General features: G+C 44.6%; 61 protein-coding genes and 4 pseudogenes (2 of these 65 running past the window's edge). 50 read left to right on the top strand and 15 right to left on the bottom strand.

Annotation, left to right across the window (positions count from 1 at the left end; genetic code table 11):
* A protein-coding gene (locus G9F50_RS07125; protein WP_165417700.1) for a hypothetical protein crosses the window boundary here: on the bottom strand, positions 1-133 show its 5' end (the start). It extends 527 nt beyond the left edge of the window; the window shows 133 of its 660 coding nt (coding positions 1-133); it begins with the start codon at positions 131-133; the stop codon falls past the left edge of the window.
* Between the two features lie 613 nt (positions 134-746).
* Between G9F50_RS07125 and greA the strand changes: the two genes are divergently transcribed.
* The 3 genes from greA to G9F50_RS07110 all read left to right on the top strand — a co-directional run bounded on the left by greA (position 747) and on the right by G9F50_RS07110 (position 3807).
* Positions 747-1220 (top strand): transcription elongation factor GreA, encoded by a 474-nt coding sequence (gene greA / locus G9F50_RS07120; protein ID WP_003152766.1) that lies wholly within the window; start codon positions 747-749, stop codon positions 1218-1220.
* 52 nt (positions 1221-1272) lie between these two features.
* Positions 1273-3027, top strand: a complete 1755-nt coding sequence (locus G9F50_RS07115) for a peptidoglycan D,D-transpeptidase FtsI family protein (RefSeq protein WP_015417895.1) — start codon at positions 1273-1275, stop codon at positions 3025-3027.
* Positions 3028-3090: 63 nt separating this feature from the next.
* Positions 3091-3807, top strand: coding sequence for a YrrS family protein (locus G9F50_RS07110; protein WP_007408217.1), 717 nt, complete (start codon positions 3091-3093; stop codon positions 3805-3807).
* A gap of 39 nt (positions 3808-3846) precedes the next feature.
* On the opposite strand, the gene G9F50_RS07105 is transcribed toward G9F50_RS07110, so the two are convergent.
* Positions 3847-4050, bottom strand: a complete 204-nt coding sequence (locus G9F50_RS07105; protein ID WP_003152771.1) for a YrzA family protein — start codon at positions 4048-4050, stop codon at positions 3847-3849.
* 183 nt (positions 4051-4233) lie between these two features.
* On the opposite strand from G9F50_RS07105, the gene G9F50_RS07100 reads away from it, so the two are divergent.
* From G9F50_RS07100 to G9F50_RS07080, 5 genes are all read left to right on the top strand, one after another.
* Positions 4234-4875 (top strand): class I SAM-dependent methyltransferase, encoded by a 642-nt coding sequence (locus G9F50_RS07100; RefSeq protein ID WP_012118064.1) that lies wholly within the window; start codon positions 4234-4236, stop codon positions 4873-4875.
* A gap of 20 nt (positions 4876-4895) precedes the next feature.
* Positions 4896-5591: a 5'-methylthioadenosine/S-adenosylhomocysteine nucleosidase gene (mtnN, locus tag G9F50_RS07095; RefSeq protein WP_060562662.1), complete on the top strand. Its 696-nt coding sequence runs from the start codon at positions 4896-4898 to the stop codon at positions 5589-5591.
* 47 nt (positions 5592-5638) lie between these two features.
* Positions 5639-6562 (top strand): O-acetylserine dependent cystathionine beta-synthase, encoded by a 924-nt coding sequence (locus tag G9F50_RS07090; RefSeq protein ID WP_060562661.1) that lies wholly within the window; start codon positions 5639-5641, stop codon positions 6560-6562.
* Position 6563: 1 nt separating this feature from the next.
* Complete coding sequence (locus G9F50_RS07085; protein ID WP_015417894.1) at positions 6564-7706, top strand: bifunctional cystathionine gamma-lyase/homocysteine desulfhydrase; 1143 nt, start codon at positions 6564-6566, stop codon at positions 7704-7706.
* Between the two features lie 83 nt (positions 7707-7789).
* The gene (locus G9F50_RS07080) at positions 7790-8020 is read left to right on the top strand and encodes a YrhC family protein (protein WP_012118061.1); all 231 of its coding nucleotides are present in this window, start codon (positions 7790-7792) and stop codon (positions 8018-8020) included.
* 38 nt (positions 8021-8058) lie between these two features.
* Here G9F50_RS07080 and G9F50_RS07075 read toward each other — a convergent pair whose 3' ends face one another.
* Together G9F50_RS07075 and fdhF are read right to left on the bottom strand one after the other, a co-directional pair.
* On the bottom strand, positions 8059-8550 hold the full coding sequence (locus G9F50_RS07075; protein WP_003152780.1) for a helical membrane plugin domain-containing protein: 492 nt from the start codon (positions 8548-8550) through the stop codon (positions 8059-8061).
* Between the two features lie 17 nt (positions 8551-8567).
* A complete protein-coding gene (gene fdhF, locus G9F50_RS07070; RefSeq protein WP_101536301.1) occupies positions 8568-11510 on the bottom strand; it encodes a formate dehydrogenase subunit alpha in 2943 nt (980 codons plus the stop codon).
* Positions 11511-11816: 306 nt separating this feature from the next.
* Here fdhF and G9F50_RS07065 point away from each other — a divergent pair, with 306 nt between their 5' ends.
* From G9F50_RS07065 to G9F50_RS07035, 7 genes are all read left to right on the top strand, one after another.
* Complete coding sequence (locus G9F50_RS07065; protein WP_007408224.1) at positions 11817-12185, top strand: Na-translocating system protein MpsC family protein; 369 nt, start codon at positions 11817-11819, stop codon at positions 12183-12185.
* A 266-nt stretch (positions 12186-12451) separates the two neighbouring features.
* Positions 12452-13252: a formate/nitrite transporter family protein gene (locus G9F50_RS07060; RefSeq protein ID WP_007408225.1), complete on the top strand. Its 801-nt coding sequence runs from the start codon at positions 12452-12454 to the stop codon at positions 13250-13252.
* A gap of 390 nt (positions 13253-13642) precedes the next feature.
* Positions 13643-13783, top strand: a complete 141-nt coding sequence (locus G9F50_RS07055) for a YrzI family small protein (protein ID WP_003152787.1) — start codon at positions 13643-13645, stop codon at positions 13781-13783.
* Between the two features lie 172 nt (positions 13784-13955).
* Positions 13956-14111, top strand: a complete 156-nt coding sequence (locus G9F50_RS07050; protein ID WP_007408227.1) for a hypothetical protein — start codon at positions 13956-13958, stop codon at positions 14109-14111.
* Between the two features lie 172 nt (positions 14112-14283).
* Positions 14284-14823, top strand: a complete 540-nt coding sequence (locus G9F50_RS07045) for a class I SAM-dependent methyltransferase (protein ID WP_007408228.1) — start codon at positions 14284-14286, stop codon at positions 14821-14823.
* Between the two features lie 209 nt (positions 14824-15032).
* A complete protein-coding gene (locus G9F50_RS07040) occupies positions 15033-15599 on the top strand; it encodes a TetR/AcrR family transcriptional regulator (protein WP_060562659.1) in 567 nt (188 codons plus the stop codon).
* 27 nt (positions 15600-15626) lie between these two features.
* Positions 15627-18788, top strand: coding sequence for a bifunctional cytochrome P450/NADPH--P450 reductase (locus G9F50_RS07035; protein ID WP_060562658.1), 3162 nt, complete (start codon positions 15627-15629; stop codon positions 18786-18788).
* A gap of 149 nt (positions 18789-18937) precedes the next feature.
* Here G9F50_RS07035 and G9F50_RS07030 read toward each other — a convergent pair whose 3' ends face one another.
* Positions 18938-20146 (bottom strand): MFS transporter, encoded by a 1209-nt coding sequence (locus tag G9F50_RS07030; RefSeq protein ID WP_060562657.1) that lies wholly within the window; start codon positions 20144-20146, stop codon positions 18938-18940.
* Positions 20147-20270: 124 nt separating this feature from the next.
* On the opposite strand from G9F50_RS07030, the gene G9F50_RS07025 reads away from it, so the two are divergent.
* The 6 genes from G9F50_RS07025 to manA all read left to right on the top strand — a co-directional run bounded on the left by G9F50_RS07025 (position 20271) and on the right by manA (position 27948).
* A complete protein-coding gene (locus tag G9F50_RS07025; RefSeq protein WP_015240269.1) occupies positions 20271-21155 on the top strand; it encodes a LysR family transcriptional regulator in 885 nt (294 codons plus the stop codon).
* A gap of 66 nt (positions 21156-21221) precedes the next feature.
* Complete coding sequence (gene ybaK / locus G9F50_RS07020) at positions 21222-21704, top strand: Cys-tRNA(Pro) deacylase (RefSeq protein WP_012118054.1); 483 nt, start codon at positions 21222-21224, stop codon at positions 21702-21704.
* Between the two features lie 44 nt (positions 21705-21748).
* Positions 21749-22666 (top strand): MBL fold metallo-hydrolase, encoded by a 918-nt coding sequence (locus G9F50_RS07015; protein WP_060562656.1) that lies wholly within the window; start codon positions 21749-21751, stop codon positions 22664-22666.
* A gap of 229 nt (positions 22667-22895) precedes the next feature.
* Positions 22896-24848 carry a mannose transport/utilization transcriptional regulator ManR gene (manR, locus tag G9F50_RS07010; protein WP_165417699.1) on the top strand — a complete coding sequence of 651 codons (1953 nt, stop codon included), beginning with the start codon at positions 22896-22898 and terminating at the stop codon, positions 24846-24848.
* A 152-nt stretch (positions 24849-25000) separates the two neighbouring features.
* Positions 25001-26959, top strand: a complete 1959-nt coding sequence (locus G9F50_RS07005) for a fructose-specific PTS transporter subunit EIIC (protein ID WP_060562654.1) — start codon at positions 25001-25003, stop codon at positions 26957-26959.
* Between the two features lie 14 nt (positions 26960-26973).
* The gene (manA, locus tag G9F50_RS07000) at positions 26974-27948 is read left to right on the top strand and encodes a mannose-6-phosphate isomerase, class I (protein ID WP_060562653.1); all 975 of its coding nucleotides are present in this window, start codon (positions 26974-26976) and stop codon (positions 27946-27948) included.
* Between the two features lie 94 nt (positions 27949-28042).
* Here manA and G9F50_RS06995 read toward each other — a convergent pair whose 3' ends face one another.
* Positions 28043-28768 (bottom strand): MurR/RpiR family transcriptional regulator, encoded by a 726-nt coding sequence (locus G9F50_RS06995; RefSeq protein ID WP_015417885.1) that lies wholly within the window; start codon positions 28766-28768, stop codon positions 28043-28045.
* 236 nt (positions 28769-29004) lie between these two features.
* Between G9F50_RS06995 and G9F50_RS06990 the strand changes: the two genes are divergently transcribed.
* From G9F50_RS06990 to G9F50_RS06950, 9 genes and pseudogenes are all read left to right on the top strand, one after another.
* Positions 29005-29817: a Cof-type HAD-IIB family hydrolase gene (locus G9F50_RS06990; RefSeq protein ID WP_060562652.1), complete on the top strand. Its 813-nt coding sequence runs from the start codon at positions 29005-29007 to the stop codon at positions 29815-29817.
* A 32-nt stretch (positions 29818-29849) separates the two neighbouring features.
* Entirely contained in the window at positions 29850-30653 is an 804-nt protein-coding gene (locus G9F50_RS06985; RefSeq protein WP_060562651.1) for an HAD-IIB family hydrolase, read from the top strand.
* Between the two features lie 152 nt (positions 30654-30805).
* Positions 30806-31159 carry a DUF2651 family protein gene (locus tag G9F50_RS06980; RefSeq protein ID WP_309251735.1) on the top strand — a complete coding sequence of 118 codons (354 nt, stop codon included), beginning with the start codon at positions 30806-30808 and terminating at the stop codon, positions 31157-31159.
* 216 nt (positions 31160-31375) lie between these two features.
* Positions 31376-31876, top strand: coding sequence for a DinB family protein (locus G9F50_RS06975; RefSeq protein WP_025285028.1), 501 nt, complete (start codon positions 31376-31378; stop codon positions 31874-31876).
* Positions 31877-32033: 157 nt separating this feature from the next.
* A complete protein-coding gene (gene satA, locus G9F50_RS06970) occupies positions 32034-32555 on the top strand; it encodes a streptothricin N-acetyltransferase SatA (RefSeq protein ID WP_060562650.1) in 522 nt (173 codons plus the stop codon).
* Positions 32556-32684: 129 nt separating this feature from the next.
* Positions 32685-33080, top strand: a pseudogene (locus tag G9F50_RS06965) (tetracycline resistance MFS efflux pump); the annotation flags it as partial.
* 163 nt (positions 33081-33243) lie between these two features.
* Entirely contained in the window at positions 33244-33462 is a 219-nt protein-coding gene (locus G9F50_RS06960) for a hypothetical protein (RefSeq protein WP_060562648.1), read from the top strand.
* Positions 33463-33626: 164 nt separating this feature from the next.
* Positions 33627-34163 carry an ATP-binding protein gene (locus G9F50_RS06955; RefSeq protein ID WP_060562647.1) on the top strand — a complete coding sequence of 179 codons (537 nt, stop codon included), beginning with the start codon at positions 33627-33629 and terminating at the stop codon, positions 34161-34163.
* Between the two features lie 264 nt (positions 34164-34427).
* Positions 34428-35047, top strand: a pseudogene (locus tag G9F50_RS06950) (isocitrate/isopropylmalate family dehydrogenase); the annotation flags it as partial.
* A 211-nt stretch (positions 35048-35258) separates the two neighbouring features.
* On the opposite strand, the gene G9F50_RS06945 reads toward G9F50_RS06950, so the two are convergent.
* The 4 genes from G9F50_RS06945 to sigK form a co-directional block, all read right to left on the bottom strand.
* Complete coding sequence (locus tag G9F50_RS06945) at positions 35259-36131, bottom strand: AraC family transcriptional regulator (protein ID WP_060562645.1); 873 nt, start codon at positions 36129-36131, stop codon at positions 35259-35261.
* Positions 36132-36785: 654 nt separating this feature from the next.
* A complete protein-coding gene (locus G9F50_RS06940) occupies positions 36786-37313 on the bottom strand; it encodes a PadR family transcriptional regulator (protein WP_060562644.1) in 528 nt (175 codons plus the stop codon).
* Positions 37310-38152: a sialate O-acetylesterase gene (locus G9F50_RS06935; RefSeq protein ID WP_165406539.1), complete on the bottom strand. Its 843-nt coding sequence runs from the start codon at positions 38150-38152 to the stop codon at positions 37310-37312. Before G9F50_RS06935 ends, G9F50_RS06940 begins: the two co-directional genes overlap by 4 nt.
* A gap of 451 nt (positions 38153-38603) precedes the next feature.
* Positions 38604-39329 carry an RNA polymerase sporulation sigma factor SigK gene (gene sigK / locus G9F50_RS06930; protein ID WP_020956104.1) on the bottom strand — a complete coding sequence of 242 codons (726 nt, stop codon included), beginning with the start codon at positions 39327-39329 and terminating at the stop codon, positions 38604-38606.
* 456 nt (positions 39330-39785) lie between these two features.
* Between sigK and G9F50_RS06925 the strand changes: the two genes are divergently transcribed.
* Both G9F50_RS06925 and G9F50_RS06920 read left to right on the top strand, forming a co-directional pair.
* Positions 39786-41042, top strand: coding sequence for an MFS transporter (locus G9F50_RS06925; protein ID WP_069007155.1), 1257 nt, complete (start codon positions 39786-39788; stop codon positions 41040-41042).
* Positions 41008-41430, top strand: coding sequence for a GNAT family N-acetyltransferase (locus G9F50_RS06920; protein ID WP_165406527.1), 423 nt, complete (start codon positions 41008-41010; stop codon positions 41428-41430). Before G9F50_RS06925 ends, G9F50_RS06920 begins: the two co-directional genes overlap by 35 nt.
* 15 nt (positions 41431-41445) lie before the next feature.
* On the opposite strand, the gene G9F50_RS06915 is transcribed toward G9F50_RS06920, so the two are convergent.
* On the bottom strand, positions 41446-42072 hold the full coding sequence (locus G9F50_RS06915) for a TVP38/TMEM64 family protein (RefSeq protein WP_012118035.1): 627 nt from the start codon (positions 42070-42072) through the stop codon (positions 41446-41448).
* Positions 42073-42308: 236 nt separating this feature from the next.
* Here G9F50_RS06915 and G9F50_RS06910 point away from each other — a divergent pair, with 236 nt between their 5' ends.
* From G9F50_RS06910 to G9F50_RS20545, 3 genes are all read left to right on the top strand, one after another.
* Complete coding sequence (locus G9F50_RS06910; protein WP_007612700.1) at positions 42309-43043, top strand: polysaccharide deacetylase family protein; 735 nt, start codon at positions 42309-42311, stop codon at positions 43041-43043.
* 69 nt (positions 43044-43112) lie between these two features.
* On the top strand, positions 43113-43844 hold the full coding sequence (locus G9F50_RS06905; RefSeq protein ID WP_063094710.1) for an SGNH/GDSL hydrolase family protein: 732 nt from the start codon (positions 43113-43115) through the stop codon (positions 43842-43844).
* A gap of 75 nt (positions 43845-43919) precedes the next feature.
* Positions 43920-44054: a hypothetical protein gene (locus G9F50_RS20545; protein ID WP_003152848.1), complete on the top strand. Its 135-nt coding sequence runs from the start codon at positions 43920-43922 to the stop codon at positions 44052-44054.
* Between the two features lie 132 nt (positions 44055-44186).
* On the opposite strand, the gene sda is transcribed toward G9F50_RS20545, so the two are convergent.
* Positions 44187-44327: a sporulation histidine kinase inhibitor Sda gene (sda, locus tag G9F50_RS06900; RefSeq protein ID WP_003152850.1), complete on the bottom strand. Its 141-nt coding sequence runs from the start codon at positions 44325-44327 to the stop codon at positions 44187-44189.
* Between the two features lie 357 nt (positions 44328-44684).
* Here sda and G9F50_RS06895 point away from each other — a divergent pair, with 357 nt between their 5' ends.
* The 8 genes from G9F50_RS06895 to G9F50_RS06860 are packed head-to-tail and all read left to right on the top strand — an operon-like array spanning position 44685 to position 49690.
* Positions 44685-45203 carry a YqeG family HAD IIIA-type phosphatase gene (locus tag G9F50_RS06895; protein WP_007408254.1) on the top strand — a complete coding sequence of 173 codons (519 nt, stop codon included), beginning with the start codon at positions 44685-44687 and terminating at the stop codon, positions 45201-45203.
* Positions 45204-45205: 2 nt separating this feature from the next.
* Positions 45206-46306 (top strand): ribosome biogenesis GTPase YqeH, encoded by a 1101-nt coding sequence (gene yqeH / locus G9F50_RS06890; protein ID WP_033574151.1) that lies wholly within the window; start codon positions 45206-45208, stop codon positions 46304-46306.
* 19 nt (positions 46307-46325) lie between these two features.
* Positions 46326-47168, top strand: a complete 843-nt coding sequence (aroE, locus tag G9F50_RS06885) for a shikimate dehydrogenase (RefSeq protein WP_003152856.1) — start codon at positions 46326-46328, stop codon at positions 47166-47168.
* Complete coding sequence (gene yhbY, locus G9F50_RS06880; RefSeq protein ID WP_098081594.1) at positions 47162-47452, top strand: ribosome assembly RNA-binding protein YhbY; 291 nt, start codon at positions 47162-47164, stop codon at positions 47450-47452. Before aroE ends, yhbY begins: the two co-directional genes overlap by 7 nt.
* 10 nt (positions 47453-47462) lie before the next feature.
* A complete protein-coding gene (locus tag G9F50_RS06875) occupies positions 47463-48032 on the top strand; it encodes a nicotinate-nucleotide adenylyltransferase (protein WP_098081593.1) in 570 nt (189 codons plus the stop codon).
* A complete protein-coding gene (yqeK, locus tag G9F50_RS06870; RefSeq protein ID WP_061860724.1) occupies positions 48022-48576 on the top strand; it encodes a bis(5'-nucleosyl)-tetraphosphatase (symmetrical) YqeK in 555 nt (184 codons plus the stop codon). Before G9F50_RS06875 ends, yqeK begins: the two co-directional genes overlap by 11 nt.
* A 23-nt stretch (positions 48577-48599) precedes the next feature.
* A complete protein-coding gene (gene rsfS / locus G9F50_RS06865) occupies positions 48600-48956 on the top strand; it encodes a ribosome silencing factor (RefSeq protein ID WP_007408260.1) in 357 nt (118 codons plus the stop codon).
* Positions 48953-49690, top strand: coding sequence for a class I SAM-dependent DNA methyltransferase (locus G9F50_RS06860; protein ID WP_015240247.1), 738 nt, complete (start codon positions 48953-48955; stop codon positions 49688-49690). The genes rsfS and G9F50_RS06860 overlap by 4 nt, the downstream gene beginning before the upstream one ends.
* Positions 49691-49758: 68 nt before the next feature.
* On the opposite strand, the gene comER is transcribed toward G9F50_RS06860, so the two are convergent.
* The gene (gene comER / locus G9F50_RS06855) at positions 49759-50580 is read right to left on the bottom strand and encodes a late competence protein ComER (RefSeq protein WP_015240246.1); all 822 of its coding nucleotides are present in this window, start codon (positions 50578-50580) and stop codon (positions 49759-49761) included.
* Between the two features lie 58 nt (positions 50581-50638).
* Here comER and G9F50_RS06850 point away from each other — a divergent pair, with 58 nt between their 5' ends.
* The 3 genes from G9F50_RS06850 (at position 50639) to G9F50_RS06840 (ending at position 54241) form a co-directional block, all read left to right on the top strand.
* Positions 50639-51253, top strand: coding sequence for a helix-hairpin-helix domain-containing protein (locus tag G9F50_RS06850; RefSeq protein WP_165406526.1), 615 nt, complete (start codon positions 50639-50641; stop codon positions 51251-51253).
* Between the two features lie 66 nt (positions 51254-51319).
* Positions 51320-51889 carry a ComE operon protein 2 gene (locus G9F50_RS06845; protein WP_003152868.1) on the top strand — a complete coding sequence of 190 codons (570 nt, stop codon included), beginning with the start codon at positions 51320-51322 and terminating at the stop codon, positions 51887-51889.
* Positions 51890-54241, top strand: coding sequence for a DNA internalization-related competence protein ComEC/Rec2 (locus G9F50_RS06840; protein ID WP_165406525.1), 2352 nt, complete (start codon positions 51890-51892; stop codon positions 54239-54241).
* Positions 54242-54259: 18 nt separating this feature from the next.
* On the opposite strand, the gene G9F50_RS06835 is transcribed toward G9F50_RS06840, so the two are convergent.
* Positions 54260-54394 carry a YqzM family protein gene (locus G9F50_RS06835; RefSeq protein WP_003152870.1) on the bottom strand — a complete coding sequence of 45 codons (135 nt, stop codon included), beginning with the start codon at positions 54392-54394 and terminating at the stop codon, positions 54260-54262.
* Between the two features lie 40 nt (positions 54395-54434).
* Here G9F50_RS06835 and G9F50_RS06830 point away from each other — a divergent pair.
* Together G9F50_RS06830 and holA are read left to right on the top strand one after the other, a co-directional pair.
* A pseudogene (locus G9F50_RS06830) lies at positions 54435-54586 on the top strand (hypothetical protein).
* 39 nt (positions 54587-54625) lie between these two features.
* A pseudogene (gene holA / locus G9F50_RS06825) lies at positions 54626-55667 on the top strand (DNA polymerase III subunit delta).
* A gap of 16 nt (positions 55668-55683) precedes the next feature.
* Here holA and rpsT read toward each other — a convergent pair.
* Entirely contained in the window at positions 55684-55950 is a 267-nt protein-coding gene (gene rpsT, locus G9F50_RS06820; RefSeq protein ID WP_003152876.1) for a 30S ribosomal protein S20, read from the bottom strand.
* Between the two features lie 202 nt (positions 55951-56152).
* On the opposite strand from rpsT, the gene gpr reads away from it, so the two are divergent.
* Both gpr and spoIIP read left to right on the top strand, forming a co-directional pair.
* Positions 56153-57259 (top strand): GPR endopeptidase, encoded by a 1107-nt coding sequence (gene gpr / locus G9F50_RS06815; RefSeq protein WP_007408268.1) that lies wholly within the window; start codon positions 56153-56155, stop codon positions 57257-57259.
* Between the two features lie 67 nt (positions 57260-57326).
* On the top strand, positions 57327-57671 hold the 5' end (the start) of the coding sequence (gene spoIIP / locus G9F50_RS06810) for a stage II sporulation protein P (protein WP_007612673.1). 849 nt of this gene lie beyond the right edge of the window; only the first 345 of its 1194 coding nucleotides appear in the window; its start codon is at positions 57327-57329; its stop codon lies off the right edge, out of view.

Here is a 57671-nt window from a genome sequence, read left to right as displayed (position 1 = left end):
GTTCTTTATTATTTTCTGTGGCAATAGTGTTTCCCTCCGGCTCTTTTAAAGTTTCATTAGATGAGCTTTTCCCGCAAGCGGAAAAAGCAAAGCACAAAAGAAGAGCCGAAAATAATATTCCATACTTTTTCATGTAAAAAATCCCCCTCTTATTTAAAACGAACGTTTACATTTTAAAGCAAAGGAGGATTCATTTCTATGCTCTGTAAGGAATTTGATAATGATGGAATAACGGGATTGAAGACAGTGCGAGGCTCGAAGCTCTTTTGAAATAATGAAAACCCCCCCTCTCGATGCCCATTTGCCCACAGGATGCCCACCCTTTTTTATGAAACAAAGAAAACCAGAGTAAAAAGAATATGCCTATTACAAAAGAAATCCCTGATATAATGCTTTTTGTTTGCAAATCAATTGCAATGAAAACCATTGATGAACCATTGATCTGATGGTCACGAAGATTCAAACGATCCTTGAACAAAATGCAATTTTGTAATACCATAGCATAGACATAAATAACTCAGACCATATTATGTATAGGCTGGAAGGGAATGAGACAGTTCCCTTCTTTCCCTGTTTATAAACCGAAACATTTGCAGAAAACACACATTCAGTTTAAGATAAACAGTACCTATATGGGAGAGAAGAACGAGGACTGCCCTGTGTTCTCATTCTTGATTTTTTCGTTTATGCTCTCATACATAATCACACGTTATTGTTGAGGGACAACCACCAAGGAGTGAAGGAACATGGCACAAGAAAAAGTTTTTCCGATGACTCACGAAGGAAAACAAAAACTAGAACAAGAATTAGAGCAATTGAAAACGGTTAAACGTAAAGAAGTAGTAGAACGCATTAAAATCGCAAGAAGCTTCGGAGATCTGTCAGAGAACTCTGAGTATGATTCTGCAAAAGAAGAACAGGCATTTGTGGAAGGGCGCATCACGACGCTTGAAAACATGATCCGCAATGCGAAAATCATCGAGGACGACGGCGGTTCAAATGTAGTCGGTTTGGGAAAAACCGTATCATTCATCGAATTGCCGGACGGTGAAGAAGAATCTTACACGATTGTCGGAAGCGCTGAAGCCGATCCGTTTGAAGGGAAAATTTCAAACGACTCGCCAATCGCCAAAAGCCTGCTCGGCAGAAAAGTGGACGAAGAAGTGACAGTTCAGACGCCGGGCGGAGAAATGCTCGTGAAAATTGTGAAAATTTCATAAGATCCGTTTAACAATGAAACACCTCGTCCAAAATGTGGATGAGGTGTTTTTTATGATCGTATCAAAAAGGCTGAAAACGGCCGTGATTTGTTTTCTGCTTGTGTTTTTCTTTCTGCTTGCGAGGCTGGCTGAAATTCAGCTGTTTTTCACAGAATCTTTTTCAAAATCCAATATTAATCTGATTCAGGAAAGCGTCAAGCAGCGGACGGAAGAAGTCCTTATTTCAGACGGACGCGGCTCTTTTCTTGATCGGAACGGCAAAGAACTGACCGGAAAAAAGCAGCCTGCCGTCATACTGTTTCCTTTTCTCGTGACGCAGGATTGGCCGGTTGACCGGGTATCAGACATTCTCGGAATGAAACAGGGGGAGCTCAGGCAGCTGCTCACGGAAGCGAAAAAACCGGTGGTCCTGAACAGCAGAAAAATAAAACATTTGACGAAACAATCCGTGTCAAATATCAATTCTTTGAAATATCCCGGCATTTACGGCGTATATATGAAAGACAGCAAAGAAACAAACATAGCCGCTCATCTGTTGGGCGCGACAAACCAGGATCCTGAGCTTTTGAAAAAGAAATACCCCGGCAGGAAGGAACTGCCGATCACGGCAAAGATCGGGACAAGCGGGATGGAGCGGACGTTTGATGAGTTTTTACTGGCGGATCAGGACACAAAACTTTTGTATCATGTCGACGGAAGGGGAAACCCTTTATTCGGAATGGACGTCAAATATACGGCTGAAGCAAACGCGTTTTATCCGCTGCAAGTCAAAACCTCCATCGACCGCAATATTCAAAAAGCAATGGAAGATGTATTGAAAGACCGCGGGTTAAAAAAGGGGGGAGCCGTCCTTTTAGACATTGAAAAAAGCAGTGTGCTCGGAATGGTATCAAAGCCTGACGCCGACATGTCAAAGCAGCAGACACTGCAAAATTACATGCTGACGCCGATTTATCCGGGATCAGTATTTAAAACGGTGATCGCCGCAGCCGCCATAGAACAAAACGAAGTGAAGCCGGGCACATCCTTTAACTGCAATCTCAACCTGTACGGAGAGCCGGGGGATGACAAAGGCACGCTCAGTTTTGGAGAAAGCTTTGCCCAAAGCTGCAATTATACGTTTACAAGCCTTGCGGAAAAATTGATCAAAAAAGATGATTCCGTTATTGAAAACATGGCGGAAAAACTCGGTCTCACCCAGCGGGCGGGCTGGGAAGGCAAGCTGTACCGGGAAGACGGATTCAGGCAGCTGTATAATGAAAAAAGCGGGGTCATTTGGGGAGATGACAAAGACAAAACCGTAAAAAAAGCCGTCGCACAGACGGCGATCGGGCAAAAAAACGTGAAAGTCACGCCTCTTGAAGTCGCCAATATGATGGCGGCGATCGCGCGCGGCGGTGAAAAAAAACAAGTCAAAATCGCGGACAAAATTGAATACAAAAACAAAACGACGATGGCGTCATTCAAAGATCAGCCGTTAAAAGGGGAAAACATCGACAAATATACGGCGCAGCAGCTTCAAAAAATTCTCAGAGAAGTCGTCACCTCACCGAAAGGAACCGGCCGAAGGTTTCAGGACCTGCCGTATGAGATAGCAGGCAAATCGGGAACGGCCCAGACGGGAATGTTCACAAAAGAAAAACAGACGCTTTACCACAAATGGTTTGCGGGATACTTTCCCGCGGACAAGCCGAAATACGCTCTCGTGGTGCTGCACATGGACACGCCGGGGGATAAGGCTCTGACAAATACAGTGTTTTATGATATTGTTAAAAAGGTACATGAAAATGAAATAAATCAGACATAGAACAACCGCTCAGCCCATGTTAAAATATATGCTGAGCAAGAGGGATAAAGGAGTGCAGAATGATTGAGCAATAAACAATCTCGTTTTGAAAACCGTGATAAGCGCAGAAAAGCAAATATGGTGCTTAACATTTTAATTGCTATCGTATCTATTCTTATTGTCGTCGTTGCCGTCAGCCTCTTCATCAACAGTCCGTCGAGCGACGTGAGCGAAAAAGCGGACACGAGCCAGAAGCAGGAAACACCTGCATCAGGCAAGACGAAGCAGACATCGGATGAAGACATAAAAGACAGCAAAAAAGATACGGCATCAGACGATGACAAAAAAGATAAACAGGATAAGGACACATCTGATTCATCTTCAGACTCTGACAGCAAAAAAGACGATGATTCATCGAAAAGTGATGACAGCAGCAAAAAAGACTCGGATTCAAGCGATCCTTTTAAAGGCGCAAAAATAACAGAGGGCGGCTCATCAAGCGATGTCGAGAAAACAATTGTTAACCCGAAATGGAAAGCGGTCGGCACAAAGCAGACGGGAGAACATACGGCGACGTATGACTCAAGCTCTGAAGACTGGTCCGAAATGCTTGACGCCATCTCTTACGCAACAGGCGTGTCAAAAGATCATATGACAGTGCTGTGGCTCGGAAACAATGGAAGCCCGCAAGATGCGAAGGGTAAAGTTTTAGACAAAACGAACGGCAAAAAGTATCAGGTCACCATCACTTGGAAAGACAAAAAAGGCTGGAAGCCGACAAAAGTAGAAACCTTAAAATAACCGCAAAAAAGCAGCTGATTATTCAGCTGCTTTTTTCTGTCATACGTCAGCTGAAAAATGCACCGACGCGCTGTAAAGGATTCTGCCGTCAACGGCCGTCACCTGATGGGATACGGAACGGACGCGAAGCATAATCGCCTGGTTGTTTTCAATCTGAACGTTTATTTTCTTTTCAAGCTCCTGCAAAGATGCCGCTTCGAAAAATTCTACTTTATCTTTGATTAAATCCAATTGAAAATTCATCAGTACAGATCCTCCTGATTTTTCTTCTGAGTCAATGAAAGTATAAGCCTTTCTGCCGTAATTGCGCAATAATCCCAAAGTATTTTAGTACCCTTCCATTCTTTTTTGTGATAGGATAGGAACTGTTCCACGATTAATCCATACTATACTCATAGGAATTATAAAATATGGAGAGTGAAAAATATGGGCCGTGAATTTATTCCTTTATTTGAAGATTGGGCAGCGACTTATGACGCCACAGTGCACGGGGCTGACAAACAATATGCCGCTGTTTTTAAAGGATATGACAACATTCTTGACAGCATTGTCGCACTTTCAGGTTCAAACGTTTTAGAGTTCGGACCGGGAACGGGGAATTTAACGGCGAAATTAGCCGCTGCGAACAAAAAGGTGTTTGGTGTAGAACCGTCTCCGTCAATGAGAAAACTGGCGGCTGACAAGCTTTCTGACAAAGCCGTGTTCAGTGACGGAGATTTTCTGGAGTTTCCCGCTCCGCCTTTTCAAATAGATACCATCGTCAGCTCGTACGCCTTTCATCATTTAACCGATGAAGAAAAGCGAACGGCTGTAAAGCAGTATGGCGCAATCCTTCAGAAGCATGATAAAATAGTGTTTGCCGATACAGTCTTTAAAGATCATGAAGCTTATGATGAAGCCATTAAAAAAGCAATCCGAAACGGCTATCATCAATTAGCGGACGATTTAAAGACGGAACATTATCCGACACTCGGGACAATGAAAAACATCTTTTCAGAAGAGGGATTTGCCGCGCGGTTTACGCAGCAAAATGACTTTGTCTGGATAATGGAGGCGATTAAACGGTAAATCGAAGGGATTGTGTATAAATGAAACTGGCAGTCATCGGAGCAATGGAAGAGGAAGTTACGATTTTAAGAAGCAAACTGAAAGACGCAAAACAAGAGATGATCGCTCACTGTGAGTTTACAACTGGCAGCTATGAAGGCGTCGAAGTCATCTTGCTGAAATCGGGTATCGGGAAAGTCAACGCGGCGATCAGCACGACGCTTCTGCTTGACCGTTTCAAACCTGATTATGTGATTAACACAGGCTCAGCGGGCGGTTTTCATCATACATTGAATGTAGGCGACGTCGTCATCTCAACAGATGTCCGCCATCATGACGTGGATGTGACGGCGTTTGACTATGAATACGGACAGGTGCCGGGTCTTCCGGCAGCATACAAAGCTGATGAAAAGCTGATCAGTATTACTGAGGAAGCGGTTTCTGAACTGAACGGCATTCAAGTCGCCAAAGGCACAATCGCAACGGGAGATTCTTTTATGAATGATCCGAAGCGGGTTGAAGACGTACGCGCCAAATTTGCGGATTTGTACGGGGTTGAAATGGAAGCTGCGGCTGTCGCACAGGTGTGCCACCAGTTCAAAACGCCTTTTGTTGTCATCAGAGCTTTATCTGATATTGCCGGAAAAGAATCTGACGTTTCATTTGATAAATTTTTAGAACAGGCTGCCGTTCATTCAACTGAGCTTGTCCTGAATGTCATCAAACGAATTCACTAAGCGGGGGATTCTCGTTCTCCTCCGCTTTTCCAGGAGGAGGACATATATTGAACGTGATAACAGATATTACAGAACTGATCGGAAATACACCGCTGCTCCGTCTCAAGCATTTTGATATACCGGAGGGAACAGCGGTTTATGCTAAGCTTGAGATGATGAATCCGGGCGGAAGCATTAAAGACAGGCTGGGCGGGATGCTCATTGAAGATGCGCTTCGCACGGGAAAGGTGAAACCGGGCGGCGTTATTATTGAGGCGACTGCCGGAAACACCGGGATCGGACTCGCTCTGTGCGCCAGAAAGCATCAGCTTCGCGCCGTTTTTTGCGTCCCGGAGCATTTCAGCAGAGAAAAGCAGCAAATTATGAAAGCTCTCGGAGCGGACATCGTGCATACGCCGAGAGAAGAAGGCATGCAGGGAGCCATCCGAAAAGCGCTTGAACTGGAGAGAGAGATTAATAATTCTTATGCCGTTCTGCAATTTAAAAACCGAGTAAATCCATTGACTTACTATAAAACGATCGGACCTGAAATATGGAACGCGCTCGGCGGGGATATCCACGCTTTTGTCGCAGGAGCGGGTTCCGGCGGCACCTTTGCCGGTACGGCAGCCTATTTAAAGGAGAAAAATCCTGCCGTCAAAACGGTGATCGTTGAACCGGAAGGCTCGATCCTGAATGGCGGAGAGCCGCATGCCCATAAAACGGAAGGCATCGGCATGGAGTTTATCCCGGATTATATGGACGAGAACCATTTTGACGCCATTTACACGGTGGAAGACGATACGGCGTTTTCGCTTGTCATAGAAGCGGCCGAGAAAGAAGGCCTCTTAATCGGAAGCTCTTCAGGGGCGGCTCTTTATGCAGCGCTTGAAGAAGCGAAAAAAGCGCCCGCCGGATCAAATATCGTCACTATTTTCCCTGACGGCAGCGATCGATATATAAGCAAAAACATTTTCCAAGGAGGTCAGTAAGATGAAGAAAAAAACGCTGATGGTGCACGGAGGAATTACGGGAGATGAAAAAACAGGAGCGGTTTCCGTACCGATTTATCAAGTAAGCACGTACCAACAGCCGAAAGCGGGCGAGCACACGGGTTATGAATATTCAAGAACGGCCAATCCGACGCGGACGGCGCTTGAAAGCTTAATTGCAGAGCTTGAAGGCGGCGCGGCGGGATATGCGTTCGGCTCAGGCATGGCTGCGATTACTGCCGTCATGATGCTGTTTGACAGCGGCGATCATGTTATTTTGACGGATGATGTATACGGCGGCACTTACCGGGTGATGACAGGCGTGCTGAACCGCTTCGGCATTGAAGCGGACTTTGTTGATACGAGCAGTGAAGAAAAAGTCAAAAAGGCCATTCGCCCGAATACGAAAGCCATTTATATCGAAACACCGACAAACCCGCTATTGAAAGTGACTGACCTCAAACTGATGTCTGACATCGCAAAAGAAGCGGGCGTATTGCTTATCGTCGATAATACGTTTTACACGCCGTATTTCCAGCAGCCGCTCAGCTTCGGCGCTGACATCGTGCTGCACAGCGCGACAAAATATCTCGGCGGCCACAGTGATGTCGTCGGCGGCTTAGTCGTTACGGCTGATAAAGAACTGGGCGAAAAGCTTCATTATGTGCAAAACTCAACGGGCGGCGTTTTAGGACCGCAGGATTCATGGCTTTTGATGAGAGGGATTAAAACGCTGGGACTCAGAATGGATGCCATCAATCACAGCGCCGGAAAAATCGCCGGGCTGCTTGAAGCGCATGATGCCGTTCAGACGCTTTACTATCCGGGATCAGCGAAACACCCGGGCCATGAGCTGACAAAAGCGCAAAGCTCCGGTTTCGGCGGAATGATTTCCTTTGATGTCGGCAGCAGCGAACGCGTCGACGCGTTTTTAGAAAAATTGAACCTGTTTACGATCGCGGAAAGTTTAGGAGCGGTTGAAAGCTTAATCTCCGTGCCGTCCAGAATGACGCACGCATCGATCCCGCGCGACCGCCGGCTTGCGCTTGGCATTACCGACGGGCTCGTGCGGATCTCAGTCGGTATTGAGGATACTGAGGATTTAACGGCGGATGTGAAACAGGCGCTTGATTCACTTTTATAAAGAATGGATAGATTTACATTCTCTGTCGGCTGTCAGCTTGTATTATAATGTTGGTAGACTATAAAACTGGCAGGTGACCTTATATGGAGAAGAAAAGACTGAAATCATTAATAGAAGATTTTAAGCATTACGCATTTATTCTGCTTGCAGTCAGCACCTTCATTTATATCGGCGCGGTTCTTCCCGGACAAGGGCTGACTGCGGGCCAGAAAATGCTGATGTTTGTAACGGATTGTGTATTTTTAGCGGGCGCTTATTTCTGCGTTGACCGTTCACTTATTTATAAAAAGAGGCTGGAAGAGGCCGATGAATAAAAAAAGCCATTGTCTTTTGACAATGGCTTTTTCGTTTCTTATTCAGACGGGGTTTCGCGTAATTCTTTTCCCATTCCTTTTAAAAACTGCAGCCCGAAGCCGAGCGCGCGGTTAATATCAGGATCACCGACGGCTTTCATCAGTTCAAACATACTGACTTTCCTGTCCTCTTTTAAAAATCTTTGCGCCTGATCCGTCCCGGCCATGGCGCTTTCTAAAAGTCTGCCCATAAATTCGGGATCAGCTTTTGACAGCGCGCCTCCCGCGGCCATCATCGTATTCAGGAGATTGGTGACAGGTTCCCGGGAAATCTGTCCGAGTGCGATTTTGGCAATCTCCTCTTTTGCCTGGAGCATATAGCCGGCGGCATCAAAAATGCCCAAGCCATTCAGCTCTGCCATGATGGACATCGTTTTCGCGACAGCTTCTTCATTTTCTGCGAGAAGCGTCTTCAGTTCTTCCAGTTTTTCAGCTTTCAGCTGTTCCTCTGTTTTCGTTTCTTTTTGAATTTCAGTAATTGGGCTTGCCATAATGTTTCCTCCTTTCCTTAATCAGTTAAGTGCACATAGCCCGGACGGTTCCATTTTCGCTGAGCTTCCACACCGTTTTGCGGATGACGTTTTTTGTTCCGCGGATTTGTTTTCGGAAGCGGCGGAGTATCACAGGAACCAAGCACTTCCATGCGGACTTTTGTCTGCTTATAGGCAGGTGTATGTGTCCGTGAATCATACGCAGGCCCGGTCAGGAAATTAATCGCAGAATCTTTATCTGTAGAGTTCATCGGCAGATAAAGCTCATTTGCGCGGACGCGGTCTGTCACAAGCGCGTTCAATTTAACCGCCCCAAAAGGAGAGACGAGCCGGATCATTGTTCCGTCGCAAATTCCGCGTTCAGCCGCGAGCTCCGGCGATACTTCAACAAATACATCCGGAACTTTAGACTGAATGCCTTTTGACTTGTTTGTCATGTTTCCTTCGTGGAAATGTTCAAGCATCCGTCCGTTGTTAATATGCAGGTCATATTCTTCAGGGAATACAGCAGGCTCCACCCAATCGCTCAGCGCAAAACGGGCTTTTTTGTCCGGGAAGTTAAAGCCGTCTTCATAAAGAAGCGGAGTGCTTTCTCCCGTAAAGCTTCCCCATAGGAAGCTGTTCCAGCCGCTAAGAACGTCGTAGCTTGCTTTTCCGAACAGCGGAGAAAGGCTCGCCATTTCTGAGAAAATGTCGCTAGGATGCGTGTAATTCCAATCAGCGCCTAAACGATTGGCGACTTCCTGAATAATCCACCAGTCGGGTTTTGCATCGCCGAGTGTCGGAAGCGCCTGATACAATCTTTGCACACGCCGCTCTGTGTTTGTAAATGTTCCGTCTTTTTCAAGAGATGGAACCGCAGGCAGGATGACATCCGCGTATTGCGCCGTTCTTGAAAGGAAAATATCCTGCACAACAAAGAAATCAAGGCTGGATAAAATGTTATGAACATGGTTGGCGTTTGAATCGACGAGCGCCATATCTTCACCGACGAGATACATGGCTTTCATGTTTCCTTCTTCAATCGCATGGAGCATTTCGATATTATCAAGACCCGGCTTGCCGTCAATTTCAACACCGTAAGCTTTTTCGAATTTAGCGCGTGCCGCATCATCGGTAATATGCTGATACCCCGGAAGCCAGCCTGGAAGAGTTCCCATATCGCAAGCGCCTTGAACGTTGTTATGTCCCCGCAGCGGATAGGCTCCGGCGCCCGGACGGCGGTAGTTTCCTGTGGCAAGCAGCAGGTTGGAAATCGCCGCTGATGTATCAGAGCCGCCTGTATTTTGAGTAACGCCCATGCCCCAAAGAACACAAGTGCCGTCTGCATCACGAATCATTTCGGCAATGCGGATGATCGTATCCTGAGAAAGTCCGGTGATGCGCTCCGCATATTCCAATGTGTATTTTTCCAGCGTTTCTTTATAATCATCAAAGTAGTTGACATTTTCATCAATAAACGCTTGATCGTGCCAGCCTTGGTCAATCATATATTTCGTTACTGCCATGAGCCAGACCTGGTCAGTCCCTTGTTTCGGGCTGATAAAGAGGTCGGACCGTTCAGCCATTTCATTTCTGCGCAGATCGGCAACAATCAGTTTTTGGCCGTGCAGTTTATGGGCGCGTTTCACGCGTGTGGCCAGAACCGGATGTCCTTCCGCCGGATTGGCGCCGACGATGAGCACGAGGCCCGCTTTTGCGATATCTTTAATTGTGCCGGCGTCTCCGCCCATACCGACGGTGCGGAATAAGCCGTCCGTTGCCGGTGACTGGCAGTAGCGTGAGCAGTTATCCACGTTGTTGGTTTCAAATACTTGGCGCGCTAATTTTTGGATGACATAGTTGTCTTCATTCGTAATTTTAGAAGAAGAAATAAAACCGACAGACCCATTTCCGTGTTCGGCCTTGATCGAACCGAGTCTTGAAGCGACAAGATCAAGAGCTTCTTCCCATGACGATTCAACAAATGCGCCGTTTTTCCGGATAAGCGGTTTTGTAATCCGTTCTTCCGAATTCACGAAGTCCCAGCCGAATTTCCCTTTCACACAAGTGGAAATCGCGTTAACCGGAGCATCGGAAACAGGCTGAATTTTAAGGATGTCACGTCCTTTTGTCCATACTTCAAAAGAGCATCCGACGCCGCAGAACGTGCAGACTGTTTTTGTTTTTTTCGTCCGTTTATCGCGCATAGCCGCTTCCACTTCAGACACGGCGAAGATGCTTGTATAGTCGGGTTCAACATTTTTCACTAAATCAATCATCGGTTCCATGACATCTTCTTTTATTCCTGTCATAAATCCGGCTTGGCCGAGCATTGATTTTTCCATCAGTGCGTTACAAGGACAGACAGTGACACACTGGCCGCAGCTGACGCAGGAAGATTCATTAATGGCGACGCCTTCATCCCAAATGACCCGCGGGCGGTCGCGCTCCCAATCAATTGAAAGGGTCTCATTCACCTGAAGGTTTTGACACACTTCCACACATTGGCCGCAGGCGATACATTGGTTCGGATCATAGCGGTAAAACGGGTGAGACATATCAACCGCGCACTTTGAATCATCTTTCGGTGTATACGGATATTTCTGATGCTCAATTCCCATCATTTCCGCTGTATTATGCAGTGTGCAGTTGCCGTTGTTGTTATCGCATACCGTACAGTAAAGCAGGTGATTCTCGAGCAGGCGGTCCATGGCCTCTGTCTGAGCCTCTTTTACCCTTCCCGACGTAAGCGAGATGGACATCCCGTTTTCTGCAGCCGTGGAACAAGAGCGCTGCAATTTCCCGTTTACTTCAACAATACAGGTGTCACATGTTTGAATCGGATCCACTTCTGGTACATGGCATATTTGCGGAATCTCAATTCCGTTTTGGTTTAAAATATCTAAAATCTTAGACCCCTCTGGTGCTTCATACTCCGTGCCGTCAATTTTGACACGGATAGACTGAACGTCTGTCACTTCCAATTCCCCTCCATCTTTTAAACTCGAAAAAAAGCCATGCACATAGATACCGGCCTCCTGTCCGGAGAACGGTATAAATACGCATGGCGGAATAGTTCACTAGCAAGTCTTACTAACAGACCAATCCTATTTGTATAAAACGATAGACTCATAACACGTTTCCTATTACAAATCCATCTTCACTGCTTTTATTATAAGGTGATATTTATTATAATACAATACGAAAGGAAAACTTTAACCAGGTGAAATGTCACAAAGGGGAACCGGGAATGTCTTTCATAGGCTAAAATCGGAGGGGACAATATGTCTAAAAAAATTCATGAATTTAACGATATTATCCGGAAATTGCGCAAAGAATTATTTGGAAAGGGGCCTGAACGAATTCACACCGTTTTTGTGGATAACATGGCGGTATCTACACTTTACGGCAATCTAAGCGCAAGTGAGCAGTTTATCGCACGCACGCCTGAAGGAAGAGAAATGGTTCACGCGGCGCGGACTAGCTTAATTCAGGAACTGTATTCAAAACAAACGCCTGACGGAATGGAAGAGCTCATCGGAGCAAAGCTGGTGCATCTATTTTCAGATATAAAAATAGAGGAAAATATTGCCGTATCGGTGTTTGTCTTTGACCGCTCAATTGAAGAGCATAAAGAAGAAATCAAAAGCTGACAATATTCAATTGACACGAAATTGTCACATTTGATATGATATGAACTGCCAGCAGTGGCCTAAGGACGATTTTTTATGGAATGTGTGCATGATCTGTACATATTCTATACCGCATATTTTCATTCTGCTTGATATTGTTGTATGGGTATGCATACAAGTTAGGCAGCATTCAAACCCCGTTTTTTCAGACGGGTTAGTTGAATGCTGCCTTTTTTGTTAGGCGTCTTTGGAAACTGCGGGCTGAAATGATAAATGGAGGGGTTATTATGGCTTTTCGTAAACCGGACGAAATAGCGGAGCTTGCGGTCGAATCAGGGGTAAAAAAGGTGCATTCACCGCTTTCAGCACTGATTGTATTAGGATTTTTGGGAGGAGCGTTTATCGCACTCGGTTATTTGCTTGATATCCGTGTCATCGGCGACCTTCCGAAAGAATGGGGAAGCCTGTCGAGTTTAATCGGGGCGTCCGTGTTTCCCATCGGATTGGTGCTCGTCGTTCTTGCCGGCGCGGAGCTGATTACGGGAAATATGATGTCGGTATCCATGGCGCTGTTTTCCAGAAGAATATCCGCCGGTGCATTAGTGAAAAATTGGGTGATCGTGACGTTGATGAATCTTGTCGGCGCACTGTTTGTCGCTTACTTTTTCGGACATGTTGTCGGATTAACCGAAACAGGACCTTACTTGGAAAAAACGATTGCGGTCGCACAAGGCAAATTGGATATGCCGTTTGGAAAAGTCATTGTTTCGGCGATCGGCTGTAACTGGCTTGTCTGTTTGGCTGTCTGGCTTTCTTTCGGCGCAGAAGACGGAGCCGGAAAAATCGCGGGTATATGGTTTCCGATTATGGCGTTTGTCGCAATTGGTTTTCAGCACGTTGTAGCCAATATGTTTATCATCCCGGCTGCGATATTTGCAGGTTCTTTTTCGTGGGGTGATCTGATTGGCAATCTCATTCCGGCCTTTATCGGGAATGTCATCGGCGGGGCAGTGTTTGTCGGCCTTATTTATTTTATTGCATATTCAAAAAAAGATCAGAAAAAGCAAGGGATGAAAAGAGTTTCCTGAGGTAAGAAAGATGCCGGAAAACACGGACAATTGAAGCGGAATGCCAGCACATTTTCCGTCCAAATCTTGAAAAAAATGTTTACAAAATGGAAGCTGATGGATATACTTACAAAGTAAGAAAAAAGCAAAGGGAGGTTGAATCACATGACGACGTTAAACGGCAATCAAAATCTACAATTGAACCGATTCAGCCTGTGGAAGAGTTCGTGTCCTTCCTTAACCTCTGCCCGTCAAGCACGTTAATTTTCGGAGTATCAGGACATTCGCAGCTCCCCGCAGGGAAAGAAGCACAGTCTTCTTTTGTCTGCGGATTTAGTCTGCCCGCAGCGCATATGAACTTTGCTGCGGGTTATTTTCGCTTGTGCGGATATTGAAAGGGGGTGAGCGATAATGACCATTAATCTTTTCTTTTTAACACTGACCATTTCAAAGCGTTTTAAAAGTGCGGAAGAGTATGAACGAGAACAGCAGGTCGAAGAGTTTTATAATGAAGCGAAAGAACGCCAGCTGAAACATTTTTATATGAACTAACGGACACGAAGGGCCAAAACGGAGGAGAAGGAGGAGATCATCATGTTCAGAATTGAACTGCTGAATCATTACACAATGGAGAAGGACCAGGTTTAGCGAGGATGTTGCTGTCACGTCGCAGACGGCCTGCATACCATGGTAAAGAAAGAAAAACTGGTAAGCGGGTGATAGCATGCAAGGCGGTCAGAACAGAATTCCATCCATCGGGCACGGGTATGCGTCAATGCCCCATTCATTTAAACACGGCTACGGCAACCCGTATCGCCGGCAGAGAATGGCGGCGCTTTCCCGGCAGACAAGATATATAGCACCGTATTATTGGTACTAGAGCAGGCGGAAAACCTACGTTTTCCGTCTTTTTTTTATGAAAACAAATATAAATTTCAAATAAATCGAAACGTTCATGAAGAGAAGTGCGTCTAGTTAGTACCTCATACTAATACGAGGTAATATTATTTCTGAATAATAAATCACAGGAATGGAAAAGCGGGTGTTATACAATGTTGCAACATACATCTTCAGCATTAAAACGAATGCGCGCGAAATACTTTGCTGCATCAGAACCGGCGGAGTCAGTCATTCAGCAAATTTTGATGGACATACAGGAATACGACCGCATTTTGGAAATCGGGACCGGAAACGGCTCAATGTTTAAACAAATCATCGGACAGCTTGAAAAGGGCAGTCTTAAAAGCATAGAAACATCGAAACGTAAAATACGGAAAACACAGCGCGCAAACCGTTCGGTTATAAAAGCCGGGCTCGGAAACATTCAGCAGGGGAGGCCGGAAAGTATACCGTTCCGCGACCGCAGTTTTCATAAAGTCTTCTCATTACATACTGCTGAAACAGTCAGCGATTACCGGACGGCATGTAAAGAAGTGTACCGCGTTCTTCAAATTGACGGGTGTTTCTATATGGTTTTGAAACCTTCGCGGATGAGTGAGAAGGATGTGATTGAGGTGCTCTATGATCAGCATTTCAGAGACATTTCAGTTGTCAGCAGAGATTCGTTCCATTTTATTACTGCCATTAAATAGAATATTTCTTGGGAAATAAAAAGAGCTGCTTAAGTCACTGCAGCTCTTTTTGTGAAATTGGGCATATTTCCTTATTTTTGGTTATTTCACATATATTTTATATTAAAAAAAGTTTTTTTCTTATACAATGGTAATCAGATGACCGTACATTTTAAATATTTTGAACAAACGGAATGAATATTCATTCCGCATTTAGAAAGGGGGATGAAATGACAGCTTCAAACAAGGTTGAACTCATTATGAAAGCGTCGCTTACTTTGTTTACAGATAGAGGATTTGACGCCACGACGATTCCGATGATTGCCGCTCAGGCCGATGTCGGAACCGGCACAATTTACCGTTACTTTGACAGTAAAGAGACACTTGTGAACGTACTGTATCAGGAAAGTGCGCAGCGTTTTATGAAAAAAGTCAAAACGGACTTTCAGGAGATATCTGTAAGAGAAGGGTTTCATCACCTGTTTTATTGTCTGATTGATTTTACGAAGGAAAGTGAGTATGCATTGTTTTTTCTTGAAACGAATAAGGACGCCTACTTTCTGAATGAAACGAGCCGTAAGCTTCTTGATGAAATAACACAGATGCTTGACGTCTTTTTTCAGCGCGGCAAGTCTGAAGGTGTGCTCCGCAATTTGCCGTCCAATGTGCTGATGGCGCTGCTGCTCGGGGCATATCTCAAACTCTATCAGCTTATCCGGACGGGAAGCGTCGAAATAACAAAACCGTTTCTGAAAGAATTGGAACAATGTTCTTGGGATGCCATCAGAACTCATTAATTATTCGCCGAAGGAAGGAAGATCGATATGAAACAGCTAAGCGCTATACCGCAGCCGAAAACATACGGACCTCTGAAAAATCTCCCTCACTTGGAAAAAGAAAAACTGTCACAATCGCTTTGGAAAATTGCCGAAGAATACGGCCCGATCTTTCGTTTTGAATTTCCGAGCTCTGTCGGGGTCTTCGTATCAGGCCGCGAGCTCGCGGCAGAAGTCTGTGATGAAAAGCGATTTGACAAAAATCTCAGCAAAGCCTTGCTGAAAGTCCGTGAGTTTGGCGGTGACGGACTATTTACGAGCTGGACTCACGAAAAGAATTGGCAGAAAGCGCATCGGATTTTATTGCCGAGCTTCAGCCAGAAGGCGATGAAAGGCTATCATTCAATGATGCTGGATATTGCCATGCAGCTCGTGCAGAAGTGGAGCAGATTAAATCCGAATGAAGAAATTGACGTTGCCGAAGATATGACGCGCCTGACGCTGGATACAATCGGCCTGTGCGGATTTCATTACCGCTTTAACAGCTTTTACCGCGACACACAGCATCCTTTTATCACAAGTATGCTTCGTGCGCTGCAGGAGGCAATGCGCCAATCACAGAGACACAGCCTGCAGGACAAGCTGATGATCAAAACGAGACATCAGTTCCAGCAGGATATTGAAGAGATGAATTCGCTTGTAGACCGGATCATCGCTGAGCGGAGGGAAAATCCGGATGAGAATCTGTCTGACCTTTTAGCATTGATGCTTGAAGCGAAAGACCCTGTAACGGGGGAAAGGCTGGATGATGAAAATATCCGTTATCAAATCATTACTTTTTTGATCGCGGGGCATGAAACCACAAGCGGGCTGCTTTCTTTTGCGATATACTGCCTGCTGAAAAATAAAGATAAATTGAAAAAAGCCGTTCAGGAAGCCGAGCGGGTGCTGACGGGAGAGACACCTGAATATAAGCAGATTCAGCAGCTGACATATATCCGCATGGTGCTAAACGAGACTTTGCGGCTGTATCCGACTGCCCCGGCATTTTCTCTGTACGCGAAAGAAGATACGGTTCTCGGCGGGAAATATCCGATTGCGAAGGGACAGCCGGTGACGATTCTGACTCCGCAGCTGCACCGGGATAAAAGCGCGTGGGGAGAAGATGCCGAGTTATTCCGCCCGGAAAGGTTCAGCGATCCCGCGGCAATTCCGGCTGACGCGTATAAGCCGTTCGGAAACGGACAGCGCGCATGCATCGGGATGCAGTTTGCCCTGCAGGAAGCGACAATGGTGCTCGGCCTTGTCCTGAAACATTTTGAACTGATTGATCATACTGATTATGAGCTTACGATTAAAGAAGCTTTAACCATTAAGCCCGGTGATTTTAAAATCCGTGTGAAAAACAAGGACGTGTCCAATCATCAGCCCGTACAAAACCATAAAGCTGAAGGAAGCGGCCACAAAGAAGAAACGAAAGAAATCCCGTCCCACGGAACGCCGCTTCTCATTCTTTACGGATCAAATTTAGGAACTGCGGAAGGAATCGCGGAAGAGCTGGCTGATATCGGAAGAAGCAAAGGATTTTCAACTGAAACCGGCCCGCTCGATGATTATGCCGGGAAACTGCCTGTAAAAGGCGCGGTCGTTATTGTTACGGCTTCTTATAACGGGGCGCCGCCTGATAATGCGGCGGGTTTTGTGAAATGGATGGAAACCCTTGAAGATCAGGAATTAAAGGGTGTTTCTTACGCCGTCTTCGGCTGCGGAGACCGCAACTGGGCCGCCACTTACCAAAGGATCCCCCGCCTGATAGACAAAGTGCTTGAAGAAAAAGGGGCAAAACGGCTGACCTCTATCGGGGAGGGCGACAATGCCGATGATTTTGAGTACAGTCAGGAAGCCTGGGAAGACTCATTCTGGAAGGACATCATGAAGGCTTTTCATATAGAGGCCGCTCCAAAACAGACAAACAAATCACAGTTATCAATCGAATACGTAAGTGAAGCAGCCGAGACGCCGATTGCCAAAACGTACAAAGCATTTGAGGCGGAGGTCATCACGAACAAAGAGCTTCATACCGAAAGCAGCAAGCGCTCAGTCCGGCATATTGAGCTGCATCTCCCTGAAACAGAAACGTATCAGGAAGGAGATCATCTCGGGGTGCTTCCGCAAAACAGCGGGGAACTGATCAGCCGTGTCATTCGCCGATTCGGTCTTGATCCGAACCAGCACTTTAAGATCATGGGCCGGCAGCTGCCTCATCTGCCGATGGACCGGCCGGTTAATGCGCCGGAGCTTTTGGCGTCCTATGTAGAGCTGCAGGAGCCGGCAACGAGAGCCCAGCTTCGCGAACTTGCCGCACATACCGTGTGCCCGCCGCACCAAAAAGAATTGGAGCATCTTTATTCTGATGATGCGGCATATAAAGAAAACGTGCTGAAAAAACGAATGACCATGCTGGACCTGCTGGAAGATTATCCTGCATGTGAACTGCCGTTTGAGCGCTTTTTAGAACTTCTGCCGTCCTTAAAGGCGCGCTATTATTCAATCTCAAGCTCACCGAAGGCAACCAGCGGGGAGCTCAGTATCACAGTCGGCGTTGTGACGGCTCCGGCATGGAGCGGCCGTGGGGAATACCGGGGCGTGGCTTCGAACTATTTAGCCGGATTACAAAAAGGCGATTCCGCCGTCTGTTTCATCCGCTCGCCGCAGTCGGGTTTCGCATTGCCCGAAAATCCGAAAGCGCCTCTCATTATGGTCGGAGCAGGCACAGGAATTGCGCCGTTCAGGGGATTTATCCAGGCGCGGGCTGCCGAAAAAATGTCCGGTAACAGCCTGGGTGAAGCTCATTTATACTTCGGCTGCCGGCATCCTGAAGAAGACGATCTGTACAAAGATGAATTCGACCATGCGGAGAAAAACGGCCTTGTCACCGTGCATCGGGCGTATTCCAGGTTAGATCAGGACTGTAAAGTATATGTACAAGATGTCCTGCTTCGCGAGGCTGCACAAATTATTGCCCTTCTTGACCAAGGCGGCCATCTCTATATATGCGGTGACGGAAGCAAAATGGCTCCGGCTGTCGAAAATGTACTGCTTCAGGCGTATGAAAAGGTGCATAACACCGATTCAAAAGTTTCCTTGGAGTGGCTTGAACAGCTGCAGGCGGAAGGAAGATATGCGAAAGATGTTTGGGCAGGTATGTAACAGAAGAGTGAGACAACTGAAGAATGTTTTTTAATTGAAGAAAGCCGGCACGATATTTGAAATCTACTGAATCAAAAGGAATAGTTATAGGGAGTATCGTGCCGGCCTTATCTTTAGTATCGGACAAAAGGCACAAATCTTTAATGTTTTTATTGATTTACATGCAGGCGGCTATGTCCCTTTTTTCTGAATTCCGCCAGAAATAAAACCGGATAAGACAGCAATAGCAAAACCGAAATAAATGAAATGATACCGATCCAATGAAAATGCGTCCAAAAGAAACCGCCGCAAGACCCTGCCACGCTTGAACCGATATAGTATGCAAGCAGATATAATGAAGAGGCTTGCGCGCGCTGATCACCGGCTGCGCGGCCGACCCAGGCGCTTGCGATCGAATGCGCGCCGAAAAAGCCGAAGGTAAAGACGGCAATCCCCGCGATTTTGAGCGCAAGCTGGGGCAAAAGTGTCATCGCTGCGCCGGCAAGCATAACAAAAATCGCAATCTTAATCATTTTTCCGCTTCCGAAAAGATCTGCTTTTTTCCCCATATAGACCGAGCTGAACGTTCCCGCAAGATAGACAATAAAAATAAAACCGATCACAGTCTGCGACAAATGATAAGGAGCCGCCATTAAATGAAAGCCGATATAATTATATAATGTCACAAAACTCCCCATTAATATAAATCCCAGAGATATTAACAAAAGCAGCCGTTTGCGGTGCAGGACCGCTCCGTATTCCTTACATGCCGCTTTTACGCCCGCATGCCGCTGAGACGAATGGCGCGGAGCCGGAAGAAAACGCCAAAACAAATAGCTTAATACAATAGAAAGAATGCCGATGATGGCAAGCGCCGGCCGCCAGCCGAATACATCGGTCAGAAGCCCCGTTAACAGCCTGCCGCTCATTCCCCCGATGCTTGTGCCGCTGATATACAAGCCCATCATTTTCCCGAGGCCCTTCGGATCAAACTCCTCGCCTACATATGTCATAGCGACAGCCGGAACGCCTGCCAGGAAAATACCGAGCAACGCCCTCATCGTCAAAAGCGCCGGAAAAGCCGGACTGAACGCTGTTAATAGACCTAAAACAGAAGTAGCTGTTAACGACAGCACCATTAATTTTTTTCTGCCGAATCCGTCAGACAACGAAGCGGCGGCCAATAATGAAAATGCCAAAACGGCTGTTGAGATGGATAAAGTTAAGCTGGCAGCCGCAGCGGAAATATGAAACTCTTCCGAAAACAAAGGCAGAAGCGGCTGTGTCGTGTAAAGCGTGGCGAAGGTCACAAAGCCGCTGATAAACAGAGCCAAGCTGGCCTTTCTGTAAGCCTTTGTATGAGGCTGAATAAACGTCATGAATGTCCCTCTTTTCTCACTGTTGGTTATATATGTATCGTACGCTTTTCATTTCAATGTGTCTAATTTATAATAACTATAGGATTAATGCGTGTAGGTTATGAAGAAAGGGGAGAAGGAGAAAATGGAGCTTCATCAAATTGACAACTTCATTGCGGCGGCAGCTCATCAGCATTTCACAAATGCGGCAAAAGAAAGAATGATTTCTCAGCCGGCATTAAGCCGATCGATTATCAGGCTCGAAGAAGAATTAGGCGCGCCGTTATTTTACAGAGAGACAAAAGCCGTCCGGCTGACAAGGCACGGAGAGCAGTTCTTAATAAAAGCAAAACAAGCGAGACGAGCTTTAAATGAAGGCGTTGAACAAGTGAAAAAGAATATGAGCCTGGAGCACGGCGAAATATCTGTATCTTTTCTTCATACGCTCGGGCTGCGCTTAATGCCTCAGCTGATTGCCGAATTTAAAAAGCTATACCCAAACGTGACCTTCCGGCTTTATCAAGGCGCAAATGAAACGCTTCGCAAAATGGTGGAAACGGGAGATGCGGATATCTGTCTCAGCTCCCCGCCGCTTCCCAGCGAGCTTTTACAATGGACAGTACTGGAGAAAGAGCCTCTTTATGCGGTGCTACCTGAGAACCACCCGCTTGCAGGAAATAAAAGCATTCAAATGAAAGAGATGCAGGACGAGGATTTTGTGGGTTTTAAACCGGGATACGGGCTGAGGTATATGTTTGATCTGATGTGCCGGGATTTGAATATACACCCGCATCTCGCATTTGAAGGAGAGGAAGTGTCAACCATATTAGGACTGACCGCCGCGGGTCTGGGGGCTGCAGTGCTGCCGAAAACCGCGGAGCATTCATACTTTCCGGTCGTTTTTCTTCCGGTTGCAGATTACCAATGCGAACGCACCATAGCGTTAGCCCAGCTGAAAAACCATGCTCTCTCTCCCGCTGCTGAGCGTTTTAAACAGTTTGCACTTGAGTATTACAAAGCACGCAACTGAGCGGTCATTTTATTAAAATCGAAGTTGAAAATAAAGCAGAAAGAAATACAAAAACGGAGGAAAACCATGGCGAAAAAAACAGTGAAAACAAATGCTGTCCGTATCATTGAGCAGCAAAACATTCCCTATGAGCTATTAGGTTACAAAACAGAAGGGGGACAGCCCGCAGACGGTCTTTCCGTTTCACAAAAAATCGGATACGCTGCCGAATATGTTTATAAAACCTTAGTGGCATCTGCAGGTACTGATCGTTATTACGTCTTTGTCGTTCCCGTTGCAAAAGAACTGAATCTGAAAAAAGCTGCGAAGGCGGCAGGTGAGAAGAAAATAGAAATGATTGCCATGAAGGACCTTTTGGGAGTAACCGGCTATATGCGCGGCGGCTGCTCTCCGATCGGCATGAAAAAAAGGTTTCCGACTTTTATTGATAGATCCGCTGAAACACTGGAGTTTATGATTGTCAGTGCGGGGAAAATCGGAATGCAGCTGAAAGCAGCGCCTCAAGATTTAGCCGAAGCAAGCGGGGCGGTATTTACAGACATTGTATAAATGTCCGATGAATCTAATGGAACACGTGTCAAGGGAGAATGATAATGAAAAAAAGATATGAAAACTTGAATGGCGTGAAGAATGAACATGGATTCAGAGACATGTGGAAATGGATGAAAGAACGAAGAGAAAAAAGTAAAGACTTAAGCGAGAACATTCCGAAAGCGGTCACAAGGGATGTCCGTGATGTTGCTGTCAATCGGACGGAAACCGCCATAACTTGGGTCGGCCATTCTTCATTTCTGATCCAAATACAGGGGCTTAACATAATGACCGACCCTGTATGGGCGCGGAGGATGGGTTTTCAAAAACGGCTGACAGAGCCGGGATATGAATTGAGCGAACTGCCCGACATTGATGCCGTGCTCATTTCACACGGGCATTATGATCATCTTGATTTTCCGAGTATAAAAAAACTGAGAGGAAACCCGGATTTTTACGTGCCTGCGGGATTGAAAAAGCTGTTCAACAAAAAAGGCCGCAAAAACGTTCATGAAATGAATTGGTGGGATCGTTTTGAGATGCGGGGGGTGAACATATCATTTGTTCCGGCCCAGCACTGGACACGGAGAACGCTTTGGGATACCGATACCTCTCATTGGGGAGGCTGGGTCATAGAAAGCAAAAACGGCGAGTCCATCTATTTTGCAGGAGATACAGGCTATTTTGAAGGCTTTAAAGAAATCGGAGAGAGGTTTCGTATTAAGGCGGCTCTGGTGCCGATCGGAGCATACGAACCGGAATGGTTTATGCAAGTGTCACATATCAATCCGGAAGACGCCGTGAAAGCGTTTTTGGAGCTGAAGGCTGACAGCTTCATTCCCATGCATTACGGGGCATTCCGGCTTGCTGATGATACAGGCCCGGAAGCATTAAGCAGACTGCACGGCGAGTGGGACCGGCTTGCATTACCTCCTGAAAACCTGAAAGCATTAGCGCTTGGCGAAACATTTTGGCTGTAACAGCAGGTTTTCGCTGCCGACACCAATCGTTTAAAAACGGTTGGTGTTTTGACGTCAATCAAAGGTGAATTGTCTCTGTATAAAACATGATTTTTCCGGAACCTGCGGTAAAAAACAAAACTTTTTACTCTTTTGTTTCACTATAAAATGAAAACGGTTTCGTATGCGCAGTATATTTAACCTATCACAATTGCTCCAGCAGAAACGGACAGGAAGGATAGAAAAACAGATGAAATACATGAATTCAAGGCAGAAAAAGATTTTGTATCTGTTGTTATCTGAACCTGATGACTACTTAGTTGTGCAAGATTTCGCAGACAGGGTCCGCTGTTCTGAAAAAACGATCAGGAATGATTTGAAAACGATTGAAGATTTCCTGAATGAACATGCTCAAGCTCAGCTGATCCGCAAACCGGGATTAGGCGTCTATTTACATATATCTGAACAGGAAAGGTCACGGTTAAGCCGGCACATTTATAATGAGCACTTTACATGCAGGCACAAGACCGATGAAGAAAGAATACTTCACATCGCTTACGATTTATTAATGAATTCAAAGCCCGTTTCCGCAAAAGAAATTGCCGCACAGCATTTTGTAAACAGAGCTTCCATTAAAAAGGATATTAGTACGGTTGAAGAGTGGCTGAAGCGATTTGATCTCACACTGGTTTCTAAACAGCGGCTCGGCTTAAAGATTGAAGGGGACGAAAAAAACAAAAGAAAAGCATTGGCGCGAATTTCAGATTTGATTGATAATGCGGAGTTTACAAGCCGATTTATAAAAAGTAAGTTTTTAAGTCATGAAGCGGACTTTGTGAGAAAAGAAATCAAGTTATTACAAAAAAACCATTCTATCTATTTTACGGATGAAACATTTGAAAATTTGCTGCTGCATACATTGCTGACCATCCGCCGTATCAAAATGAAACAGGCGGTCGCCATCTCTGTAAGACAGCTGGAGGCGGTAAAAAAGAAGAAAGAATATGAATGGACACTGGCTTCTTTAAAACGGCTTGAGCCGGTATTTGCCATCCGGTTTCCCGAGGAAGAAGCCGTCTATTTAACTTTACATATAATAGGCGGGAAAGTCCGCTATCCATCGCAGCAAGAAAAGAAGCTTGATCTTGAAGATTCTGAGCTTTCCAAAGTCGTCAGGCATTTGATCAATCGTGTTTCAGAACTGCAAATGCTGGATTTTCATAAAGACCAGGAACTGATCAATGGATTGAACATTCATCTCGATCCGGTGTTGAAGCGGCTGAGCTATGATCTCTCTGTTTCAAACCCCATGCTTCACGACATCAAGAAAATGTACCCTTATTTGTTTCATCTTATCATAGACGTTTTAGAAGACATCAATCAAACATTTGATCTTTATATTCCTGAAGAAGAGGCGGCCTATTTGACGCTGCATTTTCAGGCAGCGATCGAACGGCTGCGCCGAAACAGTCATAACCCTAAAAGGACGATCATCGTCTGCCATATGGGCATTGGCATGTCGCAATTGCTGCGGACTAAAATTGAACGCAAATTTCATCACATTACGGTAAAAGACTGTATCGCAAAAGCGGAGCTGACAGAGTATATCAAAAAGCATAAAGATATAGATTTCGTCATTTCTACGATAGGGCTTGGAAATGTAACGATCCCTCATATTGTCGTATCACCGCTTTTGGAGTCTGCTGATGAAAAGAAGCTCAGCGCATTTCTGCAACAGCTTGATTTATCACATCGCCGGGAGCAAAAAACGTTTAAAATGCTGAACGATACGACTCCGTTTCTCGTTTTTTTACAGCAAGAGACAGAGCACCGTTATCAGGTCATTGAAAAGCTGGCGCAGGCTTTGTATGAAAAAGGCTATGTAGAAAAAGAGTATGGCATTCATGCAGTAATGAGAGAAAAAATGTCGGCGACAAATATCGGGGCGGGTATTGCCATCCCTCACGCGAACTCTAAATATATCAAACAATCAGCCATTGCAATCGCCACCTTAAAAGAGCCGATTGAATGGGGGACAGAAAAGGTGTCGCTCGTTTTTATGCTTGCTGTCAAACACGAAGATCAAAACAAGGTAAAGCAATTATTCAGTGAGCTTTCCTATCTTAGCGAGCAGCCGGCATTTATTCAAAAACTGACGGAAGAAAAAAATGTGATGACGTTTTTATCGTATTTAAACTATTAAAAGCAGGGAATGGCTTCCTGCTTTTTTTCTGTTTATAGGGAAAAATGCCGTTATTTCCGGAACTTATGGTAAAAAAACGCGCTTATCACAGGCTGATTTCAGTATAAAGTTGAGACAAGATCTTGAAATTCAGACTGCAAAGGAGGATTTATATGAAACTGTTAGCGATTACATCATGTCCGAACGGCATTGCCCATACGTATATGGCTGCTGAAAATTTACAAAAAGCAGCCGGCAGATTAGGCGTTGAGATCAAAGTGGAAACCCAGGGCGGAATCGGGGTGGAAAATAGGCTGACCGAAGAGGAAATCCGGGAAGCAGACGCAATCATTATCGCGGCGGACCGCTCGGTGAACAAAGACCGATTCGCGGGAAAAAAGCTGCTGGCTGTCGGGGTTCAGGAAGGCATCCGCAAACCGGAAGAATTAATTCAAAAAGCGCTTAGCGGTGAAGTGCCGGTCTATCAATCTGCTTCAAAAGCTGAATCCGCAAGTCAGCAGGGCAAAAAACAAAACCCGATTTACCGTCATTTAATGAACGGCGTTTCTTTTATGGTTCCTTTCATTGTCGTCGGCGGATTATTGATAGCGGTTGCATTGACGCTTGGAGGAGAAAAAACACCAAAGGGGTTAGTCATTCCGGACGAGTCTTTTTGGAAAACGATTGAACAGATCGGCAGTGCTTCTTTTTCATTCATGATCCCGATTTTAGCCGGGTACATCGCGTTCAGCATCGCTGATAAGCCGGGTCTTGTCCCCGGAATGATCGGCGGATATATAGCGGCATCCGGCAGCTTTTACGACAGTGCAAGCGGCGCAGGATTTCTTGGAGGAATCATTGCGGGATTTTTGGCGGGGTATGCGGCGCTTGGAATCAAAAAATGTAAAGTTCCTAAAGCAATACAGCCGATTATGCCGATTATTATTATTCCGGTGTTTGCCTCACTGATCGTCGGTTTGGCGTTTGTCTTTCTGATCGGCGCCCCCGTCGCTCATATTTTCGCATCATTAACGGTTTGGCTTGCGGGAATGAAAGGTTCGAGCTCAATTCTTCTGGCATTGATTTTAGGAGCGATGATCTCCTTTGATATGGGAGGACCCGTAAACAAGGTGGCCTTTCTTTTCGGATCGGCAATGATCGGAGAAGGAAATTATGAAATCATGGGCCCGATTGCCGTTTCCATTTGTATACCGCCGATAGGGCTTGGGATTGCAACGTTTTTAGGAAAAAGAAAATTCGCCGCCGCAGAAAGAGAAATGGGAAAAGCATCATTTACGATGGGCCTTTTCGGTATCACGGAAGGAGCCATTCCATTTGCGGCCCAAGACCCCCTTCGTGTGATCCCGAGTATTATGGCGGGTTCTATGACCGGCTCGGTGATAGCGATGATCGGCCATGTGGGGGACAGAGTGGCACACGGCGGACCCATCGTTGCTGTACTTGGAGCAGTAGATCATGTACTGATGTTTTTTATCGCTGTAACAGCAGGCTCTCTTGTCACCGCTCTGTTGGTTAATGTACTGAAGAAAGATATGGCGAAATCCCCCGCGCCCGGCGAGGTGCTGCCGTCTGCCGCACCAAATGAAGCTGCAGCGGCAAAAGAAACAAAGGAACCATCTCAGGCTGACAGCCGAAAAGCCGGGATGACCGAAATCAAAAAACTGACTGACATTATCAGTACGGACTTGATTGAACCGCATTTATCCGGCGAAACGAGGGATGACATTATCGACGAAATGATCGAGAAAATGTCCCGTAAAGGTATGCTGCTGTCTGACAGCGGATTTAAGCAGGCCATTTTGAGCCGGGAACAGCAGGGAACCACGGCGATAGGTATGAATATCGCCATTCCGCACGGAAAGTCTGAAACCGTCAAAACGCCGGGTGTCGCATTCGGAATAAGGCGTTCGGGTGTTGACTGGAACAGCCTTGATGGTTCTGATGCAAAACTGATTTTTATGATTGCCGTACCGAAGGAAAGCGGCGGAAATCAGCATCTGAAAATATTGCAGATGTTATCCCGAAAACTGATGGATGACAGCTATCGGGAAAGGCTGCTCTCCGTTCAGACAAAAGAAGAGGCGTATGAGCTTCTGGAAGAAATCGAATAAAGCGGGGGATGATCATGTCTACTGAACCGATATTTTTCAATCCGGTTTTCAAAGAGAGAATTTGGGGAGGCGCCGCCCTGCGTGATTTTCACTATAATATTCCGTCCGAGCGGACAGGGGAGTGCTGGGCCTTCGCCGCTCATCAAAATGGACAGAGCACAGTTCGAAACGGCATGTATAAAGGATGTACGCTCGGTGAATTGTGGGAGCATCACAGAGATTTATTCGGAAACCTTGAAGGAGACCGTTTTCCTCTTCTTACAAAAATTTTGGATGCGGACCAAGACCTGTCCGTTCAGGTGCATCCGAATGATGACTTTGCCAAAATGCATGAAAACGGGGAACTTGGAAAAACCGAATGCTGGTATATCATTGATTGTGAAAAAGATGCGGAGATCATTTTCGGCCACAACGCAACAACAAAAGAAGAACTGATATCCATGATTGAGCGCGGAGAATGGGACGGGCTCCTGAACAGAGTTAAGGTAAAGCCGGGAGATTTCTTCTTTGTCCCAAGCGGCACCGTTCACGCGATTGGAAAGGGCACACTTATTTTAGAGACGCAGCAAAATTCAGATACGACTTACAGATTGTATGATTACGGAAGAAAAGATGCGGACGGCAGGCTGCGCGAGCTCCATTTGGAAAAAAGTATAGAAGTGATAGACGTTCCCTCTGTCCGTGAACGGCCGACCGTTCCCTCTGTCCGTGAACGGCCGACCGTTCAATATAAACAAACAGATGATCTGCTGGCAGCTGTTTTAATAGAATGTCCTTATTTTTCAGTCGAAAAGTGGGTTGTAAAAGGTGAAGCAAATCTATTCCAGCATCATCCCTTCCTTCTTGTCAGCGTGATCGAAGGAGACGGAATAATGATTGCAGGCGGACATGAATATCCCTTTAGAAAAGGAGATCATATTCTCCTGCCTTCCGGTTTGGGAGAATATAAACTGGCGGGCCATGCAAATTGTATTGTGTCTCATCTGTGATCCTCAAAACCCTTCTCTAGCATCAGAGAAGGGTTTCTCATCACTTTTGCAAAAATACCGAAATTTCCAGCGTATCAGTGGTTCGTTCCTGAATTTATTCTCTCAATTTGTATATCTCCCGAGCCATTGATTCAAGTATGTACATAGCGGGGATTTGGGTGGTGATATTCGCATTTTCAACCCATTCTTCCGTCACGTAATATGAAATATTCACATCGGCCATTTTGGCAATGGTTGAATGTTTATGATTTGTAATACTGATGACCCGGCTGCCTTCTTGTTTCAGCTGATTCAGATGAGTCACCGTAGAATCTCCTTCACCTGAAACCGATAATGCGATTGTGATGCTGTTATGACGGAAATGGGAATGGGCCGGAAAGTAAGGATCTTTAATATACATTGAAAGTTTCCCTAAGCACGAAAAATATCTGGCCCCGTATTCGGCGAGAATTCCTGAACTTCCCACTCCGATAAAAATGACACTTTCTGCATCGGCCGCAAGGGCTGCTGCTTCCTTCAGCTTTTCTTCCATCCCTCCGCTTACTGTTCTTTCAAAAAATTCGGCAACGGAATGATGGGGACTCTTTAAAATCGTTTTTTTATTTGCCTCCGTATACATTTTCAGCTTCACCTTAAACTCCGAAAACCCTTCACAGTTTATTTTTTTGCAGAAACGTAAAATAGAAGCCGTAGATACATGGGTTTCATTTGCCAATTCACGGATTCGCATATAGACGACTTTCTCGCTATTTTGGGAGATGTAGTTGTATAAAGAAGTTTCAAGCTCGTTAAATGAAGCAATCATTTCGTGTGTGAACATGCAGGGGGATTCTCCTTTTTATGAGAATGGTGAATGTACATCTAATCGTAACATATCATTTTTAAAAGAAACATAGTGTTATATTTATGTGACAAATCACTTTTTGTGTCATTCAAAACAAGACGTCAGCCAATGATTTACGGCGCAAAACAACTGCGGATATAATTCGTTCATACGCTTTATGCATGATCTCTTCAAGGGTCTCTGACAAAAGCGGCCGAAAAAAGGAGGACAATATGAGTATCAAACTGATAGCGGTTGATATGGACGGAACGTTTTTGAATGATGAAATGGCATATAATAAAGAGCGTTTTATGAATCAGTATCGTGAATTAAAATCGCGGGGGATTAAATTTGCCGTAGCAAGCGGAAACCAATATGCGCAGCTTACATCCTTCTTTCCGGAAATCAAAAGTGAAATCGCTTTCGTTGCTGAGAATGGCGCTTTCGTCGTGAATGCCGGAGAAGAATTATTCGCGGGTAACATGTCTGAAGACACTATAAAAGCAGTGATCCGTGCTTTAGAGCAGTATGAGGTGAATAACGTCATTGTCTGCGGAAAAAAAAGCGCGTATATTCATGAAAATGCCGGTGAAGATGAATATCTGCATGCCAGTAAGTATTATTATGTGTTAAAAAGGGTGCCGCATTTTGAAAACATCGATGATGACATTTTGAAATTTTCCATCAGCTTTCCCGCCGAACATTGTTCCGCACTTCTGAGCCATTTAAAAAACGCAATCGGGTCTTTCGTTACGCCTGTATCAAGCGGGCACGGTGACATAGATCTGATCATACCGGGGCTTCATAAAGCAAGCGGGATTAAGCTTCTCCAGAAACAATGGGGGATGGGTGATGAAGAGTGTGCGGCCTTCGGAGACAGCGGCAATGATCTGGAGATGGTGTCCGCCGTGAAATACGGGGTCGCCATGGATAATGCGCAGGAAAGCATTAAACAGGCTGCCGCGTATATCACGCAATCAAACAATGAAGAAGGGGTCTTAAATGCGATTGATTCCATCCTCAAATGTGAAAAACCCTTTGTCTGAAAAAGACGTTTTAACTGCGGAGGTGCTGAACGATGATTAAATTAGTGATTACGGATTTAGACGGTACATTTTTAAATAATCAAGGCGATTTTGACAGAACGTTATTTGAAAAGACAAAACGAGTAATGGAGGAACAGCATGTCGCTTTCGCCATCTGCACCGGGAAGCAGTGTGAAAGGGTGGAAGCCTTATTCGGAGAAGACGCGAACGATTTTTGGATTTTAGGAGACAGTGCCACACGTATAAAAAAGAACGGCAAGTTCGTATATGAATCTTTGATCAGCAATGAAGCGGGACTGTCAATTATAGGCGCTTTAGAAAAAATCAGCTGCGGGCATAGCATTATCGCATGCACAAAAAATGGCGCGATCGTAAAAGAAAATCTGTCTGAAAGTGAAATGAAATATGTAAATGCCTCTTATGCACATGTAACGAAAATAACTGATTTTACTGAGATAAAAGACGATTTTATCAAGATTACGGTTCATGACCCCGACGCCAACTGTCCGGAAACGAGAGAAAAGCTGCATGAATTTTTTCACCAATTATATATCGTAGCATCAGAGGATACCTGGATGGACATAGCAAATATCGGAATACATAAAGGAACAACAGTACAAGAATTGCAGCGATTATTAGGGGTTTCGGCTGATGAAACAATGGCGTTCGGAGACGGCCGCAATGACAAAGAATTGATGGAAGCGGCATCCTACAGCTTTGCGGTTAAGAATGCCATTGACGAAATAAAAGATGCAGCGCACTTTGTCATCAAATCAAATGAGGGAAGCAGCGTCATGCACACGATTATGAGAATATTAGCGCTACAAAAACAATGATGGGCTAAAATCAATGCGGCAGGACTTACTAGGGATAGAAAAAGCGGGCTATCCTCAGACTTTAATTCACTCCTGATTTTCCTAAAGTATGTTAAAAATGAATAAATATCTATATTTGACTCGATGGTATTGGTATAATATGTATAAAATGAATGAAGCGGTGTAATATCAAGATGAAAAAAATCACTTCATATCAGACAAAAAGCAGGAACTGCCTCGTTTTGAAATTGGGAGGTGTTTGTATGAGCCCGCTGTTGAGCCCCGCGTATATCATTCTTATTTTTCTTCCGGCAGCTTCTTTTCTGTTAGGGATTTTAGGATATTTCATCTTTAAAAAAGTATGGATAATGGTTGTTATTGTCTTCATTTTGTCCTTGATATTCATGTTTATTGTAATAGGTGCCGAACCGACATTTTTCATTTGGGTGGCTATGATGACGGGGAGCTGTTTTGTCTCCGGTTCAATCACTAAGACGATATGGACTTTTGCAAAGAGAAAATATTAGACAGAAGAATCCTGTTTGAACAGCTATCCTTTTTTTGTCGATTGAGGAAAAGAAGTATAGAGTTATCCGTTATGTTCTTATATTTTGTCTGTTGTTGTCAGATCGGGCTTTCTGTTAAAAATGTCTGTCTATCGTTTTGTTCTTTTTTAACTAAACGGAGCACTATAATTGAACTGTAGATACATAGAAAAACAAAAAAGGATAAGGAGGATTTTTATGTTTCAAACCTTAGACCATTTTTTGAAATCTTGGGATTTCGAAGCCGATGCGACACAAAAACTGCTGAATCATCTGACTGATGAATCACTTAAACAAGAAATCACCTCACAACATTGGACTTTAGGCCGTATTGCATGGCATACTGTCGCTGCCATTCACATCATTACCTCAAACACAGATTTAACGTTTCACGCTCCGGCTGAAGATCATCCTGTTCCTGCATCGGCGCGGTTTATTGCTGAGAGTTATCATCAAGCCAGTAATGCATTTGTACAGGCGTTAAAAACGCAATGGACTGACGATACACTTCAAGAATGTGTCAACTTTATTGGTCAGCAATTGCCAAATGGTTCACTTTTGATGTTTTTAATTCAACATCAAAACCATCATCGAGGACAAATGACTGTCCTTATGAGACAAGCAGGTTTACCTGTTCCGGGTATTTACGGTCCGGCAAAAGAGGAATGGATTAAATTCGGTTTGGAAGCTCCGAAATAGGATATTGTTGTAAGGGCTCGAATGAATAGATGATACCAATCGATGTTGGTATCTTTTTTGTTTTTTAGAGTTATTAAACCGGTATCCATGACATGCAGACGAATCAACAGTTCAAAAGATGTAAATTAAGGTCAATAAATGCAGAAAGGTGATTATGATGATAACTAAAATGACGCGATTCAATATGAAAGACTTCAATAAACCAAACGAACCTTTCGTTGTTTCAGGGAGAATCATCCCTTCATTTGAGGACAATGTTTGGACATATACAGAGGAGAAATTTGCTGAACCTTATGTCAAAAAATATGACGATGAAGACATTGATGTCAGTTATATTGAAGAAGAGGATAAAGTTGTCTTTTTTTATTACGCAGAGAACGACTGTGTCGGCCGGAGTAAGCTTCGTTCTAATTGGAATGGATACGCATTGATTGAAGACATTGCCGTTGCAGAAGATTATAGAAAAAATGGTGTCGGGACGGCTTTATTGCATAAAGCGGTTGAGTGGGCAAAGGAGAATCATTTATGCGGTCTTATGCTTGAAACACAAGATATTAATGTTTCAGCTTGTCATTTTTATGCCAAAAATAACTTTGTCATAGGAGCGGTCGATACAATGCTTTATTCCAATTTTTCAACAGCAAATGAAATTGCGGTTTTTTGGTACTGTAAATTTTAAATATAACAGTATTTGATGTTTCATCATTTAGCGGGTGTGTGTCGCGAAGTATTCAAAACATCGGCTTGAGGATTTATAATAAGGTATATCAATCAATGCAGGGGGAGTTATGTATGAAGTGCGAAATCCTTTGTTGACCCTGCACTGGGGAAAAATGTCTTGTTTATGATTGGCGTCCTTTGCGGAGGCCTGATATTCGGCACTGCTGCAGGATTTGTTTCTATGGTTCCTTATATGATGAAAGATGTTCACCATTTAAGTACTGCGGCAATTGGAAGCGGGATTATGTTTCCCGGAACGATGAGCGTCATCATCTTCGGTTACATTGGAGGATGGCTTGTTGATCGGAAAGGTTCTTTATATGTGCTGACCATTGGGATTGCATTGATGTCTTCCAGTTTTTTAATCGCTGCCTTTTTCATAGATGCGACACCTCGGCTCATGACCGTTATCATCGTTTTTGTTTTTGGGGGGATCTCCTTCACAAAAACGGTTATATCTACAATGGTATCTGGCAGTTTGAGGAATCATCGTTATGAGCTGGCTGGTAAACATGAATGTCTATAAACGTTCGCAAAGAAATGACTAAAAAGGGAAAAGGATCAAACTTGATAAAAGTTTTGATCCTTTTTTTGAGGAGCTTCCTTATTCCCGAAACCTTTTGTCGATCAATGAAAGGGGAGTTAAAGTGAATTACATTTATAAGAAAAAGGAAAAGAAAAATGGAAATTGTATCATTTCAATCAGAGATAAATGGGAGAATGCACTTATTGAGTTTGAACAAAAAAATAATCAAATTGAGATCATGATCAATTATCGTAACGAGAAAATAACCAAGTTTTCACTGCCAATCGAGACTTTTGAGAAAGTGTATGAGGATATTAAAATAGGCCGGAGAGAAAGTTAATCATTCTGTTTGAAAATGACCATGATGTTCGTAAGCAGTATGGTTTTAACACGCATTTGGATTTCCCTGGCAAAGTAAAGGTTTTTGGGGATTTATGTTAAAATAATAGTAAGAACCTTGTGCAGCGGACAGGGAGTTTCGTTGCTTTATAAGGAGAGGGAACTATGAAAAAAAATATTCACATACTGGGAGCCTCCGGAGTCGGAACTTCAACATTGGGTGTTGCATTATCAAAGCATTTGCCTCATACGCATCTTGATACTGATGATTACTATTGGTCAGACAAATTCACTAAGAAAAGAGAAATTCCTGAAAGAAGAAAGTTGCTTGAAAAAGACTTGACAATAAATGAGAAATGGATTCTTTCTGGCGCGGTGTGCGGCTGGGGCGATGATCTAAAAAGTTACTTTGACCTTGTCATCTTCTTATGGATTCCGCAAGATATACGGCTTGAGAGATTAAGGCATAGGGAATTTCAGCGTTATGGAAACGAAGTGTTAGCCGGCGGCAGTAAATATGAACAATCAAAAACATTTTTAGAGTGGGCTTCTTTATATGATAATGCTGGAATGGAAGTTAGAAGCAAAGCTTTACACGAACATTGGATGGCAGATTTATCTTGTCCATTGCTAAAAATTGAAGGAGATTACTCAGTCAATGAAAGAGTTGATCGTGTCTTGGATTATCTGAATTCTAATTAAACTAACGGATGGAGATAACTGAAAAACCAAAATTCAAAGACAGTTCCGGCCATTTTAACGGAGCTGTTTTTTTATACCGCTTTCAGTTTCTCTGTTGTGAAGTGATTTATTTTCGGCAGTATCCCACAATAGAGAAGTGATTTGTTCTTCGTGAGGAAGTTTTTGGTTAAGTTGCAAGAGACGGAACTCCAATGAATAGATACACCCTGAAACCTGTCCAGCCAGCGTTTAAGCTGGTTACGATTGAGTGAAAAGCCATTGCCGCCGGCAAAGACAATACCTGGAATGAAAAGTATTGCAGGGAAAGCTAATTTGGTCATTTTCCGTGAAAATACGGAAGGCTTTTACGCTGGCCGAAATATGTATGGCAGGTAACCCCGGAAGTGGCTGTATTGACTGGAGTATTCACTAAAAAGGCGATTATACGTATTGCGCATGCAGCCTTTCAAAGTGCGATGGAACGCCGTAAGAAGGTTACTTGGCTCGGGACTCTTTTTGAATACGTGCCGAGAAGTGGCGGAACAATACCCTGAAGTGGATGATTATCATGCAATGACGGTACATTTAGTTCGTCGGCAGCTTGGGGCTTGCACTGTCAATTAATACAAATGGGAAAGCAGGCAATGGCCCAGGCTGCTCACGGTTCGGCACCTGACATTGCAGGGGAAAATATTGCGAATCCTATCGGTATTATACTTTCAACTGCTATGTTGTTTGAATGGCTCAGTACACAGTATCGTGATAAAAAGCTGAAAGAAGCAGCGGAATTAATAGAAAACTCACTTCGGGAAACCGTGAAGGCAGGAATCAAAATGGGAGATCCTGGCAGTCAATCATCAACGTCCGACTTTGCAGAAGCAATTGCAGAAAGGATCGGACGTTAAGGCGGAAAATAAGAGGTGAGAAGCAGATCATCAAAACGCAATAGGACACCTCAATTTAGATTTTCAGTAAGAACGGCTCTGCTCATTAAAAAACTCAATTCGTAGATTAATGGCATCAATAATGCTGCAGATCGGGTTAGTAACTTAAAGAGGAAGGGATGAGCCCCCTTCCTTAAAACTTTCAATTCCTCTAATTTCATTGTAAGATATATTACTTTTTTGAAATGGGTATCCAAATTTCACTTTTAAAAGATGGCGATGTTACATCTTTATGCTCATTCCACAGGATTTCTGGGCCTTCAATTTGTTCATAATGTGACGATGGAAACCATTCGGAATAAATCCGCCCCCATACTTCCTGCAGTGCATCCGGAAATGATCCGGCTGCTTCGAATACAGCCCACGTTGAGGCAGGGACTTCAAGCTGTGATAGGTGATTTGGGCAATGTTTCGTTGTGGCTGCGCCAATATAGTGATCAAGCTCTCCGTTTTCCTCTGTCCGGCCTTCAGAAAAGTTCGTGGATGCACTAATGAGTCCTACAGGTGCTACATTAGAAAGCTCTTTTAGTTGATTGATTGCTGCTGCATCTAAACTTTCCCACATCGATGCAATGTCAGGATTCACGCCTTTGAACAAAATAGGTACTCTTTTTTTAATGCCGACGATGCGAAATGCCTCTTTTTCTTCAATGCGATAGTTCATTTCATTTCCTCCTTTGATTGATAACTGGAAGGTCATTCGCGGATAAGCTTTAAGTGAATGGCCATTATGTTTAGCTTCTGATGGTCTTATGCCATGCAGATTTTGAAATGCTCGTGCGAAAGAATCTGGTGAGTGATAACCGTATTTTATGGCCATATCAATCACCTTTACGCTGCTGTCTTTAAGTTCAAAAGCTGCAAGAGTAAGACGTCTGCGACGAATATATTCCGATAATGAAATACCTGTAAGGAAGGAAAACATCCTTTTAAAATGATATTCAGAGCAGAAAGCAAGCCTTGCTGCTTCTTTAAAATCAATATCGTTCGTGAGGTTTTCTTCAATATACGTTAATGCGCTGTTCATCCTTTTAAGCGAATCCATTTATTTGACCTCCTTTACCAAAAGAATAACAGGAGCGAAATGTATCTGCCCGACATTTCGTGCACAGTTTTGCAGGATAACTTATATGTAATAAATTAAGTGATTCACCTGTATTTGTACAGATAAAGAAAACACCTCATAACTGCTTGGGGTTGCATAAGATGAAAGAAAGTTATCATTGTTTTATATTGAAAAAAATAGAAAAATCCGGAGTTTTCTTGTTGGAGGGGTTTACTATCAATCAATTGAAAGTTGCTTACGCAGAGGTAGATAAAAAATTTTAGTTATGTCGAGAACGGTGTTCACCTTCACTGCTTGTTCAATTAGAGGAAGTGATTCTTCCTTAAGGGAGATCACTTTTTCTTATTCGACGAAAGCAACAGTTTAGCGGAAGAAGGAGAAAAATCAGTTGACTTACTTGAATACTAAATAGGTGTAAAAAGCGGTTATTCATACGGATTGAAAAAGAAGAACACGCAGCAGACTCACTTGCTTTTGTTGGGGGCAAGTGTTGACAACCCTATACTGGTTTAATTAAAGAAGGAGTATAAAACCTGTATCAATGGTGTTACTCGATATCTGCGACACAGGTTTTATATGTAGGTAACTAATATTCTGATATATGTAACATTGCATTTTTTATTATGCAATAGTTCACACTATTTCTGCTTTCAATTTTTCGAACCACTCTAAATTAACCAAGTGATGTGAACGGGAATTTTCGTTCATACGGCGAAAGTAATTGATTGTGCCGGGAATTTCTTGAGTGATGGACAGGTATTCATCAAGGAGCTCGATTCGAGTTTTAGTCTGATCGATTTGTGATTGGATCAGATCCAGTAATTTATTTTTGTCGAATTCATCGGCAAAGAGTAACGCCCCATAAAATTGCAGGTTCACATATTCCGATTTGGTGCCGTATTTGAGCATTAATTTTTCGAATTCTGCCCTTCCCGAATCTGTGACTTTAAAGTTACGGATTTCACGCCCGCCGGTTGAGGGTTTCTGCTGAATCTGTTCAATCAAACACTTTTCTTCAAGTTGCTGCAGATTGTAATAAAATGAACCTTTCGTGAAGTTAACGATGTACTTGTAATGACGTTTTTCCATTAAGGCCAGAAGTTCATAGCCGTGAGCTCCGGGGTTTTGGATGAGCAAGCCAAGGATAAGTAAGGGAATCATGGTTTCATCACCTTCGCCATCCGCTTCTCAAATTCCGCGTACGTGATTTTACCCGAAGCCAAATCCATACTATGAAGGTAAATCTGTTCTGTTTTAGAATAGTCACCATTCACTTTCAGTGATTGCTCCTCTCCCGAAATGGGTTTCAGGATATGATACTTTTTCGAAAAAGCCTCGAAATAGCGGTAACCGAATTTGCGTTGTGAAGCTGCGTCTAAATGAATGCCATCAGGATTCGCAGTCAAACCCGCCGCAGTAACAAAATAACAATTCTCTTGTTCATCAGCAAAACGCAGCAATTGTTCATTAACCTGTCGAAATTCAGTCGCGTGCTGTCCAAAACCGGTCTTCCCAAGAAAGTCACCAAGCCCTCCAATAATCAACGGTACCTCATCTAATTCCAACTCGTTTCTTAGCGTCCCGATGATAAGAGTTAATTTCTCGTAATAAGTTTCATGCAGCGAACGATAACTGTCACTCTCACCTTGATGCCAAAGGATTCCACAAATTTGACTGGATCGGAGGGCGAAGCGGGCTTCGGACAAAGCATGCTGAAAAAGGATGCCTTCCGGATGCCAGTCATTCAATGAACTGCCGCCTTCCGCACAAGGGATCAAGCCAATTTCTTCATCGGGATGAGCTTTCGACCATGCATCTGCAAAAGATGCCGCCAGGCCAACGCCGGAAACCGGACGATCATAATTAATCGGCTCTGTCATCATCTTCCACTGTCCATTGCGCAGCATTTTTATTTTTTCATTATAGATAGGGTCTACTTCATTCAAAAATCCACGGCCCGCCATATTCGACTGCCCCAACATTAAAAAAGACTTTATCATCTCATTTTTCACTTCTTTACATCAATATTTTAGTCTAATTAGACTATAGTCCATTCAGCTTGTCTTGTAAAGTTTCAACTAGGTTTTATTTTTATTATTAGTATGTATGAAAAACAAACTAACATTGAACATTTGGTGGATGTATTTGAGAATTAGCAAGTTCTTTTGCTTTAGGTCTTGATAAACAATGAAAAAACAACAAAAACCCTGTGATGTAAGGGTTCCTATGAGGTTCAAAATCATTTTTCATAGGAAATACATTCAATGATGGGGGGGTATAAAGGGGGGCTGTGTTGAAGGGGTTAAATATCAATAAAAAATTATTAAAAAGGTTAACGATTGTACCAATTCTATTCATTTGTTATGTTTTATTTTTAAATCCTGAAGTTATACTTGAAGAGCAATGTCCTAAAATGCAGAAAAAGCCGGAATGTCAGATCCGGCTTTTTGCTCACTTTCCCTTCTTCTTCCGCTTCTCCTTTTCCGCCCGGTAAAACTCATGAAACATCTTCATCAATGCGCGTTTTTCAATCCGCGACACATAACTCCTTGAAATGCCGAGCTCCTTTGCGATCTCGCGCTGCGTTTTTTCTTTTTTTAAATCAAGCCCGAAGCGGCCGACGATGACTTCTTTTTCGCGGTCGTCTAAAATATCGATATATTTTTTGACCTTTTCAAGTTCCATGTTGAGCTGAATGGTGTCGATCACATCTTCGCTTTCCGACTTGAGGACATCGATCAGGCTTATTTCATTCCCTTCTTTATCCTGGCCGATCGGATCATGAAGGGAGACGTCTTTTTTCGTTTTTTTCAATGCGCGCAGATGCATTAAAATCTCATTTTCAATACATCGTGCAGCATATGTGGCAAGCTTCGTGCCTTTTCCGGCTGAGTAGCTTTCAATTCCTTTGATCAGCCCGATTGTACCGATGGAGATCAGATCTTCTGCGTCCTCTCCCGTGTTTTCGAATTTTTTCACAATATGGGCGACTAAACGGAGATTGTGTTCGATCAGCATGTTGCGGGCGTGTTCATCTCCTTCAGCCATAAGGTCTAAGTATTTTTTCTCCTCACTATTTGAGAGCGGTTGTGGAAAGGCATTATTTTTCACGTATGATACTAAAAACACGAGTTCTTTCACAATAAACCCGAGCGCTGCAAAAACACCTGTCACCATCCTCACCTCCACAAAGTTATGTAGGCAAAAGCCTATATGTAACTGTATGTGGCAGTCAGGCTGTTTGTGTCTGTACAGGGAAATTAATCAAAGGCAGGTTTTATTTCTTACAGCCTCTTGATTTTTGCTGATTGAGCCTGTATATTGTTAAAAAAAGTAAGGGTGAAAACAATATAACCGAAAAGCGCTGAAGAGACGAGTAGACAGATATCATTCATGACAGAGAGCTCCGGGAGCTGTGAAGGAGTATGAATGGATGTGTTGAAACAAACCTCTTAGCTTCGCATCGGAATCATGCAACACGAGGATGATGCGGCGGATACTCCTGTTACCGAGTAAGCTTTGTACCCGGCTTAGGCCGGCACCAAACCGAATTGAGGTGGCATAGCGGGCTGTTTCCCGTCCTCAAGACTTTATTGTCTTGAGGGCGTTTTTTATTTTTAAGGGAGGGATAAGATGAAAAACCTGAAGTCTTGGCGGTACCCGATGCTTCTGTTAACCGGAATCGGGATAGCAAATATTGGTGAATGGATTTATTTTTTGTCTCTTAATCTTATTGTTTTAAAAGAAACGGGGTCTGCTTTTGCGGTTTCCATCCTTTATTTAATCAGGCCTGCGGCTGTTTTGATGACAAATGGGTGGGCGGGCAGCATCATCGACCGGTGTAACAAACGGAATATGATGATGTCGCTTGATTTCATCCGGGCTGCATTCATTGCCGTTCTGCCGCTGATGTTTACTGTACGGTCTTTGTTTTCCGTTTATTGTATCGTGTTTTTGATTCAAATGGCCAATGCGATGTTTCGTCCGTGTTCCATGGCGTATGTGACGATGCTTATTCCGGCTGAAAGGAGAAAACGATTCAATTCACTAAGGGCTTTGTCGGAATCAGGGGCTTTTCTCCTCGGGCCGGCTGCGGCCGGGCTGCTTTTTATCGCCGGCACGCCGATTTTTGCGATTTGGGTGAATGCGGGGGCTTTAGTGCTGTCCGGTTTCATCACGATGATGCTGCCGAACCTTGAAAATGAGCCTCACGTACATTCTCCCAGACAGAAGCTTTCTTTGGCAGTGTGCAAAGAAGATTGGAAGCTCGTCTATCGCTTCAGCCGAACGGCGCGAAACGTCATGATCATTTATTTTTTATTCAGTCTGGTCATGACCGTTATGCCATCCGCGCTTGATTCGCTTGAAGCCGCTTTTGCAAAAGAGGTTCTTCAGCTGACTGATGCCGATTACGGTTTTCTCGTCAGTGTCTCAGGGGCAGGCATTATTGCGGGGGCGCTTGTCAATGTGTTCTTTAATAAAAAAATGCCGGCTTCTTTATTGATGGGAATGGGCTCTTTATTCACAGCGGCCGGATATATGATTTATGCGTTTTCTGACGTTTTTTGGACGGCTGCTTTCGGATTTTTCCTTCTCGCTTTTTTTCTGGCGTTTGCCAATACAGGCTTTCTGACGTTTTATCAAAAGAATGTTCCGGTGGACATCATGGGGAGAGTGGGGAGCTTTTATTCATTAATCGAAGCCGTCTTCGTTATAGTAGTAACGGCGGTATTCGGAGCGGCTTCTGTCAGTTCTTCCGTCCGCGGCATCGTCATCGCAGGCGCTGCTGTTATGCTGGCGTTGGCAGCCGTTTTATGCTCGTTCTTATTTGCGGCCGCAAAAAGGAGGACTCCTGATGTATTTCAAGCGGATCAATTTAAACAAACATAAAGAGACGGCCGTTTCATTTCGTGAGGATTCGTTTTTCGTCAGCTTTGGCACGGCGGATCATTTTAATAAGGATGAATATCTCAGGTGGCTGTCATCCCAAATCAAATGCTTTCCCGACGGTTTTATGCCGCTTTTTCATAACGGGCAGCCGATCGGACAGCTTGAAGCTTCCATCAAATTTTACCGCAGCCAAAAAATCGGTTATGTGCACCTTTACTATATGACTGAGCAGCAGAGGGGAAGGGGTTGCGGAACGAAACTGCATCAATACGTGAGGCAGTTTTTCAGAGCGGCTCTGTCATTTTACAGAAAGAAAAACATGGAAGTGATCGGTTCAGAATGTAACGGAAAAGTTCTCAGAATGAGAGGAGCCGTACCGCATGAATAGGGGGCGGTACGCGCTTCATTTTTTCGTTGTTTTTAAAAGGCCGGGAAACTTCTTATAAATGACCGCCATTAAGACGAGCATATACATTCCGTAAATCCCGAAAGACAGCAGTTTGTTGCTTGTAAATGAAGCGCCTGCGACGGTCACGATCACAATGTTCGGAATTTTGCCGAGCACCGACGCAGAAAAAAAGATCGGCCATCGGATATTACTCAGCCCGCAGACGGTATTCATGGCAAGCGACGGTATAATCGGAATCAGCCGCCCGAAAAGCACCGCCGTAAACGCGTGCTGATGAAATGAATCTTCATATTGGGCCGCTGCCGGGTAAGCCAGCAGCTTTTTTCTGGCCCAGTCTCTGAATCCGTACCGGACGAGAAAAAACAATGCCATTGTTCCGAGCATCGCGCCTGACAATGTAATCCACACCCCGTTTACAATCCCGAAAACCGCTCCGTTTAAGGCCGCGATAATGGCGAATGGAACAATCGGAAAAAATACGTCAGCTGCGACCAGAAGGATACTCATAAGCACAGCGTACATGCCGCCCGCGCGAATCATGCTGAGCCAGACATCTTTTTGCATAAAGCCGATCATCACGACAGCAATGATGACGGCAAGACTGAATCCCTTTTTTATCATCTGCACGTTCACCTCTTTTCAATTAGTATACAGCACAAAACTATCTCCTTCTATTAAAATAAGCTGTCCGATAAGCGTATTTGATTTATCAGCATTTGCCGTTTGATGAGAAACGGCTGGCACCCGCGTTTGGACAAAAACAAGCGGGAAGCGGGTGATGTGCATCATTTGATGCAGAGAATGATTTTTTATAAAAGGGGACACGTTAACAGTAGTGTTTACTGGAGGTGTAAACGTTGAGATGCTTTCATCTGATCATCATGATATGCGTCCTCACGAGTCTCACTGCCGTGTCCGCCGATGCGAAATCTTTAAAAAGAAGTGACATGGAGAAGACGGGAAATGTGTACTGGGATATAAGGTCTGAAAAAAAGAAACTATCTTTAACCTTCGATGACGGCCCTCATCCTGTCTATACGGAGGCTGTGTTAGACGTGCTGAAACAGCACAATGTTAAAGCAACCTTTTTTTGTGTCGGGAGCCGTATAGACAAATACCCCATAACGGCAAAACGCATCGTTGAAGAAGGGCATGAAATCGGCAACCATACGATGAACCATGTTTATTTTCACCGTCTGAAACGCAAAGACATTTTACAAGAGCTTCACAGCTCAGCGCATCATATCACATCGCTGCAGCCGGAAGGGGACAAGTTATTCCGCCCGCCGGGAGGGTCGCTGAATCATACGGCTTTCAAAAGCATCTTAAAAGAGGGCTATCATATCATCATGTGGTCATGGAACCAAGACCCGAGGGACTGGAAAAGGCCCGGGAAAGGAAAAATCGTCAGGCACGTTGTTTCACATGCCAGAGATGGAGATATCGTTCTTCTGCATGACGGCGGAGGAAACCGGCGCCAGACGGTTGAGGCTTTGAAAGAAATCATTCCCAAGCTGAAAAAGCAGGGCTACACGTTTGTTAAGGTTTCGGATTTAATCGGACAGGATTCCGGCCCTTTTCATATCCAGTAAAGAGAGCGCCGCGTTGAAAGCCGCCAAAGAGATGTGTACCATTGAAGGTAAGGTTTGGGGGGAGAGAAAATGAAGTTTGCTGTTCTTTTTATTACGATAATCTGTCTGTTATCAGGATGCGCCGCGGGCAAAGAAAAAAGTGTTGTCGCGTTCGGCGACAGCAATACGCGCGGTTCCAACTGGGATTATCGTGATTATCCGAAGGCGCAGCAGTGGGTAAACATTTTAAAAACAGCGGAACGCGGCCGTCTTACGGTTATAAATGCGGGAATAGGCGGCCAGACGACTGAGGATGCGCGCCTGCGCTTTCAAAGCGACGTGCTGGAACGTAAGCCCCAATATTTATTTATCATGTTCGGAACAAATGATGCGGGCATTTTGACGGGCGATCAGCCGCGGGTATCAAAGAAACGGTTTGAAGAAAACCTGACTTATTTCATAAACGAAAGCAGAAATCACGGCATAAAGCCGATTTTAATGACGTGCATCCCTGTTATAGAAGGAAACGGAACGCATCATCTCTATTACTATTCGAGATATAAAGCCTCAGCCTTTAAAGAAAAAGGCGGCGCGAGAAAATGGCATAATTCCTATAACGGCGTTACGAGGCAGGTTGCAGCTGAGTTGAAAGTGCCGCTGGTGGATAACTGGAAACACTTTATACGCGCGGACGGCGGCAAAGATACAGACCGGGCGCTGATTCAATCCGGACTGATAGATCCCTCCGGAAATCATATGACGCCAAAAGGCGCCAGAATCTTAATTGAAGGCATAAAAAATGGGCGGGTTTTGGAACGCTGACGCCGTCAGCTGCCTAAACCGTTTTGCTTCTGCTTCATAGGCTGTAGAAAAAACATCTTTTTGGAGGCGATTGCTATGAACCGCGGTTTCCCTCCGCAATATCCTGTATGCCCGCCTCCTCGGGTGAATGCGGGGTACTGGTACGCATTTTTTGTTGTGCTGCTCGTCGTCATTCTCGTCCTGGGCGGTCTGTATTGGTTCAATATATAGCAGCCGTCCTCTTAAACACCTCTATTTTAGGGGTGTTTTTTGTTGAAAGTGGTAGTAATGCGCATAACCGAAGTGATATAATATCAGTCATCTGAGTAAAAAAAGGAAATTCGCCCGGGAATTTTTTTCTGTTTAAGAAGAAACGGAAATAATGTGTCCGAGCGATCTTCTTTTGATTTCGTTTTCAATTAACTCGATAAATTCACGGCTCAAATTCATTTCATTGGCTTTGAAATAAGATTCTATTAGTAATTCATCAGAAAGCTTTCTCATGCCGGGGACCCAATTAATGGGAGTGGCACCTCCTTACAATTGTAATCAATCATCAGACGCAAGCATATGATGGAAGGTTGCGTTTCAATCATGGTGAGGTTATCTTTAATCTACCATGAAATACAAATAAGAACAATCGTTCTGTTATCCACACTCGTAAGTGGATAACTTGTTAGTATCTTGTTTATAATCTGGATAAATCCGGATGTAATAAGAGTGGATAATGTGTGTAATTTTATCCACAACTGGTGAAGAAACCCAATTTTTGTCGAAATTTTTTTACCGAGTCCGACTTTGTTTTTAAATCTGACAGGTTTCGACATATAGATGATAGAAAGAAAAGGAAGGGTGCGGGTTTTGTTAAAAAAGTTTTTTTTACCTGACGAATTTGTGAAAAATATATTTCATATCACACCGGAAAAGCTCAAAGAACGCAATGTGAAAGGGATTATTACAGACCTTGACAACACGCTTGTGGAGTGGGACAGACCGAGTGCGACACCTCGATTAATCGAGTGGTTTGAAGAAATGAAGGAGCACGGCATTAAAGTCACGATCGTCTCCAATAATAATGAACGAAGAGTGAAATTATTCTCGGAGCCGCTTGGCATACCGTTTATTTATAAGGCAAGAAAACCTATGGGGCGCGCCTTTAAGAGAGCCGTCAGCAGCATGGATCTGAAAAAAGAAGACTGTGTCGTCATCGGCGATCAGCTGCTTACTGATGTTCTCGGCGGAAACAGAAACGGGTATCATACGATCCTCGTCGTGCCTGTCGCTTCCTCTGACGGAGTCATGACGCGCTTTAACCGCCGGATTGAACGGAGAATATTGAGTTCTTTGAAACGTAAAGGCCATATTCAGTGGGAGGATTAGAAATGGAAAAGGTTGTTTGCATCGGCTGCGGAGTAACGATCCAGACCGAGGATAAACAAGGTCTCGGATACGCGCCAAAGGCATCGCTCACGAAAGAGAATGTCATCTGCCAGCGCTGCTTCAGACTGAAAAATTACAATGAAATTCAAGATGTTTCATTAACGGATGATGACTTTTTAAATATCTTGCACACAATCGGCGATACTGACTCTCTTATTGTCAAAGTCGTTGATATTTTTGATTTTAACGGAAGCTGGATAAACGGGCTGAACCGCTTTGTCGGCGGTAATCCGATCATTCTTGTCGGTAATAAGGCCGATATCCTGCCGAAATCCGTAAAACGGGAACGGCTCGTTCAATGGATGAAACGCGAAGCGAAAGAATACGGCTTAAAACCCCTTGATGTCTTTTTAATCAGCGCTTCCCGCGGACAAGGGATGAAGGAAGTCATTGACGCCATTGAACATTACCGCGAAGGGCGCGATGTGTATGTGGTGGGCTGTACCAATGTCGGCAAATCCACATTTATCAACCGGATTATTAAAGAGGTCTCAGGGGAAGAGAATATTATTACCACCTCTCAATTTCCGGGCACGACGCTTGACGCGATTGAAATCCCGCTCGATGACGGATCTGCGCTTTATGATACGCCGGGAATCATTAACCATCACCAGATGGCGCATTACGTGGACAAGCGTGACTTAAAGGTGCTGACACCGAAAAAAGAACTGAAGCCGCGCACTTTTCAGCTGAATGAGAAACAAACGCTTTATTTCGGCGGGCTTGCCCGGTTTGACTATGTATCAGGCGATAAAACGGCGTTTGTCTGCTATATGCCGAATGAATTGATGATTCACAGAACAAAGCTTGAAAATGCTGATGCCTTATACGAAAAGCATGCGGGAGAACTGCTTACCCCGCCCGGAAAAGATCATTTGGATGAATTTCCGGAGCTTACACCCCATACGTTTTCGATTAAAGAAGGAAAGACGGATATCGTTTTTTCCGGTCTCGGCTGGGTCACGGTGCAGCAAGCAGATAAAAAAATAACGGCATACGCTCCGAAAGGCGTACACGTATTTGTCCGCCGTTCATTAATATAGAGAGAAGGGGAGAGGGAGCATGAAACAATTGTACGGAGTAATCGGAAATCCGATCGGGCATTCAATGTCACCCGATATTCATAACGCGGCTTTGCAAGATAAGAACATCAACGGGCAGTATTTTGCGTTTCAGGTGGAACCTCATCATCTCAAGGACGCCGTTAACGGAATCAAGGCGCTTGGCATCTGCGGAGTGAACGTCACAGTCCCGCATAAAGTCGCGATCATGGAGCATCTGGATGAAATACATGAAAGCGCGAAAGTACTCGGGGCCGTAAATACCGTCAAAAGAGAGGGAGACAGGCTCATCGGGTATAATACTGACGGAGATGGGTTTTATAAATCCTTAGTCAAAGTATTGGACAAACCGATATCAGAGCTCTCCATCCTCATGATTGGGGCGGGAGGAGCGGCAAGAGCGATTTTTACGACGATCGTCCGCAGAGAGCCGAAACAATTTGACGTTTGTAACCGCACGCCGGAAAAAGCAGAAAGTCTGATTGCGGCTGCTCCCTCTTTTCAGCAGAAACGCGCCCTTACTTTAAAAGAAGCTGAAAATCAGCTTGAACAATATGACGTCATTATTCATACAACATCTGTCGGCATGTATCCGAAAACGGATGCCGTGCCGCTCTCATTGGAACGGGCCAAAACGGGCGCCATCGTTTGTGATATCGTATACAACCCGATTCAAACGGCGTTCTTAAAAGAAGCTGAAAAAAGAGGTTTAACAACCCTTGACGGTGTCGGCATGTTTGTGGAACAGGCCGCACTGTCTTTCAAGCTGTGGACGGAACAAGAGCCTGACAGCGGCTTAATGAGAGCAATTGTTGAAGGAAAACTAGGAGGAACACAATGTTAACAGGAAAACAAAAACGGTTTTTGCGTTCAAAAGCGCATCATTTAACGCCTATTTTTCAAGTGGGAAAAGGCGGAGTCAACGAAAACATGGTGAAACAGATTGCCGAGGCTTTAGAAGCAAGAGAGCTGATTAAAATCAGCGTGCTTCAAAACTGCGAAGACGATAAAAACGATGTCGCAGAAGCCCTTGTGAAAGGCAGCCGCTCACAATTGGTGCAGACGATCGGAAATACGATCGTACTGTATAAGGAATCAAAGGAAAATAAACAAATCGAGCTTCCGTAAGGTGGTTGACATGAAGAAAATCGGAATATTCGGGGGCACATTTGACCCTCCGCACAACGGACATCTTCTGATGGCTAATGAAGTCCTTCATCAGGCGGAGCTCGATGAGATTTGGTTTATGCCCAATAAAATCCCTCCGCATAAGCAGAATGAAGACTTTACAGACAGCCGGCACCGGGTGGAGATGCTGAAGCTTGCCATCAGCTCTAATTCCGGCTTTAAGCTTGAGCTTGCGGAAATGGACCGGAAAGGCCCTTCTTATACCTATGATACCGTCCGTTTACTGAAGGAGCGGCACCCGAACGACAAGCTTTTCTTTATTATCGGGGCGGATATGATTGAATATCTGCCGAATTGGTACAAACTGGACGAACTGCTCACGCTCATTCAATTTATCGGAGTGCGGCGCCCGGGGTATCATATTGAGACCCCGTACCCGCTGCTTTTTGCCGACGTTCCGGAATTTGACGTTTCGTCAACGATGCTGAGAGAACGTCTCAAAGCAAAAAAGCCGACGCAATACTTAATGCCGGATAAAGTGAGGCAGTATATAGAGGAGAATGATTTATATGAATCGTGAGGAAGCACTTGCCTGTGTCAAAGAGCAGCTGACCGAGCATCGCTACATCCACACAATCGGCGTGACAGATACGGCGGTTATTCTCGCAGGCCGGTTCGGAGCAGACCCGAAAAAAGCGGAAATGGCGGCTATTTTTCATGATTATGCGAAATTCCGGCCGAAAGAAGAAATGAAGCAGATCATCGTGCGGGAAAAAATGCCGGCTGAGCTCTTGGATTACAATGCCGAGCTGTGGCATGCCCCTGTGGGAGCGTATTTGGCTGAGAAAGAAGCGGGGATCACTGATCCTGAGATCTTGGATGCAATCCGCTATCACACGTCAGGGCGTCCGGGAATGACCCTTTTAGACAAAGTCATTTACGTTGCGGATTACATTGAACCCGGCCGCCATTTTCCCGGAGTGGAAGAGGTGCGCCGTCTGGCGGAAACGGATCTGAACGAAGCGCTCATACAAGCGATGAAAAATACAATGATATTTCTGATGAAAAAAAACCAGCCGGTCTTTCCGGAGACGTTTGCAACCTATAATTGGCTGGTGTCTTAAAATTGACAGGAGGAATTTGAAGAATGAATCAAGCTTCCGTATTAAAAATCGCGGCAAAAGCATGCGACGATAAACGTGCAGAAGATATTTTAGCGCTGGACATGGAAGGAATCTCACTTATAGCGGATTACTTTTTAATCTGCCACGGGAATTCTGATAAGCAGGTTCAGGCAATTGCGCGTGAAATTAAAGATCAGGCAGAAGAAAACGGCATTGATGTCAAAAAGATGGAAGGGTTTGATGAGGCCCGCTGGATTTTAGTTGATCTCGGCGACGTCATTGTCCACGTTTTCCATAAAGATGAAAGAAGCTACTACAATCTTGAAAAGCTATGGGGCGACGCGCCGCTCGCAGAGCTTGAACTCGGCTTGAACTCATGATTTACCAAGGCTTCGCCGGCGTATATGACGAGTTAATGTCACATGCGCCGTATGATGAATGGGCGGGCTGGATCGAAGCGTCTCTTCCGGAAAAGGGAAGGGTGCTTGATCTTGCCTGCGGAACCGGAGAAATATCCATCAGGCTTGCTGAAAAAGGCTGCGAAGTCACGGGGATTGATTTGAGTGAAGATATGCTGAGCTGTGCCCAGCAGAAAAAAACGGGAAAGCCGATTCTTTTTCTCCAGCAGGATATGAGAGAGCTTTCCGGTTTTGAAGAACAGTTTGATGCCGTTGTCATCTGCTGTGATTCCCTAAATTACTTAAAAACGAAAAGTGATGTCTTAAGCACCTTCAAAAGTGTTTTTCAAGTTTTGAAGGAGGGCGGCCTGCTTCTGTTTGACGTCCATTCCCCATTTAAAATGACGGAGCTTTTTCCGGACAGCACCCATGCGGATCAGGATGAGCAGATCAGCTATATCTGGCAAAGCTTTGCCGGCGATGAAGAGCTTTCTGTCATCCATGATATGTCCTTTTTCGTATGGAACGGACAATCTTATGACCGTTATGACGAGACGCATGAGCAAAAAACATTTTACATTGAAGAATATGAACAAATGCTTGCAGAGACCGGATTTGAACTGAAGAAGGTGACGGCTGATTTTACAGACCGGCCTCCTTCAACAGAGTCTGAACGTCTTTTCTTTACGGCAGGCAAACCAAAAACCATCGTTTAAACGGAACGATGGTTTTTAAAATGCAATTTTTGCGATTGGCGAGATAAAGCACTTTATGGCATACTCAGTTATACGTGAAATTGCTTCTTCACTAACGATATATCTTCATCGTATTTGTCATGTGTACGCTGAAAGACACGGTTGAACATATCCTGAACACCGCTTTCGAGAGCCTTCAGTCCTTCTCCGGTGACGCCGCCTTTTACGCATACTTTTTCCTGCAAGGCGGGAAGCGTGTAATGCCCTGTTTCCAGAAGCTTTCCGAGACCGACAAGCATTTCCGTCGACATAATCACGGCTTCTTCTTTGGTGATGTCCGTTTCTTCCACTGCCGCGTCAATAAAGCGCTGAACGAGATAACTCATAAAAGCGGGCCCGCAGCTGACAATGTCTGACGCCGCTCTTGTAATGCCGCTGCTGATTTCCACAGGTTTTGAAATATGAGTGAACAGCGTTTGAATATCCGCTTTTGCAGCCTCGCTGCAGCTTTTGCCGAACGTAACAAGCGAGACGCCGGCCAAGGCGCGGTTCGTAATGCTCGGAATGACGCGGGCCGTCTGACACGGAACCGTATGTTCAATCTGATCCGTCTGAACGGGGCTGGTAATGGAGATTAAAATGTGATCTTTCCGTAAATGCGGTGTGAGTTTTTTCAGCAAAGGATATATATCCAGCGGTTTTACACAAATGAATATTATTTCATTATCCTGTACGAGCTTTTCCTGATCCTCGGTGACATGGATGCCGCTGAAACGTTCTTTTAGTTTTAATGCTTTTTCGATTGTTCTGTTTGTGATGGTGATATGTGAGGGATCGGCAGCGTTTGATTCGATAAACGATTCAATCAGGATCGTTCCCATGTTTCCGGTGCCGATAAAGCCTATTTTCAATGAATTCCCCTCCTTTTTCCCTTAATCCTCTAAACCTTATGCGGGGAGGCAATGCAATATGACGAAAGCGATGATGACGGAGCGGCTGCGGCGGAACCTGAAAATTCTGGGCGCTTGTCTTGCGGCAGGGGCGGTTTTTATCTGTATTTGGCTGTTTCGTTCTGACAAGGAAGAGCCGGTCAAACAGCAGTCCGTGCTCGGCCAAACAGCCTCAGCATCCGTCGCGGACAAAAAAGACACCGCAGACGATAAGATTATGATTGATGTGAAAGGGGCGGTCCGAAATCCCGGCGTGTATGAAATGAAAGCGGGAGACAGGGTGACGCAAGCCATTGAAAAAGCCGGCGGCCTGAAGAAAAAGGCGGATGAATTGAATGTTAATTTAGCAGAGCAGCTGCAGGACGGCACGATTGTTTATATTCCGAGTGAAGGCGAAGAGGAGAATCGCCCGAAAACAGCGGCGGGTGAAAAGGAGAATGCAGCTGTCAATATCAATACGGCATCTCTGGACGAACTTCAGGCGATTTCCGGGGTGGGGCAGAAAAAAGCGGAAGCGATTATCGCCTACCGAGAAGAAAACGGACGGTTTCAGACTGCTGAAGATTTGATGAATGTATCAGGCTTTGGAGAGAAGTCATTTGAGCGGATAAAAACTTCCATTACGGTAAAGTGAATTGACGGTTTTGCTTAAATCTATGTAAACTTAGAAAAGCAACAAGACTTTTTGGAGGGAACACTTGTGGAACGAATCTCATGGAATCAATATTTTATGGCGCAAAGCCATTTGCTGGCGCTGAGAAGCACATGTCCGAGACTGTCAGTCGGGGCAACCGTAGTCAGAGACAAGCGGATGATTGCCGGCGGATACAACGGCTCAATCGCCGGCGGCGTCCATTGCGCTGATGAAGGATGCCTTTTAATAGATAATCATTGCCAGCGGACCATACATGCAGAAATGAATGCGATTCTGCAATGTTCTAAGTTCGGTGTTCCGACGGAGGGCGCCGAAATTTATGTGACGCATTATCCTTGTATTCAATGCTGCAAATCAATTATCCAGGCAGGCATCAAAACGGTTTATTATGCCGAAGATTACAAAACACAGCCTTATGCAAAAGAGCTGTTCAGCCAAGCCGGAGTCAAGGTGGAGCAGGTCGAACTTGATGAAATGATCATCGATCTGAAAAACCGCGAAAAATTGTCTTTTGTAGCAGGTCTGATTCAGCAATTATCTGATGCGGGGGTTAAGGCAGATGAACTGAAAAAAATTCATGAACAGGCCAATGAGCTGTTTACCAGTTACGTATAAATGAAATATAAATACCTTCTTCTGCCTCTGGCGGCGGTTTCTGCAACTGCGGGAATTGCCGCCGCTCATGTCTTCTGGGTTATGCTCCTTTTTCTTCTGTATCTTCTCTTTATTATCGTAAAAACAAAGCGCCATGCTCTGGTTATCGTCTGCCTCGTTTCTTTTTGTCTTTCTTTCTTTCTTTATACGGTTTGTGACGCTGCGAATGTAACGCGGTATCAGGCCGGCAGTTATACTGAACAGGCCGTCATCACTAATATTCCGAAGGTTGACGGAGCGAAAATGTCAGCCGTTATCCGTACACATGACAAGGAAAAATGGGCGGTTTCATACAAAATCCGTTCTCTTGAGGAAAAAAGACTCATTGAACAGCTTGAACCGGGGATGCGCTGCACGTTTACAGGCTCTCTGAAACAGCCTGCACATTCGACGATTCCCGGAGGTTTTGATTATAAGGAATATCTTTACTCTCAGCAGATTCACTGGTTATTTTCCGTGACTTCCATTGAGCAGTGTGAAAAATCCAAACAGCCGCTGTTTAAACTGCTGAACATCAGAAAAAATTTGATTTCGATCATTCGGAATCACGTGCCTGAATCTTCCGCCGGAATTGTTGAAGCGCTGACCTTAGGTGAAAGATTTTCTATAGAGGACGATATACTGAGTGCATATCAAAATTTGGGAGTCGTTCATTTAATGGCGATTTCCGGAATGCATGTCGGTCTTATTACGGCGGGATTATTTTATGCTCTGATCAGAATCGGGCTGACAAGAGAAAAAGCGGGAATTTTGCTGCTGCTGTTTTTGCCGGTGTATACACTGCTGAGCGGTGCCGCCCCATCCGTATTGCGCGCATCCCTCATGCTGGGATTTTATATCGCCGGAACTCTTGTTAAACGCGGCATTCATTCCTCTGCTGCATTGTCCCTGTCTTATCTGCTGCTTCTGCTGTTTAATCCTTACTTCCTTTGGCAGGCGGGCTTCCAGCTTTCCTTTGCGGTAAGCGCCTCTTTAATTCTGTCATCCTCCATTTTAAAGAAAGCAGGGGAAAGCAGACTTGCCGGGCTTGCGATGGCTTCATTGATTGCAGAGCTCAGCTCACTTCCGTTTCTTCTCTTTCATTTTCAGCAGATTTCACTTGTCAGTTTTCCGATGAATATGGTGATGGTGCCTTTTTATACGTTATTTGTCATTCCGGTTTCTGTCATCGGTTTCCTTCTTCTTTTACTCTCAAGGCAGATGGGAGAATGTTTGTTTGGTATGTTTGACCTTGTGATGAAACCTGTGCATGATTTCATTACATATGCGGCATCCGTTGATTTATTTACTATGATTGTGTCAAAGCCTGACTTTCTTTCCCTTCTTCTGCTTGCGGTTTCCGTTTTTACGCTTTTTGCGGCTTTGGAAAAGGGAGGTTTTTTAAAACTCAGGAAATCGGCTCTTTTTTTCTGCGCGGTTTTGGCTTATTTAATATGCCGTCCGTATTTCAGTCCATGGGGAGAAGCGGATATGCTTGATATCGGGCAGGGAGACTCACTGTTTATAAGCGCGCCGCACCGCAAAGGGACCGTAATGGTTGATACAGGGGGAGTGATTGCTTATCCCGGAGAATCATGGAAAGAAAAACGTCACCCGTATTCTATCGGCGAGAAGGTTTTGATTCCATTTTTAAACGGAAAAGGGGTGAAAAAGCTGGATGCACTGATTTTAACCCATGCGGATCAAGATCACATCGGGGAAGCCGGAGTGTTAATCAAAAATCATAGAGTCAAACGGTTAATTGTCCCCGTAGGATTCGTAAAAGAACCGAAGGATCAGAACATATTAAATATGGCGAAAGAAAACAACATTCCCGTTGCCGAAGCAAAGCGGGGCGACACCATTACAGCCGGTGATCTTCAGTTTCAGGTGCTGTCTCCGGAGTCGTCTGACGGAAGGAGTAAAAATGATTCGTCACTGGTGCTTTGGACGGCTTTTGGCGGAGTGAGCTGGCTTTTGACGGGAGATTTAGAATCGGACGGCGAAACGGAAGTGCTGAAAACGTATCCGAATCTGAAGGCTCATATATTGAAGGCGGGTCATCACGGCAGCAAAAGCTCAACGAGTGAAGCCTTTTTGAAGCAGCTTCAGCCGGAAGCAGCGCTGATTTCAGCAGGAAAAGAGAATCGATACCATCATCCGCATGAAGAAGTGCTGGATCGTTTGAAGGCGTACTCTGTCAATGTGCTTCGCACCGATATCAGCGGAACGATTCAATACAGATTTAAAAAAGGCGCCGGAACGTTTTCCGTCTTCCCTCCATATGATATAGAAGAAACCAGGGCGCAAGAAGTAAAAAAGACTGCCGATTGACAGCAGCCCGGAATGCGGCTAAGAGCCGATAAGATGGATGGCTGTTGCCATCACGAACAAAAAGGCGAAAAATCCGAAGGACACGACAAAACCGACAGCTGAGTCAACAGCATCATTTCGTTTGCTTTGAACGTTTTTTTCAAAATCATTCAATTTCATCCCTCCTGACTTCCCTAAGTATACTGGAATTGTTTTGAAAAATCTAGAAGTGATGGTAACGTTTTCTGTTCTTGTGATTATCGCCTTTTTACAAGCAGACCCGGGAGCTTGTGAATCAGGCGTTTATTATAAATGAGGAAGCTGTCCTTAAAGCTTCCTCTTTACTATTTGCCAAACTCAATTTAGGATAGAAGGGGATCAAGAAAGAGAGGAAGTCATACGATCATGGTATTTGATGTTTGGAAAGCCCTGAAAAAAGGGGATGTCCGCTCCGTTTATTGCTTATACGGAAAAGAAACGTATCTGCTCCAAGAAACTGTCAGCCGGATCAGACAAGCTGTCGTTGATGAGGAGACAAAGGATTTTAACCTGTCTGTTTTTGATCTTGAAGAGGATCCGCTTGACCAGGCCGTAACCGATGCGGAAACGTTTCCGTTTATGGGAGAGAAGCGGCTGGTCATCGTAAAAAATCCGTCTTTTTTAACAGGGGAAAAAAAGAAAGAAAAAATAGAGCATAATACAGCTGCTCTGGAGACTTATCTGAAGGAGCCTGCACCTTACACGGTCTTTGTGATTGTGGCTCCGTATGAGAAACTGGACGAACGGAAAAAGCTGACGAAAGCGCTGAAGCAAAAAGCCCTTATGATTGAAGCTAAGGAGCTGAATGCAAAGGAGACGACTGATTTTACGATTAATCTGGCGAAATCCGAAAATAAAATGATCGATACAGAAGCTGCCGAGCATTTGGTTCTGCTTGCAAACGGCCATCTGTCTTCCATATATCAGGAAATACAAAAACTCTCCGCCTACACCGGTGACAGACAGGAGATCACGCTTGAAGATGTCCGGGAGCTCGTCGCAAGAAGTTTGGAGCAGAATATTTTTGAGCTGATCAACAAAATCGTGAACCGAAAACGGACGGAAAGTCTTCAAATATTTTATGATCTTTTAAAACAAAACGAAGAACCGATCAAAATTATGGCGCTGATCGCCAACCAATTCCGTCTGATTATGCAGACAAAGTATTTTGCGGGACAAGGATACGGCCAAAAGCAAATCGCTTCCAACTTAAAGGTGCACCCCTTCCGGGTAAAACTGGCGATGGATCAGGCGAGGCTTTTTTCTGAAGAAGAGCTGCGGCGTATTATAGAAAGACTCGCAGTGATGGATTATGAAATGAAAACGGGGAAAAAGGACAAGCAGCTCTTGCTGGAGCTCTTTCTCCTTGAGCTTCTCCGGACTGAATGAAAAAAACGATCCCCGTTAAAGGGATCGTTTTTGTATTATGCAGAAAGTCCGTTCACTTGTTTCGCAAGTCTAGATTTGTATCGAGCTGCGGCATTTTTGTGTACAAGACCTGTTTTCACTGCTTTATCAATGCGTTTCGCTGCTTCAGAAAGAGCAGTTTTCGCTTTATCCGCTTCGTTGTTAGCAACAGAAGCTTCAACTTGTTTGATTGCAGTACGCATAGCAGATTTGATTGTCGCGTTATGAGCGCGGCGTTCGTTGTTTGTTTTTGTACGTTTAATCGCTGATTTAATGTTTGGCATGTGTTTCACCTCCTAAGATACAACCTGTAGCACAGTGTCTTAAGGTTAAATCTTCTTCACAATAGAACAAATTGTATTCTATCAAACAGAACTTTAGATTGCAATATAAATGTAAAGTATTTTTCGTTGATGGGTAAATTCGCATGATTCGTTTTGTAAATGGCCACACTATGTACCACGATGATTGAAGGAGGTCTTCCCTGTGAAAAACAACGAACTGGATGTCAATCAATTTCTGATACGGACGGATTTAGCGGTAGAAACGAAACAGGCGGTAAAAGACGGACAAGCCGGTCAGAAAAAAGAAATAAACGGGTTTATTGAAAAAGAACGCGACAAGGGCGGCATTAAAGTCAGAACCGTCGATATTACCAAAGAAGGCGCCGAGCTATCGGGGAAAAAGCAGGGACGCTATGTCACGATCGAGGCTCAAGGGGTTCGGGAACACGACTCTGACATGCAGGAAAAAGTAACGGAAGTGTTTGCCGAGGAATTTTCCGCCTATCTGTCGGCATTAAAGATTCCAAAGGATGCAAGCTGTTTGATCGTGGGTCTCGGCAACTGGAATGTGACGCCGGATGCGCTCGGCCCTCTCGTGACCGAAAACCTTCTTGTGACAAGGCATCTGTTCAGGCTTCAGCCGGAAAACGTGCAGGAAGGGTACAGGCCGGTCAGCGCGCTTGCTCCCGGTGTGATGGGATTAACGGGAATTGAAACGAGCGATATTATTCAAGGTGTGATCAAAGAATCAAAGCCGGATTTTGTGATCGCGGTAGACGCTCTTGCGGCCAGAGCCGTTGAAAGGGTGAACACGACCATCCAATTTTCTGATACGGGCATTCACCCGGGATCAGGCGTCGGCAATAAGAGAAAAGAATTAAGCAAGGAAACGCTCGGCATTCCCGTCATCGCAATCGGGGTACCGACTGTCGTTGACGCGGTTACGATCGCAAGCGATACGGTGGATTATATATTAAAACATTTCGGAAGAGAGATGAAAGATGACAGCCCGTCAAGATCTCTGGTGCCCGCCGGAATGAACTTCGGCAAAAAGAAGGTGCTGACAGATGAAGACCTTCCCGGAGAAAAAGAACGCCAATCCTTTCTCGGTATTGTCGGCACGCTGGACGAAAACGAAAAACGCCAGCTGATTCACGAAGTGCTTTCTCCGCTCGGCCATAATCTGATGGTCACGCCGAAGGAGATTGACACCTTTATTGATGATATGGCGAACGTACTTGCAAACGGGTTAAACACCGCCCTTCATGAAAAAGTGTCACAAGATAACAAAGGTTCTTATAATCATTAAAATGGTTCTACCTCCTCTAGCTTGTTCATAGAGTAATTACTAGACAAGCGCTGGAGGGATTCAAATCATGAGAAAAAAACGCAGAAACCGTCAAATTGTCGTTGCAGTAAACGGTGGAAATGCGCTCAAGGGCATGTTTTTGTTTATGACAAGCCTTATCGTTATTTTCGTATTATCGGGTGTGCTCACATCGCTTCGCCCTGAACTGAGGCTTTCTTCGGATTCTCTTCACGGAATTGCCGGAGAACTTCCGGGTGACGCGTTTGCACACCTCCTCGGCATGGAAAATCATTATTTCGCCTCAGAGCTTCCTGAAAAAGACTCTTTTCAGCTGTCCCGGCTTTCCTTAAAACTGGCGACAAGCATTAATATGGAAGACCCGCGGAGTTTCTTGGGACGTGAGCTGCCGGGA

It is taken from the genome of Bacillus sp. EKM206B (genome assembly GCF_011066015.1).
GTDB lineage: Bacteria > Bacillota > Bacilli > Bacillales > Bacillaceae > Bacillus > Bacillus velezensis.
This window is presented reverse-complemented; position numbering and strand designations above follow the sequence as displayed.

Coding starts and splice junctions, on each gene's coding strand:
- yhbY (WP_098081594.1), top strand. CDS start 47,162: ATGTTAACAGGAAAACAAAAACGGTTTTTGCGTTCAAAAGCGCATCAT.
- greA (WP_003152766.1), top strand. CDS start 747: ATGGCACAAGAAAAAGTTTTTCCGATGACTCACGAAGGAAAACAAAAA.
- G9F50_RS06955 (WP_060562647.1), top strand. CDS start 33,627: ATGAAAAAAAATATTCACATACTGGGAGCCTCCGGAGTCGGAACTTCA.
- yqeH (WP_033574151.1), top strand. CDS start 45,206: ATGGAAAAGGTTGTTTGCATCGGCTGCGGAGTAACGATCCAGACCGAG.
- G9F50_RS07025 (WP_015240269.1), top strand. CDS start 20,271: ATGGAGCTTCATCAAATTGACAACTTCATTGCGGCGGCAGCTCATCAG.
- G9F50_RS07065 (WP_007408224.1), top strand. CDS start 11,817: ATGTCTAAAAAAATTCATGAATTTAACGATATTATCCGGAAATTGCGC.
- ybaK (WP_012118054.1), top strand. CDS start 21,222: ATGGCGAAAAAAACAGTGAAAACAAATGCTGTCCGTATCATTGAGCAG.
- G9F50_RS07060 (WP_007408225.1), top strand. CDS start 12,452: ATGGCTTTTCGTAAACCGGACGAAATAGCGGAGCTTGCGGTCGAATCA.
- G9F50_RS07085 (WP_015417894.1), top strand. CDS start 6,564: ATGAAGAAAAAAACGCTGATGGTGCACGGAGGAATTACGGGAGATGAA.
- G9F50_RS06995 (WP_015417885.1), bottom strand. CDS start 28,768: ATGTTCACACACGAAATGATTGCTTCATTTAACGAGCTTGAAACTTCT.
- G9F50_RS07040 (WP_060562659.1), top strand. CDS start 15,033: ATGACAGCTTCAAACAAGGTTGAACTCATTATGAAAGCGTCGCTTACT.
- G9F50_RS06915 (WP_012118035.1), bottom strand. CDS start 42,072: ATGATAAAAAAGGGATTCAGTCTTGCCGTCATCATTGCTGTCGTGATG.
- G9F50_RS07105 (WP_003152771.1), bottom strand. CDS start 4,050: ATGAATTTTCAATTGGATTTAATCAAAGATAAAGTAGAATTTTTCGAA.
- G9F50_RS07005 (WP_060562654.1), top strand. CDS start 25,001: ATGAAACTGTTAGCGATTACATCATGTCCGAACGGCATTGCCCATACG.
- G9F50_RS06935 (WP_165406539.1), bottom strand. CDS start 38,152: ATGATAAAGTCTTTTTTAATGTTGGGGCAGTCGAATATGGCGGGCCGT.
- G9F50_RS06920 (WP_165406527.1), top strand. CDS start 41,008: ATGTATTTCAAGCGGATCAATTTAAACAAACATAAAGAGACGGCCGTT.
- satA (WP_060562650.1), top strand. CDS start 32,034: ATGATAACTAAAATGACGCGATTCAATATGAAAGACTTCAATAAACCA.
- G9F50_RS07055 (WP_003152787.1), top strand. CDS start 13,643: ATGACCATTAATCTTTTCTTTTTAACACTGACCATTTCAAAGCGTTTT.
- G9F50_RS07080 (WP_012118061.1), top strand. CDS start 7,790: ATGGAGAAGAAAAGACTGAAATCATTAATAGAAGATTTTAAGCATTAC.
- sigK (WP_020956104.1), bottom strand. CDS start 39,329: ATGGTGACAGGTGTTTTTGCAGCGCTCGGGTTTATTGTGAAAGAACTC.
- G9F50_RS07035 (WP_060562658.1), top strand. CDS start 15,627: ATGAAACAGCTAAGCGCTATACCGCAGCCGAAAACATACGGACCTCTG.
- G9F50_RS06860 (WP_015240247.1), top strand. CDS start 48,953: ATGATTTACCAAGGCTTCGCCGGCGTATATGACGAGTTAATGTCACAT.
- G9F50_RS07015 (WP_060562656.1), top strand. CDS start 21,749: ATGAAAAAAAGATATGAAAACTTGAATGGCGTGAAGAATGAACATGGA.
- manR (WP_165417699.1), top strand. CDS start 22,896: ATGAAATACATGAATTCAAGGCAGAAAAAGATTTTGTATCTGTTGTTA.
- G9F50_RS07050 (WP_007408227.1), top strand. CDS start 13,956: ATGCAAGGCGGTCAGAACAGAATTCCATCCATCGGGCACGGGTATGCG.
- rpsT (WP_003152876.1), bottom strand. CDS start 55,950: ATGCCAAACATTAAATCAGCGATTAAACGTACAAAAACAAACAACGAA.
- G9F50_RS06980 (WP_309251735.1), top strand. CDS start 30,806: ATGAAGCGGTGTAATATCAAGATGAAAAAAATCACTTCATATCAGACA.
- yqeK (WP_061860724.1), top strand. CDS start 48,022: ATGAATCGTGAGGAAGCACTTGCCTGTGTCAAAGAGCAGCTGACCGAG.
- G9F50_RS07030 (WP_060562657.1), bottom strand. CDS start 20,146: ATGACGTTTATTCAGCCTCATACAAAGGCTTACAGAAAGGCCAGCTTG.
- manA (WP_060562653.1), top strand. CDS start 26,974: ATGTCTACTGAACCGATATTTTTCAATCCGGTTTTCAAAGAGAGAATT.
- G9F50_RS06945 (WP_060562645.1), bottom strand. CDS start 36,131: ATGGATTCGCTTAAAAGGATGAACAGCGCATTAACGTATATTGAAGAA.
- G9F50_RS07100 (WP_012118064.1), top strand. CDS start 4,234: ATGGGCCGTGAATTTATTCCTTTATTTGAAGATTGGGCAGCGACTTAT.
- G9F50_RS06975 (WP_025285028.1), top strand. CDS start 31,376: ATGTTTCAAACCTTAGACCATTTTTTGAAATCTTGGGATTTCGAAGCC.
- G9F50_RS06905 (WP_063094710.1), top strand. CDS start 43,113: ATGAAGTTTGCTGTTCTTTTTATTACGATAATCTGTCTGTTATCAGGA.
- G9F50_RS07115 (WP_015417895.1), top strand. CDS start 1,273: ATGATCGTATCAAAAAGGCTGAAAACGGCCGTGATTTGTTTTCTGCTT.
- G9F50_RS07075 (WP_003152780.1), bottom strand. CDS start 8,550: ATGGCAAGCCCAATTACTGAAATTCAAAAAGAAACGAAAACAGAGGAA.
- G9F50_RS06875 (WP_098081593.1), top strand. CDS start 47,463: ATGAAGAAAATCGGAATATTCGGGGGCACATTTGACCCTCCGCACAAC.
- G9F50_RS06850 (WP_165406526.1), top strand. CDS start 50,639: ATGACGAAAGCGATGATGACGGAGCGGCTGCGGCGGAACCTGAAAATT.
- G9F50_RS20545 (WP_003152848.1), top strand. CDS start 43,920: ATGAACCGCGGTTTCCCTCCGCAATATCCTGTATGCCCGCCTCCTCGG.
- G9F50_RS07045 (WP_007408228.1), top strand. CDS start 14,284: ATGTTGCAACATACATCTTCAGCATTAAAACGAATGCGCGCGAAATAC.
- sda (WP_003152850.1), bottom strand. CDS start 44,327: ATGAGAAAGCTTTCTGATGAATTACTAATAGAATCTTATTTCAAAGCC.
- G9F50_RS06990 (WP_060562652.1), top strand. CDS start 29,005: ATGAGTATCAAACTGATAGCGGTTGATATGGACGGAACGTTTTTGAAT.
- mtnN (WP_060562662.1), top strand. CDS start 4,896: ATGAAACTGGCAGTCATCGGAGCAATGGAAGAGGAAGTTACGATTTTA.
- G9F50_RS06940 (WP_060562644.1), bottom strand. CDS start 37,313: ATGATTCCCTTACTTATCCTTGGCTTGCTCATCCAAAACCCCGGAGCT.
- rsfS (WP_007408260.1), top strand. CDS start 48,600: ATGAATCAAGCTTCCGTATTAAAAATCGCGGCAAAAGCATGCGACGAT.
- G9F50_RS06925 (WP_069007155.1), top strand. CDS start 39,786: ATGAAAAACCTGAAGTCTTGGCGGTACCCGATGCTTCTGTTAACCGGA.
- G9F50_RS06840 (WP_165406525.1), top strand. CDS start 51,890: ATGAAATATAAATACCTTCTTCTGCCTCTGGCGGCGGTTTCTGCAACT.
- aroE (WP_003152856.1), top strand. CDS start 46,326: ATGAAACAATTGTACGGAGTAATCGGAAATCCGATCGGGCATTCAATG.
- G9F50_RS06985 (WP_060562651.1), top strand. CDS start 29,850: ATGATTAAATTAGTGATTACGGATTTAGACGGTACATTTTTAAATAAT.